General features: G+C 62.9%; 59 protein-coding genes (1 of these 59 cut by a window edge). 35 read left to right on the plus strand and 24 right to left on the minus strand.

Features of this window, described 5'->3' with window-relative positions; all coding sequences use genetic code 11:
• Window positions 1–202: 202 nt before the first annotated feature.
• The 5 genes from NKI39_RS12155 to NKI39_RS12175 all read left to right on the plus strand — a co-directional run bounded on the left by NKI39_RS12155 (window position 203) and on the right by NKI39_RS12175 (window position 4,519).
• Complete coding sequence (locus NKI39_RS12155) at window positions 203–1,297, plus strand: ABC transporter ATP-binding protein (RefSeq protein ID WP_023677270.1); 1,095 nt, start codon at window positions 203–205, stop codon at window positions 1,295–1,297.
• A 67-nt stretch (window positions 1,298–1,364) separates the two neighbouring features.
• Window positions 1,365–2,480 carry an ABC transporter substrate-binding protein gene (locus tag NKI39_RS12160; RefSeq protein ID WP_023677269.1) on the plus strand — a complete coding sequence of 372 codons (1,116 nt, stop codon included), beginning with the start codon at window positions 1,365–1,367 and terminating at the stop codon, window positions 2,478–2,480.
• Window positions 2,481–2,497: 17 nt separating this feature from the next.
• Entirely contained in the window at window positions 2,498–3,331 is an 834-nt protein-coding gene (locus NKI39_RS12165; RefSeq protein WP_352473751.1) for an ABC transporter permease, read from the plus strand.
• Between the two features lie 4 nt (window positions 3,332–3,335).
• Window positions 3,336–4,142, plus strand: a complete 807-nt coding sequence (locus NKI39_RS12170) for an ABC transporter permease (RefSeq protein ID WP_352743677.1) — start codon at window positions 3,336–3,338, stop codon at window positions 4,140–4,142.
• An 89-nt stretch (window positions 4,143–4,231) separates the two neighbouring features.
• Window positions 4,232–4,519 (plus strand): DUF982 domain-containing protein, encoded by a 288-nt coding sequence (locus NKI39_RS12175; RefSeq protein ID WP_352451481.1) that lies wholly within the window; start codon window positions 4,232–4,234, stop codon window positions 4,517–4,519.
• Between the two features lie 43 nt (window positions 4,520–4,562).
• On the opposite strand, the gene NKI39_RS12180 is transcribed toward NKI39_RS12175, so the two are convergent.
• The 3 genes from NKI39_RS12180 to NKI39_RS12190 form a co-directional block, all read right to left on the minus strand.
• Window positions 4,563–4,871, minus strand: coding sequence for a HigA family addiction module antitoxin (locus NKI39_RS12180; RefSeq protein ID WP_352451482.1), 309 nt, complete (start codon window positions 4,869–4,871; stop codon window positions 4,563–4,565).
• A 115-nt stretch (window positions 4,872–4,986) separates the two neighbouring features.
• The gene (locus NKI39_RS12185; RefSeq protein WP_352831998.1) at window positions 4,987–6,045 is read right to left on the minus strand and encodes a glycosyltransferase family 2 protein; all 1,059 of its coding nucleotides are present in this window, start codon (window positions 6,043–6,045) and stop codon (window positions 4,987–4,989) included.
• Between the two features lie 468 nt (window positions 6,046–6,513).
• Window positions 6,514–7,845, minus strand: a complete 1,332-nt coding sequence (locus NKI39_RS12190; RefSeq protein ID WP_352832000.1) for a dicarboxylate/amino acid:cation symporter — start codon at window positions 7,843–7,845, stop codon at window positions 6,514–6,516.
• 238 nt (window positions 7,846–8,083) lie between these two features.
• Here NKI39_RS12190 and NKI39_RS12195 point away from each other — a divergent pair, with 238 nt between their 5' ends.
• Together NKI39_RS12195 and NKI39_RS12200 are read left to right on the plus strand one after the other, a co-directional pair.
• The gene (locus NKI39_RS12195; protein WP_352832001.1) at window positions 8,084–9,943 is read left to right on the plus strand and encodes a sensor histidine kinase; all 1,860 of its coding nucleotides are present in this window, start codon (window positions 8,084–8,086) and stop codon (window positions 9,941–9,943) included.
• A 6-nt stretch (window positions 9,944–9,949) separates the two neighbouring features.
• Window positions 9,950–11,305, plus strand: coding sequence for a sigma-54-dependent transcriptional regulator (locus NKI39_RS12200; protein ID WP_352832003.1), 1,356 nt, complete (start codon window positions 9,950–9,952; stop codon window positions 11,303–11,305).
• 30 nt (window positions 11,306–11,335) lie between these two features.
• Here NKI39_RS12200 and NKI39_RS12205 read toward each other — a convergent pair whose 3' ends face one another.
• Window positions 11,336–12,079, minus strand: coding sequence for a 2OG-Fe(II) oxygenase (locus NKI39_RS12205; RefSeq protein ID WP_352832004.1), 744 nt, complete (start codon window positions 12,077–12,079; stop codon window positions 11,336–11,338).
• Window positions 12,080–12,215: 136 nt separating this feature from the next.
• Between NKI39_RS12205 and NKI39_RS12210 the strand changes: the two genes are divergently transcribed.
• From NKI39_RS12210 to NKI39_RS12250, 9 genes are all read left to right on the plus strand, one after another.
• Window positions 12,216–15,428, plus strand: a complete 3,213-nt coding sequence (locus NKI39_RS12210; protein WP_352832006.1) for a tetratricopeptide repeat protein — start codon at window positions 12,216–12,218, stop codon at window positions 15,426–15,428.
• A 179-nt stretch (window positions 15,429–15,607) separates the two neighbouring features.
• A complete protein-coding gene (locus NKI39_RS12215; protein ID WP_352685240.1) occupies window positions 15,608–16,333 on the plus strand; it encodes a 3-keto-5-aminohexanoate cleavage protein in 726 nt (241 codons plus the stop codon).
• 203 nt (window positions 16,334–16,536) lie between these two features.
• On the plus strand, window positions 16,537–17,580 hold the full coding sequence (locus NKI39_RS12220; RefSeq protein ID WP_352832008.1) for an acyltransferase family protein: 1,044 nt from the start codon (window positions 16,537–16,539) through the stop codon (window positions 17,578–17,580).
• 318 nt (window positions 17,581–17,898) lie between these two features.
• A complete protein-coding gene (locus NKI39_RS12225) occupies window positions 17,899–18,402 on the plus strand; it encodes an Lrp/AsnC family transcriptional regulator (protein WP_023677254.1) in 504 nt (167 codons plus the stop codon).
• The gene (locus NKI39_RS12230; protein WP_352832010.1) at window positions 18,399–19,562 is read left to right on the plus strand and encodes a saccharopine dehydrogenase family protein; all 1,164 of its coding nucleotides are present in this window, start codon (window positions 18,399–18,401) and stop codon (window positions 19,560–19,562) included. The genes NKI39_RS12225 and NKI39_RS12230 overlap by 4 nt, the downstream gene beginning before the upstream one ends.
• A gap of 110 nt (window positions 19,563–19,672) precedes the next feature.
• On the plus strand, window positions 19,673–20,461 hold the full coding sequence (locus tag NKI39_RS12235; protein WP_352541231.1) for an ABC transporter substrate-binding protein: 789 nt from the start codon (window positions 19,673–19,675) through the stop codon (window positions 20,459–20,461).
• 189 nt (window positions 20,462–20,650) lie between these two features.
• Window positions 20,651–21,322: an amino acid ABC transporter permease gene (locus tag NKI39_RS12240; protein ID WP_352451492.1), complete on the plus strand. Its 672-nt coding sequence runs from the start codon at window positions 20,651–20,653 to the stop codon at window positions 21,320–21,322.
• Complete coding sequence (locus NKI39_RS12245; protein WP_023677250.1) at window positions 21,319–21,993, plus strand: amino acid ABC transporter permease; 675 nt, start codon at window positions 21,319–21,321, stop codon at window positions 21,991–21,993. Before NKI39_RS12240 ends, NKI39_RS12245 begins: the two co-directional genes overlap by 4 nt.
• Window positions 21,994–22,018: 25 nt before the next feature.
• Entirely contained in the window at window positions 22,019–22,762 is a 744-nt protein-coding gene (locus tag NKI39_RS12250) for an amino acid ABC transporter ATP-binding protein (RefSeq protein ID WP_352832012.1), read from the plus strand.
• An 86-nt stretch (window positions 22,763–22,848) separates the two neighbouring features.
• Here NKI39_RS12250 and NKI39_RS12255 read toward each other — a convergent pair whose 3' ends face one another.
• On the minus strand, window positions 22,849–22,992 hold the full coding sequence (locus NKI39_RS12255; RefSeq protein WP_352685236.1) for a hypothetical protein: 144 nt from the start codon (window positions 22,990–22,992) through the stop codon (window positions 22,849–22,851).
• A gap of 178 nt (window positions 22,993–23,170) precedes the next feature.
• On the opposite strand from NKI39_RS12255, the gene NKI39_RS12260 reads away from it, so the two are divergent.
• A complete protein-coding gene (locus NKI39_RS12260; protein ID WP_352473773.1) occupies window positions 23,171–23,263 on the plus strand; it encodes a LysR family transcriptional regulator in 93 nt (30 codons plus the stop codon).
• A gap of 481 nt (window positions 23,264–23,744) precedes the next feature.
• Here NKI39_RS12260 and NKI39_RS12265 read toward each other — a convergent pair whose 3' ends face one another.
• The 12 genes from NKI39_RS12265 to NKI39_RS12320 form a co-directional block, all read right to left on the minus strand.
• A complete protein-coding gene (locus tag NKI39_RS12265; RefSeq protein WP_352832014.1) occupies window positions 23,745–24,197 on the minus strand; it encodes a nuclear transport factor 2 family protein in 453 nt (150 codons plus the stop codon).
• A gap of 39 nt (window positions 24,198–24,236) precedes the next feature.
• On the minus strand, window positions 24,237–24,899 hold the full coding sequence (locus NKI39_RS12270) for a hypothetical protein (protein ID WP_352832016.1): 663 nt from the start codon (window positions 24,897–24,899) through the stop codon (window positions 24,237–24,239).
• A gap of 108 nt (window positions 24,900–25,007) precedes the next feature.
• Window positions 25,008–25,217 (minus strand): LuxR C-terminal-related transcriptional regulator, encoded by a 210-nt coding sequence (locus NKI39_RS12275; RefSeq protein ID WP_352541235.1) that lies wholly within the window; start codon window positions 25,215–25,217, stop codon window positions 25,008–25,010.
• A 230-nt stretch (window positions 25,218–25,447) separates the two neighbouring features.
• Entirely contained in the window at window positions 25,448–25,975 is a 528-nt protein-coding gene (locus NKI39_RS12280) for a c-type cytochrome (protein WP_502893757.1), read from the minus strand.
• A gap of 327 nt (window positions 25,976–26,302) precedes the next feature.
• On the minus strand, window positions 26,303–26,473 hold the full coding sequence (locus NKI39_RS12285) for a hypothetical protein (protein WP_352501300.1): 171 nt from the start codon (window positions 26,471–26,473) through the stop codon (window positions 26,303–26,305).
• A 225-nt stretch (window positions 26,474–26,698) separates the two neighbouring features.
• Entirely contained in the window at window positions 26,699–27,379 is a 681-nt protein-coding gene (locus NKI39_RS12290) for a hypothetical protein (RefSeq protein WP_352501301.1), read from the minus strand.
• Between the two features lie 208 nt (window positions 27,380–27,587).
• On the minus strand, window positions 27,588–29,261 hold the full coding sequence (locus NKI39_RS12295) for a LuxR C-terminal-related transcriptional regulator (RefSeq protein ID WP_352832018.1): 1,674 nt from the start codon (window positions 29,259–29,261) through the stop codon (window positions 27,588–27,590).
• A 170-nt stretch (window positions 29,262–29,431) separates the two neighbouring features.
• Window positions 29,432–29,857 (minus strand): GFA family protein, encoded by a 426-nt coding sequence (locus NKI39_RS12300; protein ID WP_352832021.1) that lies wholly within the window; start codon window positions 29,855–29,857, stop codon window positions 29,432–29,434.
• 24 nt (window positions 29,858–29,881) lie between these two features.
• Complete coding sequence (locus NKI39_RS12305) at window positions 29,882–30,940, minus strand: Gfo/Idh/MocA family protein (RefSeq protein ID WP_352501304.1); 1,059 nt, start codon at window positions 30,938–30,940, stop codon at window positions 29,882–29,884.
• A gap of 55 nt (window positions 30,941–30,995) precedes the next feature.
• On the minus strand, window positions 30,996–31,781 hold the full coding sequence (locus NKI39_RS12310) for a ThuA domain-containing protein (protein WP_352832024.1): 786 nt from the start codon (window positions 31,779–31,781) through the stop codon (window positions 30,996–30,998).
• Window positions 31,782–31,967: 186 nt separating this feature from the next.
• Complete coding sequence (locus NKI39_RS12315; RefSeq protein WP_352832026.1) at window positions 31,968–33,503, minus strand: DUF2778 domain-containing protein; 1,536 nt, start codon at window positions 33,501–33,503, stop codon at window positions 31,968–31,970.
• Window positions 33,504–34,072: 569 nt separating this feature from the next.
• Complete coding sequence (locus NKI39_RS12320) at window positions 34,073–34,885, minus strand: class I SAM-dependent methyltransferase (RefSeq protein ID WP_352832029.1); 813 nt, start codon at window positions 34,883–34,885, stop codon at window positions 34,073–34,075.
• Window positions 34,886–35,076: 191 nt separating this feature from the next.
• Here NKI39_RS12320 and NKI39_RS12325 point away from each other — a divergent pair, with 191 nt between their 5' ends.
• A complete protein-coding gene (locus NKI39_RS12325) occupies window positions 35,077–35,499 on the plus strand; it encodes a hypothetical protein (protein WP_352817350.1) in 423 nt (140 codons plus the stop codon).
• Between the two features lie 302 nt (window positions 35,500–35,801).
• Here NKI39_RS12325 and NKI39_RS12330 read toward each other — a convergent pair whose 3' ends face one another.
• Entirely contained in the window at window positions 35,802–36,398 is a 597-nt protein-coding gene (locus NKI39_RS12330) for a cation efflux transmembrane domain-containing protein (RefSeq protein WP_352452320.1), read from the minus strand.
• A gap of 31 nt (window positions 36,399–36,429) precedes the next feature.
• The gene (locus NKI39_RS12335) at window positions 36,430–38,631 is read right to left on the minus strand and encodes a heavy metal translocating P-type ATPase (protein WP_352832032.1); all 2,202 of its coding nucleotides are present in this window, start codon (window positions 38,629–38,631) and stop codon (window positions 36,430–36,432) included.
• A gap of 75 nt (window positions 38,632–38,706) precedes the next feature.
• Between NKI39_RS12335 and NKI39_RS12340 the strand changes: the two genes are divergently transcribed.
• The 14 genes from NKI39_RS12340 (at window position 38,707) to NKI39_RS12405 (ending at window position 49,975) form a co-directional block, all read left to right on the plus strand.
• A complete protein-coding gene (locus NKI39_RS12340) occupies window positions 38,707–39,120 on the plus strand; it encodes a MerR family transcriptional regulator (RefSeq protein WP_502898564.1) in 414 nt (137 codons plus the stop codon).
• Between the two features lie 99 nt (window positions 39,121–39,219).
• Window positions 39,220–39,603 (plus strand): hypothetical protein, encoded by a 384-nt coding sequence (locus NKI39_RS12345; RefSeq protein ID WP_352832036.1) that lies wholly within the window; start codon window positions 39,220–39,222, stop codon window positions 39,601–39,603.
• A gap of 124 nt (window positions 39,604–39,727) precedes the next feature.
• Entirely contained in the window at window positions 39,728–41,164 is a 1,437-nt protein-coding gene (locus NKI39_RS12350) for a multicopper oxidase family protein (RefSeq protein WP_352832039.1), read from the plus strand.
• A gap of 35 nt (window positions 41,165–41,199) precedes the next feature.
• Window positions 41,200–41,640 carry a DUF411 domain-containing protein gene (locus NKI39_RS12355; protein ID WP_352473267.1) on the plus strand — a complete coding sequence of 147 codons (441 nt, stop codon included), beginning with the start codon at window positions 41,200–41,202 and terminating at the stop codon, window positions 41,638–41,640.
• Between the two features lie 38 nt (window positions 41,641–41,678).
• Entirely contained in the window at window positions 41,679–42,119 is a 441-nt protein-coding gene (locus NKI39_RS12360; protein ID WP_352473266.1) for a DUF411 domain-containing protein, read from the plus strand.
• A gap of 11 nt (window positions 42,120–42,130) precedes the next feature.
• Window positions 42,131–42,304 carry a hypothetical protein gene (locus tag NKI39_RS12365; protein WP_352473265.1) on the plus strand — a complete coding sequence of 58 codons (174 nt, stop codon included), beginning with the start codon at window positions 42,131–42,133 and terminating at the stop codon, window positions 42,302–42,304.
• Complete coding sequence (locus NKI39_RS12370; protein ID WP_352473263.1) at window positions 42,291–42,899, plus strand: DsbE family thiol:disulfide interchange protein; 609 nt, start codon at window positions 42,291–42,293, stop codon at window positions 42,897–42,899. Before NKI39_RS12365 ends, NKI39_RS12370 begins: the two co-directional genes overlap by 14 nt.
• 2 nt (window positions 42,900–42,901) lie before the next feature.
• Window positions 42,902–43,423 carry a TlpA disulfide reductase family protein gene (locus tag NKI39_RS12375; RefSeq protein ID WP_352744225.1) on the plus strand — a complete coding sequence of 174 codons (522 nt, stop codon included), beginning with the start codon at window positions 42,902–42,904 and terminating at the stop codon, window positions 43,421–43,423.
• 13 nt (window positions 43,424–43,436) lie between these two features.
• Window positions 43,437–43,748 carry a hypothetical protein gene (locus NKI39_RS12380; RefSeq protein WP_352473262.1) on the plus strand — a complete coding sequence of 104 codons (312 nt, stop codon included), beginning with the start codon at window positions 43,437–43,439 and terminating at the stop codon, window positions 43,746–43,748.
• Window positions 43,748–44,506, plus strand: coding sequence for an SCO family protein (locus tag NKI39_RS12385; RefSeq protein WP_352744064.1), 759 nt, complete (start codon window positions 43,748–43,750; stop codon window positions 44,504–44,506). The genes NKI39_RS12380 and NKI39_RS12385 overlap by 1 nt, the downstream gene beginning before the upstream one ends.
• 200 nt (window positions 44,507–44,706) lie before the next feature.
• Window positions 44,707–45,366 (plus strand): DsbA family protein, encoded by a 660-nt coding sequence (locus NKI39_RS12390; RefSeq protein ID WP_352832041.1) that lies wholly within the window; start codon window positions 44,707–44,709, stop codon window positions 45,364–45,366.
• Window positions 45,367–45,392: 26 nt separating this feature from the next.
• Window positions 45,393–46,115, plus strand: coding sequence for a cytochrome c biogenesis CcdA family protein (locus tag NKI39_RS12395; protein WP_352473258.1), 723 nt, complete (start codon window positions 45,393–45,395; stop codon window positions 46,113–46,115).
• Between the two features lie 21 nt (window positions 46,116–46,136).
• Window positions 46,137–46,703, plus strand: a complete 567-nt coding sequence (locus tag NKI39_RS12400) for a hypothetical protein (protein ID WP_352703996.1) — start codon at window positions 46,137–46,139, stop codon at window positions 46,701–46,703.
• Between the two features lie 737 nt (window positions 46,704–47,440).
• Window positions 47,441–49,975, plus strand: coding sequence for an NAD-dependent epimerase/dehydratase family protein (locus NKI39_RS12405; protein ID WP_352832043.1), 2,535 nt, complete (start codon window positions 47,441–47,443; stop codon window positions 49,973–49,975).
• Here NKI39_RS12405 and NKI39_RS12410 read toward each other — a convergent pair.
• The 3 genes from NKI39_RS12410 to NKI39_RS12420 are packed head-to-tail and all read right to left on the minus strand — an operon-like array spanning window position 49,972 to window position 52,966.
• Window positions 49,972–51,192, minus strand: coding sequence for an NAD(P)/FAD-dependent oxidoreductase (locus NKI39_RS12410; protein ID WP_352832046.1), 1,221 nt, complete (start codon window positions 51,190–51,192; stop codon window positions 49,972–49,974). The genes NKI39_RS12405 and NKI39_RS12410 overlap by 4 nt on opposite strands.
• Window positions 51,189–51,902, minus strand: a complete 714-nt coding sequence (locus NKI39_RS12415; RefSeq protein ID WP_352832049.1) for a methyltransferase domain-containing protein — start codon at window positions 51,900–51,902, stop codon at window positions 51,189–51,191. Before NKI39_RS12415 ends, NKI39_RS12410 begins: the two co-directional genes overlap by 4 nt.
• Window positions 51,899–52,966: a type III polyketide synthase gene (locus NKI39_RS12420; RefSeq protein WP_352832051.1), complete on the minus strand. Its 1,068-nt coding sequence runs from the start codon at window positions 52,964–52,966 to the stop codon at window positions 51,899–51,901. Before NKI39_RS12420 ends, NKI39_RS12415 begins: the two co-directional genes overlap by 4 nt.
• Window positions 52,967–53,235: 269 nt before the next feature.
• Here NKI39_RS12420 and cueR point away from each other — a divergent pair, with 269 nt between their 5' ends.
• Entirely contained in the window at window positions 53,236–53,634 is a 399-nt protein-coding gene (cueR, locus tag NKI39_RS12425; RefSeq protein ID WP_352832054.1) for a Cu(I)-responsive transcriptional regulator, read from the plus strand.
• A 42-nt stretch (window positions 53,635–53,676) separates the two neighbouring features.
• On the opposite strand, the gene NKI39_RS12430 is transcribed toward cueR, so the two are convergent.
• Window positions 53,677–54,159: a DUF2127 domain-containing protein gene (locus NKI39_RS12430; protein ID WP_352501322.1), complete on the minus strand. Its 483-nt coding sequence runs from the start codon at window positions 54,157–54,159 to the stop codon at window positions 53,677–53,679.
• Between the two features lie 41 nt (window positions 54,160–54,200).
• On the opposite strand from NKI39_RS12430, the gene NKI39_RS12435 reads away from it, so the two are divergent.
• Together NKI39_RS12435 and NKI39_RS12440 are read left to right on the plus strand one after the other, a co-directional pair.
• Window positions 54,201–54,743, plus strand: coding sequence for a phosphatase PAP2 family protein (locus NKI39_RS12435; RefSeq protein WP_352501323.1), 543 nt, complete (start codon window positions 54,201–54,203; stop codon window positions 54,741–54,743).
• 17 nt (window positions 54,744–54,760) lie between these two features.
• Window positions 54,761–55,318 (plus strand): cytochrome c, encoded by a 558-nt coding sequence (locus NKI39_RS12440; protein WP_352832057.1) that lies wholly within the window; start codon window positions 54,761–54,763, stop codon window positions 55,316–55,318.
• A 5-nt stretch (window positions 55,319–55,323) separates the two neighbouring features.
• Here the strand turns inward: NKI39_RS12440 and atzF are convergent, their stop codons facing one another.
• Window positions 55,324–55,720, minus strand: the end of a protein-coding gene (gene atzF, locus NKI39_RS12445; RefSeq protein ID WP_352832060.1) for an allophanate hydrolase. Its footprint extends 1,412 nt past the window's final position; the window shows 397 of its 1,809 coding nt (coding positions 1,413–1,809); the start codon falls outside the window, past its right edge — the gene reads right to left on this strand; its stop codon occupies window positions 55,324–55,326.

Raw genomic sequence — 55,720 nt, forward strand, 5'->3', positions numbered from 1 at the left:
AGTTCCCATCAGCCATCGCATCAAGAAATGCGCCTGGAACGACGACTATCTCATCAATGCCATCACTCATATGCGATAGCCCTGCCCCTCGAGGGGAGATTGGCGCATAGATGAATCAAATTTGCCGATCAGGCGAAAACTATTCGGTTGCGGTGAGCCGCCGCCCTGCCTACGATTTCGGCTACGCTAAGGAAAGGGCAGGATGCAGCAACCCGGCCGGGCCGCAGAGATCAAGGCAATCGGGATCGGCAAGAGCTTCGGCTCGTTCCGTGCGCTGGACGATCTGACGCTCGATATCGGCCGTGGCGAGTTCCTCACCCTGCTCGGCCCCTCCGGTTCCGGCAAGACCACCTTCCTGATGATCCTTGCCGGCTTCATTCAGCCGACCGACGGTCGCCTTTACAGCGACGGCGTCGACATCACCGAGCGGCCGGCCGAGCAGCGTGCCGCCGGCATGGTGTTCCAGGGCTATGCGCTGTTCCCGCATATGAGCGTCGAGGCCAACATCGCCTTTCCGCTCAAGGTGCGAAAGAAACCGGCGGCCGAGATCAAACGCCGCGTCGGCGAAATGATCGAGCGCGTCGGGCTCAAGGGCCACGAAAAGAAACTGCCGTCGCAATTGTCCGGTGGCCAGCAGCAGCGGGTCGCACTGGCGCGGGCGCTGGTGTTCGAGCCGGGCGTACTTTTGCTCGATGAGCCGTTTTCAGCACTCGACAAGGGCCTGCGCGGCCAGATGCAGGCCGAGATGAAGCGGTTGCACCAGGAGACCGGCACCACCTTCGTCTTCGTCACCCATGACCAGAGCGAGGCGCTGGCGTTGTCATCTCGCGTCGCCATCTTCAACCACGGCAAATTGCTGCAGGTCGGCGCGCCGGACGAGGTCTACGACCGGCCGGACAACCGCTTCGTCGCCGAGTTCCTGGGCGAGATCAACATGCTGCCGCTGAAGGGCGTACGCCCGGCCAACAATGGCTCGACGGGCCTCTGCGAAGACCGCGCGATCAGCATGCGCTGCAAGGCCGAGAAGGTCCGGGGCGACGCCATCCTGGCGATCCGGCCCGAATACATGTCGATCGCCCGCGAAGCCGCGACAGGCGAGAACGGCATTGCCGCGACTGCCGTCGCCTCGACCTATCTCGGCGCTGCGACGCGGCTCGATCTGACGACGCGGCAAGGCGCCAAGGTGACGATCTCTGTGCCGAACGAGGTCGCCGCTTCCGCGCTCAGCAAGGGCAATTCCGTCTGGCTGACCTGGCCGGCGGAGAAAGGCTTCCTCCTTCCGAACGGAGGACAATGACGATCGGCGCGGCGAATTCGCCAAGCTGACTTTCAGGAAATATTAACGACAAAAAAGGGGAACTGACATGACAAACCAAACCAAGAAAAATTCCATCGAGGCGCTATCCGCCAGGGCAGTGCGCGGCGAGATCTCGCGCCGGCAGTTTACGCAGCTGGCCGCACTGGTGCTGGCCGGCACGCCGATGCTGCTGCGCTCGACCGGCGCCTTTGCCGCGGCTAAGGAACTGGTGCTCGTCAACTGGGGCGGCGACGCCATTACCGCCTATGACGCGGCTTACGGCCAGGCCTTCACCAAGGAAACCGGCATTGTCGTTAAGATGGACGGCTCCGGCCCGACCGAAGGCGCGATCGCGGCGCAGTTCAAGAGCGGCGCCCCGACCTGGGACCTGGTCGACGTCGATCCGTTCTCGGCCATCACTCTCGGCGCCCAAGGCATGCTCGAGCCGATCGACTATGCGGTCGTCGACAAGAAGAAGATGCGGCCGGGATTCGGCTGGGAGTACGCTGCCTCGACCTATTTCTTCTCCTATGTCATCGCCTATGATGCCGAGAAATACGGCAGCCAGGCACCAACCGGCATGGCCGACTTCTTCGACGTGGCAAAATTCCCCGGCAAGCGCTCGCTCTACAAATGGGGCGTGTCGAGCTGGGAAGCGGCACTGCTCGCCGACGGCATCGCACCGGCATCGCTCTACCCGCTCGACCTCAAGCGCGCGCATGACAAGATCGCCGCCTTCAAGGAAAACGTCGTCGCCTATTGGGGTGGCGGCGCCGAAAGCCAGAGCGTGCTGCTCAATGGCGAGGCCTCGATGGCGATCGTCTGGTCGACCCGGGCTTCGCTCATCGAGCAGGATTCCGGCGGCAAGATCAAGTTCATCTGGGACCAGGGCCTGATCTCGCCCGGCGCGCTCGCCGTGCTCAAGGGCAATCCCGGCGGCAAGGACGCGGCGATGAAGTTCATCGCCAGCACCCAGGACCCGGAGAAGGAACTCATCATGTTCGAAAAGCTCGGTCAGGGTCCGGCCAACCCGGCCACCGATGCGCTGATACCCGCCGACAAGAGGCGCATCAATCCGGTCGATCCCGAGAACATGAAGAAGCAGATCCCGCTCGACATGGATTGGTACGCCAAGAACTACGGGGCGGCACTCGACGAATACACGAAGATCATCTCCGCCTGACAAGCCGGGATAACCGGATGAGAGCATACCTCTCCGACAGGATGGGCGCGGCGCTGTTGATGGCGCCGCTGCTCCTCTTTCTTGTGCTGGCCTATGCCTGGCCATTCCTTGGCGTGGTTAAATGGAGCTTCACCCTGCCCACGCCGGGGCTGGGGCAGTACAATGCGCTGCTCACGGATCAGTTGGTGCAGTCGGTCTTCATCCGCACGCTGCGTATCGCGGCGATCGTGACGATCGTTTCGGTTGTCGCCGCCTACGCCATCACCGTTGTCTGGGTACGCGGCACGCCGGTGCAGCGCGTCGTGGCCGAGTTCTGCATCCTGGTGCCGTTCTGGATCTCGGTGCTGACGCGCGCCTTCGGCTGGGTGGCGCTTTTGTCCAATCGCGGCCTGATCAACACCTGGCTGCAGGCGGTCGGCTTCATCTCAGAGCCGCTGGCGCTGGTGCGCAACGAGTTCGGCGTTATCGTCGGCATGACGCATTTCCTCATTCCCTTCGCCGTGTTTCCGCTGGCCTCATCGATGCGCAGCCTCGACGACCGTGTGCTGCTGGCGGCGCGCGGCCTCGGCTCCAGCCGTATGCGCACCTTTTGGTCGGTATTCGTGCCGATGACCAGCTCCGGCATCATCGGCTCGGCGCTGATCGTCTTCGTCTTTTCGCTCGGCTTCTTCGTCACGCCGGCGATCCTCGGCGGCGGCCGTAGCGTGATGATCGCCGAGCTGATCTACCTTCGCATCTTCCAGAGCCCGGACTGGGGCCTGGGCGCCGCAATCAGTGTCGTGCTGGTGCTGTTTGTCGGCGCGCTGATGGCGCTGCTGTTCCGCTATATCAGACCCAAGCAACTGGTGTAGCGCGATGCCGACCTACCGCCCCGGTCCCGTCTCGCTGGTCCTCGCCGCCCTCGTCGCGCTGTTCCTGCTGCTGCCGCTGCTCGCCGTCATCCCGGTGTCGCTGACGCCGAGCCGCATGCTGGCGATGCCGTCGGGCGAATTGTCGCTGCGCCATTACCGGGCGCTGATCGAGGATCCGCGCTGGATCAGTTCGATCCTGCTCTCGATCAGGATCGGCATCGTCAGCAGCGCCTTTTCCACCGTGCTGGCGCTCTGCTTCAGCCTCGGCATCTGGATGTTCCAGCCGCGCTTCACGGCAGCATTGGTCGGTTTCGTGCTGCTGCCGATGGTGGTGCCGCCGGTGGTCTCGGCAATCACGCTCTACTTCCTGCTGACCTCGATCTCTGGCGTCAGCTCATTCTTCGGCTATGACACCTGGCTGGGTGTCGCCATGGCGCATGCGGTGATGACGGTGCCCTTCGCCACGGTGCTGATCCTGGTGTCGCTCAGCCAGCTCGACCGCCGCATCGACCTCGCCGCCCGCGGCCTCGGCGCCACCGTGTGGGAGCGCGCCACCCGCATCATCATGCCCAATATCAAGTTCGGCATCGTCACCGCGGCGTTGTTGTCCTTCGTGCTGTCCTGGGAAGAGATCGGCGTCACCCTGTTTATCACCTCGGTCAACGCCATCACGCTGCCGCGGCTAATGTGGATGGGCCTGCGCGACAACATCGACCCGGCGATCGCAGCGCTCTCGGTGATCCTGATCGTCATCACCGTGCTGGTGCTTGTGGCGCGAAGCGTCGTGGTCAGGCTGCGCGCAGCGCTGTAGACGCCGCCTCACGCCGAGGTGACTGGCGCGAATGAAACCTTGGGCTACGATTTTCGTTATAGATGGTTCAACAGGTCGAAGGCCCCGCCATGAACCAGGGATGGTTTGCCAAGCCGGTTGCGGTTGCGGTCGGCATCGTGGGAGATATCCGCAACATTTCCAACGCACGGCAGGCTGTCGCATTGCTGGAAGCCCACTGGCGTGACACCGGCAGCGCCAAACACGGGGTGGCACTGCGCACATGCCGCCGCGCCATGAGCGACGATCGCTGGACCGAAGCCGCCAGGAACGCGTTCATCGAGGCCGCGCGGGAAGCGCATGTCCTGGTCGAGCGAGCCGTCGAACCGCAGGACCGGTCCAGGCAGGCGGGACCGTGATCGATTTGTGAGAGCCTCGGTGGTTCGGCCGATCTATTGCATCTCAGGCAGCATGCAGCCTTGGAATGGCGCTGACGTCAACCTCGCGTTCCGCGTGCCACGCATCATAGGCGGCCTGCATCCTGAGCCAGATCGCGGCGCCGTCGCCGAACATCTTTCCAAGACGGGCAGCGACAGCCGGCGACACCGGCTTCTTTTCGCGGATGATGTCATAAAGCTGCTGGCGCGAGATTCCGAGCAGATTGGCGATCTCCACCTTGGTCTTTCCGGTTGCCGGGATAATGTCGTCAAGCAGCGCTCCAGGGTGGGATGGGCAGCGCTCCATCGGACGCATCGGCTCATAAGAGGTCATGGGCTGGTTGTCCTTTCGCTTGGGGCGCCACGTACCCATAATGATATTGTTCGAAATCTACCCGGGTTGCCAGACCTCCCAAAAACCTGGCGGAGTTGTGGCACAGCGCCACCCACTAACCCATGGCATGGCGGATTCTCTTGGACAGGCGGCTCAAAAATGCCGGCCTCGACGACGCATCAAGCTTCCACGACAGCACCGCGGTCGCCATTTTCCGCGGCAACACTCCGACCGACAGGAACCAGGCGGCAAGGATTGCACGCCGCCGCAGGGATGCGGTCATTTCGAGGCTGGCGACGGCGCCGGCCGCCCCGAGCGCCAGCCGGGAATCGTCGGCCACGGGATGTCGGTCTCTGTCCGCGCAAAGCGATGCCAGCCGCTCTTCCAGGTGGACCGGATCGTGGCGGACGGCATTCGACGGCACGATGGTCAGGCCGATCCCGGAAGCCTGGTCCGACAGCGCCTGCATGCGGCGGAAATCGTGAGTTACCCGCCAGCGTGCCCGCTCGGCGAGCTTTTCACCGAAGACTGAATGGTTGGCGCCATGGATCCGGTAGGCGCCGAGGCATTCGTCGATCGATTGGACATGCCCGTACATCGGCGCCAGCGTTGCCAGATAGCCGTCGGCGCCCTGGCGGAACTCCGGCTCCGGTATCGGCATGATCGATTCGAGCGTTGCGCGGTCAAAGGCGAGCCCGCTGGTCACGGTCGTCTGATAGCGGCCCTTGTGCAGGAGTTTCGGCATGACGTCGCCGCTGTCGAAAGCCAGTTCGGGCGGCGGAAAGACATCCTTGATGCGTTGCCCCTCGTCGACGATATGCAGTCTGGACTGGACCTGGGCGGTTGCCTCGTCCCAGGTTTCGACAATGGTAGAGACGGCGGTTGGATAAAGATAATCGTCGGCGTCGAGGAACAGGACGATCTTGCCCGAGCTCGCCGCGAAGCCGGTGTTGAATGCCGCCGCGTGTCCGCCATTTTGCGCTCGCGGGCATGCGAGTATCTCATCGCGATAGGATTCCATGATTGTCGTGGAATTGTCCTGCGATGCATCGTCGACGACGATGACTTCGACATCGGCGTAGTCTTGCTCGAGGGCGCTGTCGATGCTGCGTTTGAGGAACCGCGCATAGTTGTAGTTCGGGATGATGATGGATACCGGAATGACAGGCCGCATCGCGTTTGACCTCGCATCTTGCTTTGGTTCGGCAAAGGCCCTCATGGGCCTGCCCCTCTTCAAGTGCCCCTCTTCAGGCGCGACGAGTTCCCCTCAGAAAAGCTTGCGCTTTCCACCAGGAGACGGGTCACGTTTCGCTTGCGACTTCGCAGTGAGGCCGCCATTGCCTTCGAGGGCTGCCGCCATAGTCAGAACGCGGTCGGCAGCAAAAGCTCCGACGTTCGGCCAAGGTGATGTCGCAACCGAGCCCGACGGAAATGTCTCGCCTCGCAATCAGGTCGGGAGCGAAGCGGACGGGTGCCCTGAAGGCATGGCGGATACTGGCCTGCAAATGCGGCTGGAACAAGCCCCGCGTCGAAAATAGGGCCACTTCAGGTTGCGTTTCAGGCGGCATGCCGCGACCGCCGGCCCTTTTGCCCCGGAGCCGGTGAACCGCCTCCGGGGCTTATGACCATGCAGCCTAAACAGTCAGGCGCCCTGCAAACCCGGCAGCGACAGGTCGACTTCCTCCGGCAAGTCGCCGGCCATGGCGGCGGCAAACTTCGTCTGGTCGAGTTCTCCCTCCCAGCGTGCCACCACGACCGTCGCTACCGCATTGCCGATGAAGTTGGTCAGCGCCCGGCACTCCGACATGAAGCGGTCGACGCCGAGGATCAGCGCCATGCCGGCGACCGGCACCGTGGGGACGACCGAAAGCGTCGCCGCCAGGGTGATGAAGCCAGCGCCGGTGATGCCGGCGGCACCCTTGGAGCTCAGCATGGCGACGGCGAGCAGCAGGATCTGGTCGCCGTAGGTGAGTGGCGTGTCGGTCGCCTGCGCGATGAACAGCGCCGCCAGCGTCATGTAGATGTTGGTGCCGTCGAGGTTGAAGGAATAGCCGGTCGGGATAACCAGACCGACCACCGAGCGGTTGCAGCCGGCGCGCTCCATCTTGGCCATGAGGCCTGGCAATGCCGCTTCCGAGGACGAGGTGCCGAGCACCAGCAGCAGCTCTTCCTTGATGTAGCGGATCAGCGCCAGGATCGAGAAGCCGTTGTAGCGGGCAACCGCGCCGAGCACCACCAGCACGAACAGCAGCGCGGTCAAGTAGAACGTGCCGATCAGCATGGCGAGATTGGCGATCGAGCCGATGCCGTATTTGCCGATCGTGAAGGCCATGGCGCCAAACGCGCCGATCGGTGCGGCCTTCATCAGGATGGCGACGAGGCGGAAGATCGGCGTGGTCAGCGCCTGCAGGAAATCGACAACCGGACGGCCGCGATCGCCGACCAACGCCAGGGCGACGCCGAACAGCACCGAGAAGAACAGCACCTGCAGGATGTCGCCCTGCGCGAAGGCGCCGGTGATGGTGTCAGGGATGATGTTCATCAGGAACCCGACGATGGTTGTGTCGTGCGCCTTCTCGGCATACGCCGCCACCTTGGCGGTATCGAGCGTCGCTGGATTGATGTGCATGCCGGCGCCGGGCTGGACGACATTGGAGACGACCAGGCCGACGACCAGCGCCAGCGTCGAGAACACCAGGAAATAGATCATCGCCTTGCCGGCGACGCGGCCGACCTTCTGCAGGTCGGAAACACCGGCGATGCCGGTCGCCACCGTCAGGAAGATCACCGGCGCGATCACCATCTTCACCAGCTTGATGAAAGCATCGCCGAACGGCTTCATCGCCTCGCCGGTTTCGGGATAGAAATGGCCGAGCAGCACGCCGGCGGCGATCGCCGCCAGCACCTGCACATAAAGATGCCGGTATAAGGGAAGTTTGCCGCGCGGCTCGGCGGCAGCGATTGCTGTCTGCATAACGTCCTCCATGGCGCCCCGATCGAAAGCTCGACTCCCCGGGGCAGTTGTTTTGAGACCAGCAGCCTCGCGACTGCTGAATTCGTGTTTGCAACAGTCGTGCCAGATACGCAGAAGAGCTTTTCATCATTGATTTTGTTGAGCATTCGCAAACGTCCGCTGTGCTGGACGCATGGATAGGTGCGAATCTCCGCATAGGTCGAATTGTGCTTTGTGCGAATTCATGCACAAATGGGCGATGCTGCAACGCCCCGCCGGTGCCTTGTCTTCGACGCCCGAGCAACTCGCCAGGCGGGCGCGCCGAGCCTGGCTGCTGTTTGCGGCCATCGCGCTTTTGATCGTCACGGCAGCGCTCTACGGCGCCGGCCTTTACGGCCGCACCGCCGAGATCGGGACCCTGGCGGCGCAGGGGCGTACCGACGCCAATCTGAAGGTCGCGCTGCTGCGCGCGGTGCTCGAAAGCCCGCGCGCCCTGCCGCTGCTTTTGTCCGCAGACCAGCAAGTGCGTGACGCGCTGTCGCAGAAAAATGCCGCGGCAATCGATGTGCTGAACCGCAAGCTCGAGGGGCTGGTCTCCGGCACCAAGGCGTCGGTACTCTATGTCGTCGGCACCGATGGACTGGCGGTCGCCTCCAGCAACTGGCGCGAGCCGATCAGCTTCGTCGGCAATGACTACCGTTTCCGCGACTATTTCTCCGGCGCGATGCAGGCCGGAACCGCCGAGTATTTTGCGCTCGGCAATGTCAGCAAGCGCCCCGGCCTCTACATTTCGCGGCGCGTCGGCGACACAGACGCACCGCTCGGCGTCGTCGTCGTCAAGATGGAGTTCGACCAGCTCGAAGCCGACTGGCGTGAGGCGAACCGCCCGGCTTATGTCAGCGACGAGAACGGCGTCGTGCTGATCACCAGCGTGCCGTCCTGGCGTTTCATGACAACCGCACCGCTGGCCGCACCTAAGCAAGCCGCGATCCGCGACAGCCAACAGTTCGGCGACGCGCCGCTTGTGCCGTTGCCGATCAAGCACCCGCGGGCGCTCAGCCCGGATGTGTCGATCGTCCACGCGGTGACGCCCGGCGGCAGCGACGCGGAGTATCTCAGCCTTTCCACGACGGTTCCTTCGACCCCCTGGCGGCTCGACTATCTGATTCCGGCTGAAGCGCCGATCGCCGCCGCCGTCCGCGAAATGCGGCTTCTTGCGCTCGGCGTCGTCGTCCCGCTGCTCGGCCTTGCCGCGTATCTGTTGTGGCGCCGGCAGTCGGCGCAGATGCGGATTGCCGCCGAACAGGCGGCCCGCACCGAACTCGAACGCCGCGTCGTCGAACGGACCGAGGATTTGAGCCGCGCCCGCGACCGGCTGCAGGCCGAGATAACAGGCCACCGCAGCACGGAAGCCAAGCTCCAAATCGTGCAGCAGGATCTGGTCCAGGCCAACCGCCTCGCCATCCTCGGCCAGGTCGCTGCCGGCGTCGCCCATGAGATCAACCAGCCGGTCGCCACCATACGCGCCTATGCCGACAATGCCCGCACCTTCCTCGACCGCAAGCAGACCGGGCCGGCCGAGGAAAACCTCGGCGCTATCGCAGCCCTTACGGAACGCATCGGCTCAATCACCGAGGAGTTGAAGGCATTTGCCCGCAAGGGCCGCACCGCCGCCGAGCCTGTCGAATTACGTGGTGTTATCGAAGGCGCCGTCATGCTGTTGAGAAGCCGCTTTGCCGGCCGGCTCGACGCATTGGCCATCGACCTGCCGCCGCCGAGCCTCAAGGTCATGGGCAATCGGGTGCGGCTCGAACAGGTGCTGATCAACCTCTTCCAGAACGCGCTCGAAGCACTCGACGGCCGCGACGACGCTCGTGTGCAGGTGTCGGTCGAGGAGACCGCGGACGGTGTGACGGTCGGCGTGTCCGATAACGGACCGGGCATTCCACCCGCGATCCTCAAATCGCTGTTCACGCCGTTCAACACCTCCAAGGAAAAAGGCCTTGGCCTTGGCCTCGTCATCTCGAAGGACATCGTCGCCGATTATGGCGGCCGCATCGAAGTTTCGAGCGACGACAGCGGCACCCGCTTCACCATTCATCTCCAGACAGCAGCGTAAGCCATCATGACGAACGACAATGCCGCGCCGGTGATCCTGATCGACGACGACCGCGATCTCCTCAAGGCCACCGTGCAGACGCTGGAGCTTGCCGGCTTCTCGGTCTCGGCCTTTGCGGTGGCGGCCGAGGCGCTGGCCGGGCTCGACGCCGGTTTTACCGGCGTCGTGGTGTCGGATATCCGCATGCCTCAGATCGACGGCTTGCAGCTTTTCAACCGCATCCTGCGGCTGGATGCCGACATTCCCGTCATCCTCGTCACCGGCCACGGCGACATCGCCATGGCCGTCAAGGCGATCAAGGACGGCGCCTACGACTTCATCACCAAGCCCTTCGCCGCCGACCGGCTGGTACAGAGCGTGCGCCGCGCAGCGGAAAAGCGCCGCCTGGTGATGGAGAACCGCGCCTTGCGCGAGGCGGCCGGAGAGGCGCAGGACGGCCTGCCGCTGATCGGCCAGACGCCGGCGATGGACAGGCTGCGCCGCACACTACGCCAGATCGCCGACACCGACGTCGATGTGCTGGTGACCGGCGAGACAGGCTCCGGCAAGGAGGTGGTGGCAAGCCTTCTGCATCGCTGGAGCCGCCGCGCCAAGGGCAATTTCGTCGCGCTGAATTGCGGCACGCTGCCGGAGACCGTCATCGAGAGCGAGTTGTTCGGCCATGAGGCCGGCGCCTTCACCGGCGCGCAGAAGAAACGGATCGGCCGCATCGAGCACGCCAGCGGCGGCACGCTGTTCCTCGACGAGATCGAAAGCATGCCGGTGTCGACGCAGGTGCAGATGCTGCGCGTGCTGGAAATGCGCGAGGTCACCCCGCTCGGCACCAACGAGGTGCGCCCGGTCGATCTGCGCGTCGTCGCCGCCGCCAAGGTCGATCTCGGTGATCCGCGCCAGCGCGGCGCTTTCCGCGAGGATCTCTATTATCGGCTCAACGTGGTGACGATCTCGATCCCGCCGCTGCGCGAGCGCCGCGACGATGTCGCCCTGCTGTTCTTCTATTTCGCCGAGCGCGCCGCCGCCCGTTTCCACCGCCAGGTGCCGGCAGTGCCGGCTTCGGTGCATCGCCATCTCAGCGACCATGACTGGCCGGGCAATGTGCGCGAACTGGCGCATTTCGCCGAGCGGTTCGTGCTTGGGTTGGAGGAAGGCGCCGAAGCACAACCCCCTGCCCCGACCCAGTCGAACACCGCCATGAAGCTGCCGGAGCGGCTGGAGCGCTACGAGGCCGACATCATCCGCGAGACGCTTGGCCGCAACGAGGGCGACGTCAGGCGCACGATCGAGGCGCTGGGGATTCCGCGCAAGACTTTCTACGACAAGCTCCAGCGCCACGGTATCGTGCGCAGCGATTTTTCGAGGTAATCGCCGCCGGGCCTCGACCGGGCGGCCCGGTTACTTGGCGTCGTGGAAGATGATACCGACAGTGTGGCGCATGCCGGAACGGAGCCGGCTGACGCCGTGCCTGAGATTGACCCGGTAATTGCCTCGTGTGCCCTGGACCGGTCGATTGTGGACCGCGAAGGCGACCGCGTCGCCCCGGCGCAGCGGCACCACCTCGGCGCGGCTCTGCATGCGCGGACGCTGCTCGGTCAGCACGAACTCGCCGCCGGTGAAATCCTTGCCTGGTTCCGACAACAGGATCGCCACCTGCAGTGGGAAGGCCAGATCGCCGTAGAGATCCTGGTGCAGGCAGTTGAAGTCGCCGGGAACATATTGCAGCAGGAGCGGCGTCGGCCGCGTCTGGCCCTGCTCGTGGCATTGCTCGAGGAACGCGGCGTGTTCGTCGGGATAGCGCTGCGCGATACCCATGCGCTCGTTCCAGTCATTGGCGACCGCGGCCAGGCGCGGATAGAGCGCGGTGCGCAAGCCGCCGATCAAGTCGGGCAAGGGATAGCGGAAATAGCGGTACTCGCCCTTGCCGAAGCCATGCCGCGCCATATGGACATGGCTGCGGAAATGGCTCTCGTCCGAATAAAGTCCGGCGATATGCCGGCACTCCTGCGGCGTCAGCAGCTTTTCCATCACCGCGCAACCATAGCCGCTCAGCTCATCGGCCAGCGTCCGCCAGTCATATCCGGCAACGCGCACCTCCGCCGATTTCACCGCCGCTTTCGCGCCTATCGAATGGATGGTCATGGTTTCGCCTCCTGTGGCTTCTGTGTCATTGAGATGGGTGAAACGGCGCGCGCGGACCACCCGTTTCTTGCCGGGTGAACTCGTTAGCGATTGTCTCGGGGATTTCGTTGAATACAATGCAGCGGGGCTTGCCGCGATGAGGGGCGATTTGATCGGACGGGTTCGACAAAGGGACGGGGCAGTCCGGCAATTCCTCGTTTGCCTCGTCGTCATGCTGGTCTCGGCGCTCCCGGCCTTGTCCGCCAGCAGCGACTGCGTCAGCGACGATGAGGTCGATCCGGCGGTGCGGATCGCCGCCTGCACGCGCATGATCGAGGATGCGACAGAGCCCCTCGAAAACCGCGGTATTGCCTATTTCAAGCGCGGCAATGCCCTGACGGAACGAGGCGACTATGACCGCGCGATCGCCGACTACAGCGCGTTCATCGGCATCGCACCGACCGTCGCCAGCGGCTACTATAACCGGGGCATCAGCTGGGTCTTCAAGGGCGACTACGACAAGGGCATCGCCGATCTGGACAAGGCGATCAGCCTGGACCCTAAATATAGCGACGCCTACTACAACCGCGGCGTCGCCTGGACCTTCAAGGGCGAGAACGACCGGGCTTTGGCCGACTATGACAGGGCAATCAGTCTCAGTCCCGGAGACGGCAAAAGCTACCACAATCGCGGGCTGATCTGGTCAAGCAAGGGCGACGACGACCGCGCGATAGCCGATTTCGACCAGGCCATCAGGCTCAACCCAAACGACGCCAGTTCCCTGAACGGCCGCGCCGATGCCTGGACCAACAAGGGCGATGCGGAGCGCGCGCTGGCCGACTATGACAAGGTGATCAGCCTCGATCCGAAAAACGCACATGCCTACTACCGGCGCGGCAACGCCCGGCTGACGGGCGGCGATTTTGACGATGCCATCACCGACTACAATAAGGTCGTCGCGATCGATCCGAAGGATGCTAGCGTCTACTACAACAGAGGCCTCGCCTGGTCGAACAAGGGCGACCATGACCAGGCGCTGGCGGACTTCGACACGTCCATCAGCCTCGATCCGACATTTGCACCAGCCTATTACAGCCGAGGCGTCACTTGGGCCAACCGGGGGGACCATGACCGCGCCATAGCCGATTATGGCAAGGCGATTGGCATCGATCCAAAACTCGCCGTCGCATACTACGCGCGAGGCGCGGCCCGATCCGACGCAGGTGACGCCGATGGCGGCATCGCCGACTATGGTCAGGCCATCGCGCTCGATCCGAAATATGTCGACGCCTACAACAACCGGGGGATAGCATGGGCGGCGAAAGGCGATTTCGACGGCGCCATCGCCGACTACGACCAGGCGATCAGACTCGATCCGAAACACGCCATCTCTTATTCAAACCGGGGTCTGGCCCGAGCAAACAAGGGCGACATCGATCGTGCCATCGCCGATTACAGCCAGGCGATCACCTTCGATCCGAACCTTGGCAATGCCTATTTCAACAGAGGCATCGCCTCGCTTGCAAGGGGCGATGCGGACAGTGCCATTGCCGATTACACCCAGGCGATCAGGCTCGATCCGACAAATCCGAAAATCTACGTCAAACGTAGCGAGGCCTGGTACAAGAAGGGGGAGGACGATCACGCCATTGAGGACTCCAACCGGGCCATCGGTCTCGATCCGAAAGGCGCGATGCCCTTCAACAACCGTGGCATGTCCTTGTGGCGAAAGGGCGAAGCCGACAAGGCCATCGCTGATTTTGACCAGGCGATCCGCCTCGATCCGAAATACGCCGACGCATACGCCAATCGAGGTGCAGCTCTGGCGGACCGGGGCGATAGGGACCGTGCGCTGGCCGACCTCAACCAGGCGATTACCATCGACCCGGGTCAGACCGACGCCTATCTGCATCGGGGCATGATAGATATCGACAGGGGCGATTTCGACGACGCGATGGCCAATCTCGACAAGGCGATCAGTCTTGACCAGAAAGATACCTACGCTTTCAACGCTCGGGGTTTAGTGTGGTTCAAGAAGGGCGATAATGACCACGCCCTCGCCGACTACAACATAGCGATCGATCTTGATCCGAAGCGTGCCGAGACTTTCAACAACCGGGGGATGGTCTGGGCGCGCAAAGGCGACGTCAACCGCGCCTTCAAAGATTACGGACAAGCCATCAACCTCGATCCAAAATACTCAAGCGCTTACTACAATCGGGGAATAGCCTGGTTCGCCAAAGGGGACAATGACCGTGCTATGGCCGATTACGACCAGGCAATCAGCTCCGACCCCGGGAACATCGATGCCTACAACAACCGAGGACTGGTGTGGGCGGCAAAGGGCGAGTTCGACCGTGCCATCGCCGACTACGACAAAGCGCTCGGCCTCAACCCGAAAAATACCTTTTCCTATTCCAATCGTGGAATCGCGCGTGCGGGAAAGAGCGACAATGACGGCGCCCTCGCCGATTTCGACAAGGCCATCAGCCTCGATCCAAAAGATCCTTCTGCATTTTTCAACCGGGGCATAACGTGGATTGCCAAGGGTGATGCCGAGAAGGCCATCGCCGATTTCGATAAGGCGATTAGCCTCGATCCGAAACTGATGCCCGCCTACTACAAACGCGGCGAGGCATGGCTAGAAAAAGGCGACAATGACCGGGCGATCGCCGATTACAGCCAGACCGTTACGCTCGACCCGACAAAGGCCATCGCCTACAACGACCGAGGGTTCGCCTGGAGCAGGAAAGGCGAGTTCGACCGTGCCATCGCCGACTACGACCGCGCGATCAGCCTCGATCCGAGACTTGTCAAGAGCTACCAAAACCGAGGCGTCGCCTGGACGGCAAAGGACCAATACAGCCGCGCTATCGCCGATTATGGCGAAGCAATCAACCTCGATCCGAAAGACGCCTCCACCTATGCTGGCCGGGGCGTCCTGTATCTCTATTCCGGCGCGACGGCGATGGCGCAGACGGATTTCGAGCAGGCGGCCTCTCTCACCCCCGACAATGCCTACTTTGCCATCTGGCTTGATATCGCGGCGCGGCGCAACGGCGCGGCGAGCCACTTGAAGGAGGCGAAAAGCAAGCTCGACATGACGAAGTGGCCGGCACCGCTGGTCAGCATGCTGCTGGGTGAAAAGACGTCCGCCGAAGCACTTTCGGATGCCGGTGCTGTGGGCCTGGCTCAGAGAACCGGACAAGTCTGCGAAACGAATTTCTACACGGCCGAGCTTAGCCGGCTCCAAGGGCATAGCGAGGAAGCCTTACGGCTTTACCGGCTCGCCGCTAGCGATTGTCCCAGGGATTTCGTCGAATACCGAGCCGCCATGAGTGCGCTGCACGATCTGGGCGTGCCGCCATAACTCTGCAAACGACCGTCTCTTTTGCCGAGAAGATCGTTGGCGAACAAGGCGATAGAGACACACTGCCCGACTGATCCAGGCTGTGCCACGTCCATATGTCAGGAGCCTTCGCCAGCGCGATTCCGGTTTTCACTGGCCCGCGCTAGACTGGCAGCAACCGCAACCGGACTGCCCCCGGCATGATCGTCCAGACCTGCATCAATGGCGCGCGCAGCGCCGATTTTCACCCGCGACTGCCGCTTGATCCCGAAGCCATGGCGCGCGACGGTGCGACCTGCGTCGCCGCCGGTGCGGCCGAACTGCATGTCCATGCCCGCGGGCTGGACGGTCGCGAAAGCCTGGCTCCGGCGGCGATGGACCAGACTGTGCTAGCGCTTCGTCGCGCCTGCCCTGGAACGCTGATCGGCGTGTCGACCGGCGCCTGGATTGAGAATGACGACGAGCGGACGCTGGCCGCGATCGCCGCTTGGAGCGAGCTGCCCGACTATGCCTCGGTCAATCTCAGCGAAGACGCCGCGCCCGCTATCATGGAGCGTCTGCGCCAACGCGGCATTGGCATCGAGGCGGGGCTTGCCTCCGTCGCCGACGCCGAACGCCTGGTGAGCCTCGACCATGGCAAACGCGTGCTGCGGATCCTGATCGAAATCTCCGAGCAGGAGCCGGACGCTGCGCTGGAGATCAGCGACGATATCGCCGCCGTGCTCGACGGCGCCGGAATGCGCCGGGCAATCCTGCTGCACGGCGCCGACGCCACGGTCTGGCCTTTCGTGCACCGGGCGGCGGAACGCCGTTGGTCGACGCGCGTCGGACTGGAAGACGGCAAGGAGCTCCCTGATGGAACAGTAGCATCTAGTAACGCTGCGCTGACAGCGGCAGCCGTCGCTATCTTCGAGTCCAGCCGTTAGCGCGGGAACGGCCAATCTCCTCTTCACTGGGGAGATGCCAAGTTTGGCAACGAGGCAGGCCAAAGTCGGCCGAGCATAAGTGTGGCGGCACGCTATATCAATAAAACTTATCTAAAACTTTACGTGTTAATTAAACCAACAATTAATCGGCACATCAACGATCACGTATGTTAATGCTCTCCTGCACCGGGGACCATTTTTTGATGAACATCATTCCACAGAATGATCACGCTGCGCCGCGTCGGATTCAACAGTATACATCGATACAGGTACTGCGGGGGCTGGCAGCTCTCATGGTTGTTATCTATCATCTTCCGGCCGCGCTGGGCATGCTCGATCTGCGTATTCCCGTTCTAAACAGCGGCGTCGACCTGTTTTTCGTCATTAGTGGTTTTGTAATGGTTCTCTCGACAGAGAACAGACGCGCCGACCACCGTGCTTTTTTGATGCAGCGCTTCACGCGCGTCGTTCCGTTCTATTGGGTTATGACCTTCCTTATGGTCGCCGCACTTTGGTTGTTTGCCGGTCGTGCAGTGTTTCTTGAGCAGATCACCAATAGCCTGCTTTTCATAGCCTATCTCGATACGGTCACAGGCTATGTCCAACCGGTGCTTGGCGTGGGTTGGACGCTCAATCTGGAAATCCTGTTTTACATTCTGTTCGCGGCGACTATGCGTTTCGGCACGCTGACGCAAATGGCCATGGTCGGCGTTGTCTTTGCAATCGCCGTAGCGGCGCGCATCGTCTTCAAACCCGCCGCCGACACTGTGCTGTTTTTCTATACCACGCCAATCCTGTTTGAGTTCCTTGCCGGCATGGCGCTCGGCCACCTGGTCGGCAGACTGGCGCGTTTGCCTACCGTCCTGGGTGTCTCGGCGCTCGTGTTCGCCATCGTGTCCATGCTGGTGATGGTACTTGGCTTCAACTTGCCGCGAACCCTTGCTCAGGGAATCCCGGCCTTGATCCTTGTCGCCGGTTGCATCAGCCTGGAAAGCTACTTCCGGCTTTTTGCTCCTCGCCTGCTGGCAAGGTTGGGCGATGCCTCCTACTCTCTCTATCTGACGCATCCTATCGTGCTGCTTGCGACCGCTCCTGTCGTTGCAAGCGTCAGCGTATCACCATGGCTTGCTGGCATGGTTATTGTCACCGCCTGCATTGCCATCTCCCTGGCCAGCTACAGTTTTGTTGAAAAGCCGATTTTGGCCATTTCGCGGATGAGCCTTTCCGCCCGTCACGTGAAGGCATGAGTTGCGGCTGCGCTCCGCGGAACCACGGTGTCCCGCCAATCTTAGACCGGCGGCGCTGAACCTTCAAAAGATCCGGAAACAAAAACCCGCCTCGGGAGGACGGGTCGTTGGAGCCAAATTGGCACCATACCCAAATTAGTAGCATAGCTGCCGGCAAAAAGCAAGAACAAAATGTGGCGACATCGACGAAAATTGCCGACAGGCACAGAGCCATGGCGGATGACATGGCTCTTGCCGTTGTTAAAAATCTCTCATAAGGTATTTTCATATCTGAAAGAAAATCCAATCGTTTCTTTCCTTTTATGAAAGCCTGAGCGTTTGCGGGAACATCTCGATCAGACCGACCGGCGACTGGTCAAGCTGCTGTCGCAAGATGCGCAGCTTGGCGTCAACCGCCTCGCTGAGAAGATGGCGATCTCGGTGCCGACGGTGCGCATGCGGCTGCGCAACCTGCTCGACCGCAACCTGCTCAAGATCGTCGGGCTGCTCAACCTGACCGAACGCCCTGAGCTGATCTCGGCCATCGTCGGCATCAATGCGCAGGGACGCGGCCGCGCCCGGGAACTGGCGCAGCGCATCTCCGAACTGCCTTTCGTGAACTCGGCCGCCGTCGTCACCGGGCGCTTCGACATCATCGTCGACGTGACCGTGGCCGGTGATGTCGCCGATCTCTACCGCGTCACCAGCGAGCTGATCCCCGGCGCCGGCGAGCCGGGCGAAGTCGTGCGCAGCGAGACCTTCGTCGTCATGGCGTCCTGCAACAAATGGGTCAGCCTGCCGGAAGGCTGCTGGTCGGACGAGACGCGGAAGGAAATGGCATGAAGATCGCGGTTCTCGGCGGCCTCGGCCTGCAAGGCCGGGCGGCGATCGCCGATCTCGTTGCCAGCGACGGCGTCGAGCAAGTGGTCTGTGTCGACACGGCAACCGACGGCGCTGCGCGGCTTGGCGGCCTGACAGACCTTGCCAGGGTGCGTTTTGTCGTGCCGGAGGGCGCGATCGGTCCGGTGCTGGCCGATGTGATGAAGGACGTCGATGCGGTCATCGACCTGTTGCCGCAGCCGCTGATGCGCGACGCGGTGCAGGCGGCGATCGCGACGCGCACGCCGCTGGTCACCACCAATTACGGCAAGGCCATCGCCGATCTCGCTCCCGAGGCCGAAAAGGCCGGCGTGTCGATCGTGACCGAATGCGGGCTCGACCCCGGCATCGACCTGGTGCTCTACGCGCGCGCCGCCAGCCAGTTCGACACCATCACCGCGATCGATTCCTACTGCGGCGGCATTCCCGAGCCGAAGGCGGTGGTCGAGCCGCTGCGCTACAAGGTGAGCTGGAATTTCGACATGGTTCTGGTCAGCCAGAACCGCGACAGCGTGCTGGTCGAGGACGGCAAACGGGTCGATGTGCCGGCCGCCCGCCAGCACGACAATCGTTTCATCCACGAGATCGAGGTGGCGGGACTGGGCAGGCTCGAAGCCTTCCCCAATGGCGACGCGCCGCATTATGCCGGCATGCTCGCCGCCGCCAAGGGGCTGCAGCGCTCCGGCCGCTATTCGCTTCGCTGGCCCGGCTGGTCAGCGTTCTGGGCGCCGCTGAAGCAGCTCGGCTTTCTCTCTGAGGACAAGGTGCCCGGCACCGGCGTCAGCCCACGCGAATTCCTCGGCCGGCTGCTTGCCCCGCAACTGCAATATGGCGCGGACGAAAAGGACCTTTGCGTCATGCGCAACGTCTTTGTCGGCAGCGAAGGCGGCCGCCGCAAGACGGTGACCTCGGAGCTGGTCATCGAACGCGACCTCGCCTCCGGCCTGTTCGGCATGAGCCTCGGCGTCGGCTATCCCGCCAGCATCGTGGCGCAGATGCTGGCACGGCGCGAGATCGCCACGCCCGGCCTGCTCAACCCGCTGCTGCATGTTCCCGATGGCCGTTTCCTCGATGAGCTCGCCAGGCGCGGCATCAAGGTTGCCGAAACGGTGAGCTGGGACTGAAGGATTTTCGAACGGTGGTCGCCGCCGGCAACGGCGCTGCCGCTCAAAAAGCACCTCGATAGGGTGAAACAACAAGTGGAACAACAAACGAAACAAGGAGGAATGCCCAAATGAAGATTGCCAAGCTTTTCATCGCCGGCCTTGCGCTCGCTGGCCTTACCGCTGCCGCCAGTGCGGGAACGCTCGACGAGATCACCAAGCGCGGAGAGTTGCGCGTCGCCGTGCAGACGCAAGGACCGCCCTTCTCGCTGGTGGGTGCTGCCGGCGAACGCACCGGCAGTTCGGTCGAACTCGCCGAACTGATGGCCAAGGAAATGGGCGTCAAGATCACCTTCCTCGACTTCGACTGGGACGGCCTGATCCCGGCGCTGCTGTCGGGCAAGGCCGATCTTCTGGTCGCCGACATGACCCCGACACTGGCGCGTGGCATGAAGGTCGCCTTCACCAAGCCTTACATGTACACGGGCAGCACAGTCTTCACCAAGGCTGGGACCGCCTTCAAATCCACCGAGGACTGCAAGGCCAAGGGCACCAAGATCGCCGTGCTGCTCGGCGCCACCGGCGAGAAGGAAGCCAAGGCCGCCTTCCCCGACGCCGATATCAAGAGCTACAAGGGCGGCGGCCCGCTGCTGCTCGACGCCGTCAACAACGGCCAGGCCGATTGCGGCGTCAACGACGTCTCGGCGGTCAAGGGCCAGTCGACCGCTTACCCCGCCGGCAGCTTCATCATCATGCCGGACATGCTGTCGAAGGAGCCGCTGGCCTTCGCCACGCGCTATGACGAGCAGGACCTGCTGGTCTGGATGAACCTGTTCCTCGACCAGGTCAGCCTCGACGGCCGCCTGCAGAAGAACCTCGATTACTGGGTCAATTCCGACGCCTGGAAGAAGGATCACTAAGTAGAGTGAATGGTGAATGGTGAGTAGGGAGTAGGGAGTAGGGAGTAGGGAGTAGGGGGTAGGGAGTAGAGAGTAGAGAAGAGCTACTCGCTACTCGCTACTCACTACTCCCTACTCGCTACTCGCTGCTCCTATTCCCAATTCCCTATTCACTATTCCCTATTCACTATTCACCATTCACCGTCCAAAATGCTCGAAAACTTCAGCTTCCGCACCATCGTCGAATATCTGCCCCTGTTCGGGCAGGGCCTCGTCACGACCGTGTGGCTGTCTGTCCTCTCCTTTGCCGGCGCGCTCGCCGTCGGCATCGTGCTCGCCGCCATGAACCTGCAGCGCGGCCGGCTGTTCCGCGTCCCGGCCAAGGCCTATATCGACGCGGTGCGCGCCACGCCGCTGCTGGCGCAGCTTTATTTCCTCTATTTCGGCCTGCCGCGGCTCGGCTTCGTCCTGCCCGAGTTCGTCGTCGGCATCTTGGCCCTGTCGCTGAACAGCGGCGCCTATGTCGCCGAGATCATCCGCGCCGGCATCCTGTCGATCCCGCGCGGCCAGGTGGAGGCCGGCGTCGCCTCGGGCATGACCTATGTCCAGCGCATGCGCCTCGTCATCCTGCCGCAGGCGTTCAAGGTGACGATCCCGCCGCTGCTCGGCCAGGCGATCGTGCTGGTCAAGGATTCCGCCCTGTTGTCGCTGATCTCGGTTGCCGAGCTGACGCGCGCCGGACAATTGCTCGCCTCCGACCGCTTCATGCCGGCGGAAGGTTTCATCACCATCGCCGCCTTCTACCTCCTGCTCTATTACGGGCTGAAGGGGCTGGCGGCGCTCTCCGGGCGCTGGCTCGGCCTGGCGGGGGCACGGACATGATCTGGCAGCAGCTGCAAAGCATCGCCGGCAGCTATCCCCTCGCCTTGCGCGGCCTCGGCATGACCGTGGTGCTGTCGCTGATCAGCCTGGTGCTGGGCACGCTGCTCGGCTTCGGCCTCGGCATCCTGCGCACCGGCGGCAACCGGCTGATCAGCGGCGCGATCGGCGCCTGGGTCGACCTGATCCGCGGCACGCCGTTCCTGGTGCAGATCTTCCTGATCTTCTTCATCCTGCCGGAACTCGGCATCGAGCTCGACGCCTTCACCGCCGGCATCATCGCGCTGACCAACCTGGCCGCCTGCTTCATCTGCGAGATCGTCGTCGCCGGCATCCGCTCGGTGCCGACCGGCCAGGTCGAGGCAGCACTGGCGTCCGGCCTGTCGCGCTGGCAGCGCATGCGCCAGGTGGTGCTGCCGCAGGCGATGCGCATCGTGCTGCCGCCGCTGGTCGGGCAATATGTGCTGCTGATCAAGGATTCCTCGGTCGTCTCGGCCATAGGCCTCACCGACCTCACCCGCGTCGGCTGGCTGGTGGTGCAGCGTGTACCCAATGGGCTGCTGGTCTTCTTCCTCGTCGGCCTCGGTTACTTCATCGTCTGCTACCCCCTGATCATGCTGGCCCGCCGGCTGGAGCAACGCATGGGCGCGGCGCATGGCGAGGTACAGTTGTGACATCGAACCTCAAGGGTCCGGCAATATGACCAAAACCGGCATGATCGACTTTCGCGGCGTCAACAAATGGTTCGGCCAGCTCAACGTGCTCAGGGATATCACGCTGAGCGTCGAGCCGCGCGAAGTGGTCGTCGTCTGCGGCCCGAGCGGCTCGGGCAAGAGCACCCTGATCCGCTGCATCAACGGGCTGGAGACGATCCGCGACGGCGACCTGACGGTCGACGGCCAGCGCCTCGGCGACCCCGCCACCAACATGACGCGGCTGCGCACCGAGGTCGGCTTCGTCTTCCAGTCGTTCAACCTCTACCCGCACAGGACGGCGCTCGAGAACGTCACCCTGGCGCCGATCCATGTCCGCAAGATCCCGCGCGCTGAAGCCGAGAAGGCCGGGCGCGAATTGCTCGCCAAGGTCGGCCTCGCCGACAAGGTGAACGCCTATCCGGCGCAGCTGTCTGGTGGCCAGCAGCAGCGCGTGGCGATCGCGCGCTGCCTCGGCATGCGCCCCAAGATCATGCTGTTCGACGAGCCGACCTCGGCGCTCGATCCCGAGATGATCTCGGAAGTGCTCGACGTCATGGTCGCGGTGGCGGAGGAAGGCATGACCATGATGGTGGTGACGCACGAGATGGGCTTTGCCCGCAAGGTCGCCCAGCGCGTCGTGTTCATGGACGCCGGCGCCATCGTCGAGAGCGGCACGCCGGATGAGTTCTTCTCCAACCCGAAGACCGACCGCAGCCGCGCTTTTCTGAGCAAGATCCTGCGGCATTGACAGCAGCGACAATACGCACCGAACCTGCCGTCGCCTTTGCGCCGAGGTTGCGCTCGAGCCTACAATGAATCATCCGCAGCGGCGCACTATGGCGACACACCGAGCGCGCGCAGTGCATTGCCTGCTGCGACATATTCGATGAAGTCGTGGGGGCAGTCGCGTTCCGCAAGCCGGTACCGCCGCAAGGCTTCATCGTCACGGCCGTCGAGCCGGTAAAAACTCCGCGACATAGAGATTGGCCTCGCATAGATTTTCGCGTTTCTTGGCCGGGACCGGGACGGGATCGTCGGCTGCGGCCAACGCTGCTTCGGGCGTCTGTTCGCCAAGAAACATGCGAAACCAGCGGCGCCGGCCAACTTCACGGCCGCGGCCAAGACACTTCGGGTCTCGCCGTCGGCGATCAGCAAGATGATCAGGCAACTGGAAGCGCGGCTTAGCGCGACCCTTCTGACGCGGACCACGAGGGCGACGAGCCTGACTGAAGCCGGCGAGAGGTTTTGAGCCAGGCAGGACCGGCGCTGGAGCTCATCCTTGCCGCAATGAGGGATGCGGGAAGCTTTGCCGAAAAGCCTGCCGGCCGGTTGCGGTTGAATGTCCCGCAGATGACCTATCCGAACTTCCTCAAAGTACCAGAAACTTAGGCAATGATACTTTCCAAATCCCTGCCCCGGAGCGCCGATCTGGTTCCTTTCGTGGCTCCTGCGGACGTGGCCGCGCTGTTCGCGACCAAATCTTGCGCCGGGTTAACGTCCGCTCTGGGCCTAAGATCTGCCGAAGCGTTCAGCCGACCAAGCGGCAGCAATGGGTGGCGAGCCGACGCTCCACGCGAACGCATGGAATGGCCGGCTTGCTGGGCTAGCCGGACGTTGAATGTGGATCAATTCGGGCTGAAAAGAAGCACAGTTCTGGCTCCATGACGCCGGCAGAGCCGATGGTGCCGCCAGCGCAATTCCTTTCTCTGCCCGTTTCGGACCGACGCTTCTCAGAACGCGAAATCCGCGGACTGAACGACATCGGCTGGGAGCCAGGTTTCATGAACTTGCAAGATCTCGGGCCCCCGGCGGTAGCCGCGATCGCGGATCACCATCGTCGTGACCCGGCCATTGTTCGGTTGATCAGAGTCCTTCGCGTCGCGTTGCCATTCGTGGTAGTTCACGACCGCCAGGTCGGCGCTTTGATGGCTGATCCGGAGGTCGCGTATTTTGATACGGAAGGCCGGATTCGATCCGTAGATGCTCTTCATGTAACCTGCGAAATCATTTTTCCCGAACGCCCTGCCGCCCGGCATGATGGCGACCAGATCGTCGCTGATCCGGTCGAGCGCGTTCTTCTTGAACGTCGCATCGTCGCCAGGGCATCGGCCCGCCACCCAGTCGGTGAAGAATCCGTGGATGTCGTGGATCGTCGCCTCGATTTCCTTCGTTTGAAGGGACATTTTTTCCTCCTGTCTCAAGATGATGCTGGATCAGGCGCTTTACGCCGTGGCTTGCCCCGACCGGACGCTGCTTGAGGACAGCCCGTACCACGCGAGCCACAGGCACATGAGAAGCGAGGAAATCAGCCAGATCGGACCTCCGATGCCGATCCCGAGCTGCTCACCGAGTGTCCACCCGGTTGCCGAAAGGATACCGAACGCCGAGCCGACGATCGCGGCCCATCGGGGCAGTATCCCAACGTTGTCGCGGGCATCGTGATACGCGACAAGCGCTGTCGCCAGGGCTAGCGCCCAGAATCCGTTACCCATGCCGCCGGAAAACGCCCACCAGGTCATGAAGGCGTTGGTGTCACCCCGGTCGGCCGCGACCGCGACCACCGATGCCTCGGCGACTGCGGTGGAGAACGTAGTCAGGGCGCCGAGAGCCATCACCATCCAGGCGGAACTCAGCATCGGCGAACGCCGAACCCGGGGGTTGAGCGCCAGGTTCAGGAACGAAGCGCCGGCGATCAGGAACAGCGCCGCTGCCGCCGTCCAATGGACCGTAGCCCATCGCCCATGGCCCTCGGCGATATTCTGCATCTGAACAGACAAATCCGCGTCCGGTGGCCCGTGAAAGACGAGCGCAGCCGCCAGCAGCAGCGTTCCGGTGGCGAGCCAGACACCGCCCGGCCCGCTCATGCTGTTATTATTCGTTGGCATCGGGAAAACCTCCTGTGGCCTTTACCACGCCATGAGGTTTAGACCCGCGCCACGGTTGCCCGCTTCGGCGTAAGTACCCACGCAGCGAGAAATTTGGCTTGGGTAGGATTACCCAGATACGACCATGCCGATCAGGCCGTGCTCGACCGCATAGGCCGTGGCTGCCGCGCGCGTGCGCACGTTCAGCCGCGTCAGGATATCGCTAACGTGACGGTCTACCGTCCGCTGGCTCAGACCGAGCTCGCGGGCAATTTGAGGAGGTGGCGGCAGGTTACCGATGTGACAGAAGTTCGTTTCGGGCTCAATCGAGCCGTTCATCGCGTCCGCCGCCGAGGACCGGGGGAAGGGTGGATGCTGCCATTCGTCTCGTCGATGGGAACGAGTAGGTAGCGCCAATATCGCGACATTCATGGCGCTTCTCAAAAGCGGCCCTTCGCGCAACGGCTCGAATCGACCCCATTTCTGCCGTTCGGATATCGGCCTCATCATCTCCAAGGCGGACATTCACCCATTATTCGACTAAAAATCTCGTTCCGATCAAAGCCGCCCTACTTCGTTGCAGCGGCTGCGGCTTCCCCCGGCGGCATAATCCGCATCATGAACGTCGACACCGCTTCCCCGGGTTTGAACGGGCCGGGAACCTGGTGGCTGACCGGCTTCACACTTTGGAGGAATGCCGCGATCGCCATGGCGTCATCCGCGGTGAGATGCGCGAAGTCGCGCCAAGGCATGATCGGCGCCAGGATGCGGCCGTCCGGCCGTTCGCCGGTCTGGATCGCGGTGACGATCTGCTCCGGGGTCCAGCTTCCGATACCGGTCTCCCTGTCAGGGGTGATATTACGGGCGACAAAGACACCAAGACCAGGAATCTCGAAGCCCACGTCCGAACCGCCGAGGAAGCGCGACATGTCGGGCTTCCCGAAGAAGTAACCGGATGTGTGACAGTCGCTGCAGCCGGCAATCGTAACCAGATATTCGCCGCGCGCGATCTGTGTGTCATCGGCCATGGCCGCGTAAGATGGCAGGGCAACAATCGACGCTGTCAAGAATGCAAGATGAACTGGTGTCCGAAACATTGCTTCCTCCCTGTGATCTGTTCGTGTTTGTCCGTCGACCTCCCGCGCCGTCAACCGGTCGCAATTCCCCGATTTTAACCACGTCGAGGACGCTGAATTCTAGCATGGCCAGCACGTAGTAACCATCAGCGATCAATTGGATGGTCGGCACTTGTCGCGACCCGTTGAGCGCAGCTGTGACGGAGCTTGCTCAGCCGACGCACACGCCTTCTTTTGGCGCGATCGAGCCACGCACGTTGATGGATCGACTTCGTCGCCTGAAATGCCTTGACGGTCGGACCGGGTCGAACTCGGTCGTTCAGAGTGATTGGGTTTGATCCTGAAACGTCAGCCGCAGGCGACCGGATTCTTCAGCCGCCACACCGCATCATGCGCCGCCTCGGCCGGCCGCGCGCGCCTGTCAACCTGAGCAGTCCCACCTGTCAGCCGCATCAGTGCACCCACCGCGAACCACGCGGAACCGTCAAATCCCCATAGCGCCGGAACCACGCCCTCCATCCCGCGGGTTCTTTCCCTGGAGGCTTTCGGACGCCGGCCCTCGCGCCAAGCCAACACCTGTTGGCCGGCATCCGTAACCCTAAACAATAGCCGACATTTGCCGCACGCCTTCAGCTTTGACATCGGCGCTATCTTCAATTGCTGCCGGGGTGGCGGTGTAACCTTCAACGTGAGTCATCATGACCTCCCTGATGTTGATAGGACGCCGCTGGCCTCTTGGGGTGCTCACGCGCTGAAGCTCGCGCTGCGAGCTTTCGACACGCTGTTCTCGGCTCGCGCGAGCCCCAACCCGAACCACAACGTCCACAGGGCCATTACAAAAGACGACGCAACCCAGACGAGGCTGCCCAGCCCGATGCCGAACCACATGCCCAGCGGCCATCCGACGAAGGCACCAAGCCCGGCCACGACTCCGACCAGTGACGCCCAGGTCGGCGTTACCTGTTGCCGGCTCAGCGTCTCATTGCCGGCGATCACGGCAACCGCCAGGCAGAGGAACATGAAGCCGTTGGCCTTGCCCTCGGCGAAGGCCCACCAGACCGCGAATCGCGCCATGTCGTTGGCGGCGACGGCATCGGCGACGGTGGTGGCCTCGGCCACGGCGGTTGTCATCGTCCAGAGCGCGCCGACGGCCACCACCGCCCAGGCGGATAGGGTCCACCAGCGTTCGGTCAGTCGAGAGCCGGCGGTCAGCACGATCAGGCTCGCGACGACGAACAGCGAAAGTGCTGCCGCGGCGGCCCAATGCACGACCACCCACAGGGTGACGCCACTGGCGATGGCCTGCATTTGCTGGGCGAGGTCGGGATTAATCGGCCCGTGACCGATCAGGACGAAACCCAAGAGTACAGAAGCGATCGCAAGCCAGGCGCCCGCGACCCGCATTCCGGTATCGGCATGCGACATCGCTACTTCCCTTCATTGTGGCCGGATGTTCGCAGCGCGATCACTGCGTCCGTCTCGCGATCTGTGGGCGAGCTGCGCCGTGGCGCCGCGCATCCATGGCCGATCGATTTCGAGTGCAAGCTAGCGCGGAAGGGAGGGCGGCGCTTCGGGCGAACCACCCAATGGGCGCCGATGACGGCATGGGTGATTCGACCCATGCCAGACCTGCTCAAACCAGGCGGTGCTCGTAGGCCCAGGCGGTGGCGGCAGCGCGCGTGGGGACGTCAAGCTTGTTGAAAATATTGCTGACGTGCCTGTCCACTGTCTTCCCGCTCAAATCCAGTTCGTTGGCGATTTGCTTGTTGGTTTTGCCGGCAGCGACCAGGCGGAGAACTTGCAGTTCACGGGCAGAGAGGCCGCGGGCTCCGTCTGATCGCATGCCAAGCAGGATATCGACACGAGAAAGGTCCGGCATGGCACCGAGCTGCCGGAACACTGTCCGGGCTGCCTGCAACTCCAGTTCCGCACCATCGTTGTCACCGAGGGCGCGGCAAGCCTGGCCTATCATGACGCCTACGCGCGCTGCTTCGTATGGCGCTTCGACTTGCTGCCACCCCTCGAGTGCCTGGCGCAGCCAAGTCAATGCAGCCTGCGCTTCGCCTTCTGCCAGTTCCACCGCTCCCCGCGCGTGAGCGGCAAGGGCGCGCAGCGGTTCGGTTCCGTAGCTTTCTCCAACGTCCGCCAGTTCGTGGCAGGCACGCCGTGCTTCCTCGATGTCATCAGCCGCCAGCATGATCTCGACGTAAGCAGGCAGCAGCCGAATGCGCTTCAGTTGGTCGGTCGTCGCGCCCATGACGCGCCGGATTGCGGCCGCAGCCGCATCGATGTGCCTTTCGGCCAACCGCAACAGGGCAAGGCCCGGCTGCGGTTCGAAGCCATGTTGGCTTGCACTCCGATATGCCTGCTCGGCCACGTCAAAGTCTCCGCGAAGGCGGTATACTTCCGCCAGCTGGTACCATGCTCCAGCCGTATCTCTCCGATTGTTCGACTGCGTCAAACGCTCCACGGCCTGCTGCGCTTCGTCGATCGCGTCCTGCCATGCGCCGCTGAGCCGCTTGATCTCGGCGCGATGCATCAGGCAGGTGCCGCTGAAACTGATCAGCTGGGGCTGTTCGGCGCACCATCGCCCCAGGGCGGAGGTCCATTCGCGTGCGCGGCCCAGAGCATGGACTTGCTGACACGCTTCGATCACGCTGCAGTAGATCAAGCCGGTAAGCAGCGGAGACAATTCGCCGGCCGTGACCGAAACCATCGCCTCGTCGAGGAGCGCGAAACCTTCCGCGGTTCGCCGCTGGCGCAACAGAACACGGCCCTGCAAATGCCGTGCACAGACCACCAGATCCACGTCCGCAAAGCGCTCGCCAATCTCGACTGCGCCGCTCGCCGCAGCGTAGGCCGCTTCAAGGTTGCCCGAAGCAAGATGCTGTTCGACGTGGGGCAGCATCAGGTAACCCTGTTCGGCACAATCATGTGGCTCGCGTTCGAGCAGCCGATGCGCCCGTCCAAACCAGCCGGCCGCCTGAGCCATCTCCCCACGAAAGACAAGGCGCAGGCCAAGCCAGAAGGCGCAGCGGGCGGCCCGATGGCACTCGCCCGCGTCCAGATATGCATGATGGGTTCGCTCCAGGGCCCGCAGGTACTCCTCGTCGCGCCCGGTCAAATAGGCCGACATCGCCAGCCGTTCGAGATCGTCCACTGCGAGCGGAGCCGCTTCGCCGGCACGCCAGAAGAACCGATAGGCGTCGTCCCACGCCCTTTCCTCGTAAGCCTCACGACCGAGCACGAGCTGGTCCGCCTCCTGCAAGGAGCCGCTGTTGAATTGCTGTCGATCTGACCTGCCCATCCGCATTGGTTCCTAGCCATCAATGGCTGCTTTGGAGCCAAGGTGCAGTATAGCATGCTCGAACGCGAATGACCGGAATGCACTTAAAGCGCTCTGAACGGGGAATGTCCCTGACGACTGAAACGGGTCGAACTCGGTCGTTCAGAGTGATCGGGTTTTGACCTAAAACGTCAGCCGGAGGCGACCAGCGGCTTCAGCCGAACGTCCCCAAAGGTTCGGTTCGGATCTCGACCCACTGGCAGCGCCGGCTCTCGTGGTAGAAGGACCGGAAGGGCGATGGGAACGCAGGGTCCGCGAAGGCACCCACCGGGATGGCGGTCAGACCGGGCTGGGGTGTCGATCCGGTAGTGGACGGTGGTGCCGCAATCCGGGCAGAAGCTGTAGATGACGCGGCCACCCTCCTCGCCGGTGCGCGAGAATTCCGCTGCCCGCCCCTCGATCGATACGTCATTCTCGGCAAACCGCGTATTGAAGCTGAAGGCACTGCCGGTGCGCCGCTTGCAGGCCAGGCAATGGCAGACGGAGACGCGCACCGGCTCGCCCGAACAAATGGCCGATAGCTGACCGCAGGAACATTCGGCGCGACGCGTGACCATGGCTGCTAGACTCCTGAAATGACCTCACTGCGCATCCGCGTGGGTGCTCAATTCGGCCCGCTTCTCATCCGAGACGACGGCGAGATCGAGGACCTTCTGCAATTCGGCAGCATGCCGGAACGACGGTTCGGCCTGGACGCCGCTGCGCACCGCATCGACGAAGCGCTGGTAGTTGGTCTGCACCGTTCCGGCGTCCAGAACTTGCCATTTGGCGTTCTCGACATCCTCGCCGATGCAGGCTTTCAGCTCCGAGCCGGTCAGATTGTGCACGACTTCGATGCCACCCTTGTCGCCGTAGATGCGCAGTCGGAGCTCGTTGAGATGGCCCGTCGCCCAGCGGCTGGCATGGACGACGCCGAAAGCGCCATTGCTGAAATCGAGCGCCATGGTGAAACTGTCATTGGCGTCGAGCTCGTACTCCCCGATCCGGTTGCCAGGCGCCTTGTCGAAGGACCGCAGGCGGCAGAACACATGGTCGATGTCGAGCGCCGCGCCATAGCTGGCGAAATCGAGGATGTGGATGCCGACGTCGCCCAGCACGCCATTGGAGCCGTGGCCGCGCGACAGCCGCCACAGCCATTTCGGATCGGTGCGCCAGTCGCCCCAGAACTTGGATATCAGCCAGCTCTGCAGATAGGACGCCTCGACATGCCTGACCGTGCCGATCTCGCCGGCCAGCACCATGGCGCGCGCTCTCTGCAGCGGCGCGACATTGCGATAGGTCAGGTTGACCATGTTGATGATGCCGGCCCGCTCGGCCGCATCGGCCATTTCACTGGCCCTCTGGTAATTTTCAGCGAGCGGCTTTTCGCACAGCACCGGCTTGCCCGTCGCGATCAGCGTCATGGTGGTCGGATGGTGGATGCGATCGGGCGTCACGTTCGCCACCGCGTCGAACTTGCCCCATGCCAGCGCCTCGTCCAGCGACGCGAAGCGGTTGGGGATACCGTAGATGTCCGAAAACTTGTCGACGCGCGTACGGTCGAGATCGACGGCGCCGATCAGTTCGACGCCCTCGATCTTGCCGAACTGCCTGGCATGCTCCTCCGCCATCCAGCCGGTGCCGAGTATCAACAGACGCATGATTCGTATCCTTAGGACAGGGCTTTATCTTCTTGTTCGATCATGGATTTGTCGTCTAGCGGAAGCCGGTTTCGCCAGCGGAATGAAGCTTTCCGCCGCGCTCGACGATCGGCTCGAGCGCCTTTTCCACCGGCACGTTCGGCGCATCGAGGATGGCTGGATTGGAGCCTTGGGGATTGTGCGCCCATCTCACCGCATTGCGCAGCACCTTGTGGACGTTGGCGTCGTGATAGGTCGGATAGGTCTCGTGGCCGGGCCTGAAATAGAAGATGTTACCGGCGCCGCGGCGATAGGTCAGCCCCGACCGGAACACTTCGCCGCCCTGGAACCAGGAGATGAACACGGTCTCGAGCGGCTCCGGCACGGCGAACTGCTCGCCATACATCTCCTCGTTCTCGAGCTCGAAATACTCGCCGATCCCGGCAGCGATCGGGTGGTCGGGGCTGGTCACCCAGAGCCGTTCGCGCTCGCCCGCCTCGCGCCATTTCAGCGTGCAGGGAGTGCCCATCAGCTTCTTGAATACCTTCGAGAAATGGCCGGAATGGAGAACGATCAGCCCCATGCCTTCCCAGACGCGGCGCGCCACGCGCTCGACCACTTCGTCGGCGACGGCGCCATGGTCCTTGTGTCCCCACCACAGCAAGACGTCGGTCTCGGCCAGACGGTCGGCCGGCAGCCCATGCTCCGGCTGCTCCAGCGTTGCCCAGGACACTGATATTTCCGGGTCGAGCTTCAGTGCATTGGCGATCGTCGCATGCATGCCCTCAGGATAGATGCCCGCGACCACTTCGTTGGTCCGCTCATGAATATTCTCGCCCCAGACGACAGCGCGTATTGTCATGATGTCCTCGTGATTGTTTGAAGCCGGAGCCGCCCCACCGGCCACTCATACTGTCCCTGGACGGGATTGAAAACCTTCGAGATTGGCCAAACCTCCCCAGCTTCGTCATCCCAGGGCGGAGCAGGCGCGAAGCGGCGTCGCGAAGACCCTGGGATGACGAAGCCATGAAGGGCTGCCGCGAGCGACCTAAGCCCCTCGCCCCTCTTGGGCGACGCGTGTCAGCGGCTTCGACAGGCGCGGCACCACGACGAGGCGCTTGATCTTGCCCTTCTTGTAGGCGGCGAGGAAGCGGGCATAGTCCTTGAAGACGACACAGCCATTCGATTCGGCGCGGCCGCCGCGCAGCATGTAGGTGTGGGCGAGCAGGCCGTCGCGGCCATATTTGTTGCTGCCGCTGGCCGGCGTCAGACGGATGGCCTCAACGCCGTGGAAGCGCGATTCCCGCATCGTCAGATTGTAGGTGTCCGGCGGCGTCGGGCCGACATTCTTCTTGTGGACGTAGCGTGGCTGGTCGACCATCGCGCCCAGTCCCGAATGTGCCTCCAGCCGCGAGCCGTCGGGCATATAGACGGTCTTGGCCGAGATGTCGTAGACGGCGACGCCGGTACCCATGTTGGGCGTGGTGAACAGGTTCCTGAAGGCTCCGCCGAGTCCGCCGGAAGGCATGTCGGGCTTGGCATAGGCCAGCATGTCGCCGCCCTGCGTCTTCGAACGTTTGCCCGGCTTGCCCGATACACCCGGCACTGCCGCTTGTGACGAATTGCGAGGCGACAGGCTGCCGGGTTGCGTCTCGACCGGCGGAGCGTCGGCCGTCTGCACCTTGCTCGCCTTGGCGGTCCTGGAGGCCTGCGCCTTGGGCGGCTCCGTTTTCGATGCCTGATCCTTTTGCGCCTGATCTTTTCGCGCCTGGTCTTTTGGCGCCTGATCTCTTGACGCTTGAGCCCGCGGCGCCTCGGCCAGCTTATCGATGTCCGCCCGCGGACGCAGCGTCGGCAGCGGAATGCTGTCGGGCATGTCGTCTTGCGGCGGCAGCGAGGCCAGTTGGACCTCAGGTTCTTGCGGCTCTTGCGAAGCCGCGGGCTCGCTTGCCGCGACGGCTGCCGGGAGCACGTCGATCATCTGCTCCGGCAATGTATTCGCCAGCGCCAGCGCAAGGCGCGACGAGCGTTCGATCTCCGCCACCGCGGGCCCGAAGCGCACTGACGCCGGGCCGTTCGGGTCGGGTATGCGTACCGGCTCGGCGAACCGGGCGTCGGCCGGCAGGCTGGCGAGCATGACGGGAGAGCCGGCTGAGGCACGGGCAAAGGCGGCGGCAAGCTTTTGCGGCGACAGCGCGGCCTTGGCAACCACGTCGTCGAAGCTCGATTGCCGCGACGCATCAGCGACAAGCGGCACGGTGTTGCGCTTGAGGCGGGCCGATTTTCCCTGGTGGACGAAGTTCGACGCCGACTGCAGGCAGTTGGCATCGCATCCGTGCTGCAGCAGCTTGGCCGACAGCGCCGCGTTTGCTGCGGCCCATGTCGGGGCCTGCGCCTTTGCAAGGCTGCGGCGAGGATCGGCGAGCGCGATGGTGCGCGGCGCGAGCAGGCTTTGCGGGAGACCGTTGGAAGCGGCGCTGAGCGAGGTTCCCACTGAATAAAGGCCGGCCAAGGTCGCCACCGACCATAAAGCAATGGCTGCGCCGACGGCCGGAACCGCGACCCAGCGCAGGCCGGGCCTCATCGAAGTCAATCCAGTTGCAGGACTGTCACCCCGGGTTTTCGCACTTACAAACGCCATTCAACCACTCTCAATCGGCCGATGCCGGCTAGCGGATTTCGCAGCCGTGACATTCACAGTTCGCCTGGTGCCCCCAGCACGCTTTGCGTCTGTTGCCGATTGATTCAAAAGATGGACAAAGTTGGTTAACCAATCCCTCTACCGACCGCCGATTGGGCGACGGTCACACCGAAAAACGCCCTCCAAAACCTGCATAGTTGGCAAAACTGCCCTCCAATGATGACTTTGCTGCCCGTTTTTGTCGGCCGAGTCAAGAAAGCGAAATGACTAGACCTTGCTGGGCGGAGTCGGCCATGGCTGCCAAAGTGAAGCCGGGCCGACGGGAATCGCGCGGCCGGTAGCCGCCGCCATCAAGCCCCGGCGATCGGTCAAACCGGCGATTATCGACCTGGCACTTGTCGACCTGCCACTCGGGCGAATGAACGTTAACCTCTGAGAATTCGGGATAGCGGCAAGATGTTTGCCGCACAGCAGCTGAATGTCGCGAAGTGCCGGAGCGGGATATCCAACACCTAGGCCACAGCCACCACTATGTGAGCCTGGATTTTGGCAGCAACCTCGCCGCTGCCATGCCTGTCAGCAATCGCGGCTGCGGCGTAGTCGGTTGCAGCGTCCAGTTTTCCCGCCTCTCTGGTCTCGATTTCATTGCGAAGGAGAGTGCCCTGGCAATATGCAACGGCCGGAACGCGGGGCGAGGAGGCACGGCTTTGTTCGGCTCTCGTCTCGATCACCACACCGGAAAAACCTGCGTCCTCCAGCTCGCTACGGATCAGTGCCGTATCGTGGTAGCCATGCGGCGTGCGTGCCAGAAAGCGCGGTGGATCGTTCGGAAAAATCCTCGCCAGGGCATTCGTCACATCGTCCGCAAATACATTCTCTTCGATGCGATCCCATACGCTGAATAGAAAATGTCCTCCGGGCTTCAGGACTCGCCGCGCTTCGCGATAGGCAGATGAGCGGTTGGGAAAGAACATCGCACCGAACTGACAACAAACGAGATCGAAGGCCGCATTTTCGAACGGTAGCGCCAGAGCATCAGCCTGACGCCATTTGATGCGATCGTCGGGAGCTTGCCGCGAAGCGGCGTAGTCGAGCATCGGCTGGTTGAGGTCGGTTACGACATAGCTTGCACCGGGCGACAGTTTTGGCGCCAATGCGCGGGTGACAACCCCGGTGCCCGCGGCGGTTTCCAAAACGGCGCTTGGCGACAAGGACGCTGCCCGTCGTGCAAGATCTGCGGCGAACGGCTCGAAAATCAACGGCACCATATAGCGGTCGTAGTTTTCCGGAATTGAGCCGGCGAATACCTTGTCCGTTTCCAACATTGCTATCCCCCGCCGTCCGTTTGATGGCTCGTCAGCATAGCATGGAATTGTTTGCTATTCGGTCGCATTCGACCGGGAGGCGGTTCGCTCCCGGAAGCTCCGAAACGCCGTGCTGCAATTATCTGCATATGTGTTAATATATTGTGGTCATGCGCATTGGTGCGTGGCCAAACATAAAATGGGAGGACGCGATGAAAACCATGAATCGCAGGTCCGCGATTGCTCTCGGCGTGACGGCGGCAGCGGTAACGCCTTTGTTCACGCTGGCGGCGGCGGCAAAGGTGAAGAAATACGGCCCGAAGGAAGGCAAGGAGATTGCACCCGGCGTCAGATTGGTCGAGGTCGGCACCGGCAATTCCGATATCCCCGCCTACAAGAGCATCTCAATTGTCGATATAGTCTTTCAGCCCGGAGCAGCCGCCCCTCAAATGGTGATGGACAACGACATGGTCTGCACCATTGCCGCCGGTGAATTCACGATCAAGAAGGCCGACAAGGAATTCAAGCTCAAGGAAGGTGACGTATATACCTGCTCCAAGGGCAAGACCGACGCGGCGGCCAACACCAGCAAGGTGGTCGGCATCCACCGCATCGCCGTCTTGATACCTGCCTAGCGCATACCGACGAAATCGGCCCGCGTCCTCTTCGGAGGCGCGGGCCTTTTGATGACGTGCGTGGCCTTGTGCGGTTCATCGTTTCACCGCTTCAACCCGGTCGACTTCGTCCAAGTGTGGTGAGGCTCATGCTGTTCATGGTTTTTCCTCCCGTTTTTTGCTTATGGGCGGTTCTCCCTCCGACCGCTTTGAAAGGGTGCGATTATATTAGAGATCGCGCAAGTTTCTGGCTGACTGCTGGCCGGTATAGGGGCCTGCATTGGCGGATTGGCAATGCGGCAGCGCGCTGAGCGTTTTGGAGTTCACGAAACGGCCCGGTGCTCTTCCCGAGCTGCCTCCCAGACCTCGCGCGCCGCATCTGCATTCAGTGCCGCGATTCCCAGGCCGACGATCAAATCCGGCCACGCCGAGCGCCACAGGAAGGCCGTCACCAATCCGGCCAGTATGATCGCAATATTGGCGACCGCATCGTTGCGGGCCGAGAGGAATGCCGCCCTGGTAAGACTGCCGCTGTGATGGCGGTAGCGCGCCAGCATGTAGGCGCACGACAGATTGACCGCCAGAGCGCCTAATCCCGCCAGCGTCAGCGCCGTTGGCTGCGGCGGCACCGGCATGTTGAACTTTTCCCACGCGGTCCACAGCGTCGCCAGGCCCGGCACCAGCAGGATAAGCGCCAGCGCCATGCCGACCCGCGAGCGGGCACGCAGCGACCATCCCATGGCGAGCAGTATGAGGAGATTGACCGAGGCATCTTCCAGAAAATCGACGCTGTCGGCGAACAGCGACACCGAGCCGATCGCCAGCGCGACAGCGAATTCAATGCCGAAATAACCCAGGTTCAGCAGTGCGACGACAAGCACCACCCGGCGAAGGCCGTCCGACGCAATGGCTTGCTGCATGGTCTGTCCTAACACGATGCCGTTGTCGCTCTTACCAGCTGCTCTTCCAACGCAACAGCCGCATGGCATTGGCCGTCACCAACACCGTCGCCCCGGTGTCCGCGAGAATGGCGGGCCAGAGGCCGGTGATGCCGGCGATCGTCGTCACCAGGAACACTGCCTTCAGGCCCAACGCAATGGTGACGTTCTGCTTGATGTTGGCCATGGTTGCTTGGGACAGCCTGATCATGGCCGCAACGTCGCCGACGCGTCCATGCAGCACCGCTGCGTCAGCCGTTTCAAGAGCCACATCGGTGCCGCCGCCCATGGCAATGCCGACATCGGCCGCGGCAAGTGCCGGCGCATCGTTGATGCCGTCGCCGACCTTGGCTACCCTAAGCCCCTGCCCCTTCAACTCGCCGAGGATGCGCTGCTTGTCCTCAGGGAGCAGTTCGGCGCGCACCTCGATGCCGAGCTGTTTGCCGATGGCAGCCGCCGTGCGCTTATTGTCGCCGGTTAGCATGACTGTCCTGATGCCTGCATTGGTCAGCGCCTTTAGACCGGCGAAAGCATCCGGCCGGGGTTCGTCGCGCATGGCAATGAAGCCGGCCAGCGCGTTGTCTACAAGCAGCACCGCCACTGACTTGCCTTCATCGTTCAATGCCACGATGCGTGCCGCCTGGTCTGCTGGCAGCAGGTTTATCTCGCCCGCCGCGACTGGCGAGCCCAGAAACAGGTTCTTGCCGCCGACACGACCGATAACCCCTTTACCGCCGATCGCTTTGGCTTCGGCGGCAGGCGGCACGGGAATGTTGCCGGCTTTGGCCCTTTGGAGGATGGCCAAAGCGAGGGGATGGCTCGAGCCGATCTCAAGCGCTGCCGCGAGCGAAAGGATGTCGCGTTCACTGGCACCCACCGCAACGACATCGGTGACCTGTGGCTTGCCGAGCGTCAGCGTGCCGGTCTTGTCGAGCGCCACGGCGTTGATGGTCGCGAGCCCTTCCAGCACCGCCCCACCTTTCATCAGCAGGCCGCGCCGGGCTCCGGCCGAAAGCGACGCCGCGATCGCCGCCGGAACTGAAATGACCAGCGCGCACGGGCAGCCGATGAGCAGCAGCGCCAGCCCCTTGTATATCCATTCGTTCCAATCGCCGCCCAAGAGCAGCGGCGGTGTGGCGGCCACGAACGCCACGACGGCGACAACGCCGGGCATGTACCAGCGCGAAAAGCGATCGATGAAGCGCTCGGTCGGCGCCTTGTTTTCCTGCGCCTCCTCGACCAGCTTGATCACGCGTGCAATCGTGTTGTCTGCGGCGGTCGCCGTCACCTTGACGCGCAGCACGCCGTCGCCGTTGATAGTGCCGGCAAAGACCGTGTCGCCGACGTCCTTGCGCACCGGCACGCTTTCACCGGAGACGGGTGATTCATCGATGGCGCTCCCGCCTTGGGTGATCTCGCCGTCAGCCGGAATCCGGTCGCCCGGCCGCACGAGGATGATGGCGCCCACAGCCAGGCTTTCTGCCGGCACCTCGCGGGTCTGGCCGCCTTTCTCGACGAACGCGGTTTTGGGAACGAGGACCGTGAGCGCTTGAATACTGGACCGTGCCTTGCCGGCCGCAACCCCTTCGAGCAACTCGCCGATGAGGAACAAGAAGACCACCGTCGCCGCTTCCTCGCCGGCACCGATGATGACGGCCCCGGCCGCCGCCACAGTCATCAGCATTTCGATTGTGAACGGAATGCCTGCCGCTGCGGCCATGGCCGCTCGGCGCGCGATCGGAGCCAGGCCGAGCAGCATTGCGGCGATGAAGGCCCACGGGCCGGTTGCGGGCCAGGCGTAATCAATCGCGAAAGCCACGGCCAAGGCGACCCCGCTGGCGATGGCCAGGCGGCCCTTGGCGCTGTCCCACCATAGCTCCGACGCCGGCGCATCATCGTTGTCATGTAACCCCGCTACGGTCTCGTCGTGATTGCGCCTTCCGTCGGCATGGTTGTCGGCGGATTGATCGGACGCCGGCGTCCCAGACTTGGAGGTCAGCGGAGCGACGGCGTAGCCGAGGCCGGTGACCTTCCTCTCGATCGCGCCGAGATTGCTTTCGGGAGTATGAGTGACCGTCAGAGTGCCCGCCGAAACGGATACGTTGATGTCCTGAACACCAGGCATCCGCCGCACGGCCGTATCGATTTTGCTGGCGCAACCGGCGCAATCGATGCCTTCCACGCGGTAGCGGGTCTGTTGTTTGGTCGCAGCCATGGTGAACCTCTTGTATCTTCGAGCGCGACGCTACATTCTCTAGCGACTAGAGGAGCAAGCGAAATGTCAACAGGTATGACCATCGGTGAAGCGGCCCGACACAGCGGCGTGAAGGTTCCAACCATTCGCTACTATGAGCAGATCGAGTTGCTTCCTGCCGCTGCCCGCAGCGAAGCCAATCGCCGGCAGTATGAAGCGGCAGACTTGCGCCGGCTCGCCTTCATCAGGCACGCGCGCGAGTTGGGGTTCGGGATCGAAGCCATCAGGGCGCTGCTGACGCTGCAGGATAATCCCAGCCAGCCTTGTGCGACCGCCGACGCCATTGCCAAGGCGCGTCTGGCCGACGTGGTTCAGCGGATACGCAGCCTTACAGCGTTGAAAGCCGAGCTGGAGCATATGGTCGAAGGCTGCCGGCACGGAAAAGTCTGCGAATGCCGTGTCATCGAGGTGCTGGCGGATCACGATAAATGCGAGCATGCCCGGCACTGATTGGCTCCCCTTGGTCGCTATGTCACAGCATTGGCACTTGCAAAAACCGTACTTTGCGGTCAGCCTGAGCAGATGTTGGCTCGGCTGTCGCCAAAACACATGCTTGTCACGCTGCTCGCGGTCTTCCTGACCGTGGGGCTCAGCCTGTCCGGTGCACAGGCCAGCATCATGTCGGCAACGATGACGGCCGGCATGGCTGCCGGCGATGGCATGACCATGCCTGCGGGGCCCGGCATGGGCAAGATGGCCGATGCCGCCATGAAGGGTGACTGCAAGGGGTGCCTCAAGGGTGCCGGCGGTGACGGCAAGGGGATATACTGCCCGCCGACCTGCATTGCGCCGGCGCTTGCATTGCTGCCGCAGAAGCTCGAGATGACGACGACCCCGCTGCCGTCGCAAATATCGCCGCTGCCGGCGCCGTTCCTGCACGGGCGAAGTTCCCTGCCCGACCCATACCCTCCAAGACCCAGCGCTCTCGTCTGACGCCGTTTCAGCCGTCCCACGGCTGATGTCCGGCGTCCGGTCGCCCGCTCGCGTTGATGCGCGACGGGCGCGGACAGCAATCAGTCGACGCTCGCCGTCGATCGAGATCGCAAGGAACGTAAGGGTGAATAGCAATTCCAGTCTTTTCCTGTCGCGCCGCGGGTTCCTGCTTGCGGCGGCGGGCGTCGCCGTCTCGACGTCGATGCGCCCGGCGCGAGCAGCCGCAGTTGATGAGCGCCGTATCAAGGTCGCGCCAGCCCATGCCGGGTTAATCGACGCAGGTGGTCCGCAAACCACGGTATGGGCCTATGACGGCACAATTCCCGGCCCGACCCTGCGCCTGCGGCAAGGCCAGCCGGTCCGCATCACTGTCGAGAACGGTCTCGACGAGGATACGACCGTCCACTGGCACGGCATTCGCCTGGCAAACGCCATGGACGGCGTGCCGGGCCTGACCCAGAAGCCGATCGGGCCGGGGCAAAGTTTCGTCTATGAGTTCACACTGCCGGACGCCGGCACCTTCTGGTACCATCCGCACGCCGACAGCCTGGTCCAGCTCGGCCGAGGCCTTGCCGGCGCACTGGTCGTTGAGGAGGTCGAGCCGGTCGCCGTCGACCGTGACATTCTGTGGCTGCTGCAGGACTGGCGGCTTGCGGCCAATGGGCAGATCGCCGGCGGCTTCGGCAGCGCCATGGATGCGTCGATGTCGGGCCGCGTCGGCAATGTCGTCACCGTCAACGGCACGGGGCCAGGCGATCGGAGCGTGAAGGCCGGCGAGCGCGTCAGGCTGCGGCTCGCCAATGCCTCGCTTGCCCGCATGATGGCGCTGCGCTTCGAAGGCCACCGTCCGGTCGTCGTCGCCATCGACGGCCAGCCCTGCGATCCGCATGAACCGGAGGGCGGTCGCCTGGTGCTGGCGCCCGCCATGCGCATCGACATCGTGCTCGACATGCAGGGCCACCCCGGCAGCCGCCACGCGGTGATCGACGATTTCTACGACGGCCTCGCCTATACGCTGACCACGCTGGCCTATGACGCAGCGCCGCCGATCAGGGCGCATCCGCTCGACGCGCCAGCCGGCCTGCCGCGCAACCCTCTGCCCCAGCCCGACCTCGCTGGCGCCGAGCGCCAGGAAATCGTGCTGCAGGGCGGCATGATGGGCGGCGGCAAGCTCAAGGGCGTCGGCGGCATGATGGGCATGGGGATGATGGGCATGAACGGCGGTGCGGCCTGGGCGATCAACGGCATGTCGATGACCGGCGACGGCCATGCCGGCATGGCGCCGCAGTTCACGCTGAAACGCGGTGTGACCTGCCATCTCACCATGCGCAACGAAACCGCCTGGTGGCACCCGATGCATGTCCACGGCTTCAGCCTGTCGGTCATCTCGCGCAACGGTTCGCCGGTGCCGCACCGCCAATGGCAGGACACGGTGCTGCTCGCCCCCAAGGATGTGATCGAATGCGCCTTCGTCGCCGACAATCCCGGGGACTGGATGCTGCACTGCCATGTCGCCGACCACCAGATGGCGGGTCTGATGACCGTCTTCCGCGTGACCTGATTTTTCGCCACCCAATCACCCAAGGAGAACTGCAAATGAAACTGCCCTACTCAATCGCCGCTCTCGCGGTCGCAATCGCAATGCCGATGCCTGCATTCGCCGCAACGATCCAGGCGGTGATGTACAAGAACCCGAGCTGCAGCTGCTGCGAGACCTACGCCGCCTATCTCGAACAGAACGGCTTCAAGGTCGAGCTCAAGCCGACCAACGACCTCAGCCAGATAAGCGCTGGGCTCGGCGTTCCCGCGCAATTGCAAGGCTGCCATTCGGTGGTGATCGGCGACTACGTGGTCGACGGCTTCGTGCCGGTCGACTTGGTCAAGAAGATGCTGACGGAACAGCCCCAAATCACCGGCATCGCCATGGCCGGCATGCCGATGGGCTCGCCGGGAATGGGCGGCGAGAAGACCGAGACCTGGAAGATCTACGCCTTCACCAAGGACGGCAAGGCGCCGACCGTCTACGCGACGCAGTGACGGCCGGCGATGAATTTCTGGAACCCGAGGAGACTGCCATGAAACTGACCTACTCGCTTGCGGCCTTCGCCGTCGCGATCGCCATGCCCCTTCCGGCCGTCGCCGCGACGATCGAAGCGGTGATGTACAAGAACCCGCAATGCAGCTGCTGTGAATCCTATGCTAACTATTTGGAGCACAATGGCTTCAAGGTCGAGATCAAGCCGGTCAACAACCTCTCGCAGATTAGCGGCGATGCCGGCGTGCCGGCCGACCTGCAAGGCTGCCATACGCTGATGGTCGACGGCTATGTCGTCGACGGCCTAGTGCCGGTCGAGATCGTCAAGAAGCTTTTGACCGAAAGGCCAGCAATCACAGGCATCACGCTGGCCGGCATGCCGACGGGCGCGCCCGGCATGGGCGGCGAGAAAGACGGGACCTGGACGATCTATGCTTTCACCAAGGACGGCAAGGCGCCGACCGTCTACGCGACGGAGTGAAAGGCACCGCGATGTTGACCGACATTTCCGATTGTCCGGCCAGAACCTGGCTTGCGATGACCTTCCTGTCCGTTGCCGGTTTCCTCGTGCTGCTGGTTCTGGTGCTCGCCGTCGCAGCACTCGCAAGATACGTGCTGACGGGTCGTCGGACCACAATCGGCCGGGTGCATCATGACCAGCGGTGACGTTCAATCCGATGCGGGACCGGCAGCCATTCGGCGCGCCTTGCTTCGACGATTACTGGTCGTCCTGCCCGTGATGATTTTCGTCGGGCTGGCCGTGTTGCTCGCCTGGGGGCTCACGCGCAATGCGTCCGACATTCCATCGGTGCTGATCGGCAAGCCGGTGCCCCAATTCAGCCTGCCGCCGGTCCAGGGCCGCACGTTTGGTTTGTCGAGCGGTGACCTGCGGGGCGACGTTTCGCTGGTCAACGTCTTCGCATCCTGGTGCTTGGCCTGCCGCGAGGAACATCCTGTGTTCATACAACTGGCGGCGAGCAAGACGGTGCCGCTGCATGGGCTCAACTACAAGGACAGGCCCGATGACGCCGCACAATGGCTCGACACGATGGGCGATCCTTATACGCGTACCGGCGCGGATCTGAACGGCCGCGTCTCCATCGATTGGGGCGTCTACGGCATACCGGAAACCTTTGTCGTGAGTGCCGACGGCCGCATTGTCTACAAGCACATTGGCGCGGTGACGGACGAGGCCCTTGAGAAAACGATCATGCCGCTCGTCGAGCGCCTGAGGGCCGAGGCGAAGGAGCGGCAACCGTGAAGATGCTCGCTCTCGCGCTCTTCGGCGCCTTGCTCGCGGTGGCGCAGCCCGCATCGGCCGTCGAGCCGCCGCAGGACTTCGCCGTTCATGAGGCTCCCGTCCCCGTGCCGGAAATCAGCTTTGAGGACGCCGACGGTCAACCGAAAACGCTTGCGGATTTCCACGGCAAGGTCCTGCTGCTCAACATCTGGGCGACATGGTGCGCTCCCTGCCGCAAGGAAATGCCGACGCTCGACCGGTTGCAAGCCAAGCTCGGCGGACCGGACTTCGAGGTCATCGCGCTGTCGATGGATCGCGGCGGTCCGGACATCGTGAAAAAGTTCTTCGCCGAGATCGGCGTCGAGCATCTCGCCCTCAACATCGACACAACGGGCAAGGCGATGTTCACGCTCGGCGCCCTCGGCCTTCCCATGACATTGCTGATCGACCGCGAGGGCAAGGAAATCGGCCGGCTGATCGGCCCAGCCGAATGGGATTCACCCGAAATGATGGCGTTCATCCGCAGCCATTTCGGGGCCAACTGAGAAAGGAAAAGACATGACCACAACAGAATCGCCCGAAACCTCGCAGGCTTCGCTTGGCCGCAGCATTCTTCACGCCATCCGCCACTATCTCGGTGACCGGCGCGGACTAATCGCTGCCGGCACGGTCATTGCCGTCGCCGGCCTCGCCTTCAACTGGACATGGCTGGTCGCCGCGGGCATTGCGCCACTGCTGCTCAGCGTCCTGCCTTGCGTGGCCATGTGCGCGCTCGGCCTGTGCATGAACCGGATGACAGGCCGCACCTGCCAAACGGAAAACGCTGCCCCAAAAGCGGATGGGGAAGGCACCACGAAAGGCAGCGGTTGATGCCTATCCAGACCCAAAACGAGCGGCAAGCGCTCTCGCCGACTTTGGGCACGCGCTTGCTGTGCGGCCTGATCGCACTGGCGGCGCTGATCCTCGGCCTTTTTCACGGCGCGCAGGCGCATTCGCTCGATGAAGTCGACGCCATGCTCAAGGGCGACGAGAAGTATTTCCAGCCGATTGATAAGCCGATACCCGATTTCACCCTGCGCACCGCTGAGGGGCGTATCGTGCGGCCGACCGAGTTGCATGGCAAGGTCGTCGTCCTCCACTTCGTCTACACGTCGTGCACGGACGTATGCCCGCTCCACGCCGAGAAGATCGCCGAGATCCAGGCGATGGTGAACGCCACGCCGATGAAGGACCAGGTCACCTTCGTGACTATCACCACTGACCCGACGCGGGACACGCCGGACGTGCTGCGCAGCTACGGGCCGGCGCACGGGCTCGATCCGGTCAATTGGTTGTTCCTGACCACGACACCCGATCAGCCGGAGGACGCGACCCGCAAGCTGGCGGAAGCCTTCGGCCACAGATTCAGCAAGACAGATGACGGCATTCAGGCGCATGGCATCGTCACTCATGTCATCGACAAGGAAGGCCGGTGGCGCGCCAATTTTCACGGCCTGGATTTCGCGCCGGTCAATCTTGTCACCTTCGTCAACGCGCTCACCAACGGCGTCGAGCGTCCGCACCATGAACAGGAAACGGGTGGGGAGCCGGACGAAGGCTGGCTGGCAAAATTGAAGAACTTCTTTTGACGCGCAATTTCGCCGGCGGCATGCCGACCGGGCGCCTCGACGGAGAACAAGGAGAGATGCATATGACGATCAGCGTAAAACAGGCAAACCGATATGGGAGCTGGCTTGTCCGCGCCCTGCTGCTTGCCGCCGTGACCGGATGGTTCCTGCTAAATCCGGGCCCTCAGGGCGCCGGGCGATCGGCGATGGCAGCTGGCGGAATGTCCCAGGACCAAATCGACCAGCGCATCCACGACTATATCCTCGCCCATCCCGAAGTCCTGGTGCAGGCGCTGCAAAGCCTGGATCAGCGCCAGCGCGAGGCCGAGGCGGCCCAGGTAAAGGCGGTTCTGGCGTCGCGCGCGGACGACATTTTCCGCGACAAGCAAAGCCCCGTCGGCGGCAATGCGCAAGGCAACGTCACCATGGCCGAATTCTTCGACTATAATTGCCCTTATTGCCGCCAAGTGGCGCCGATCATGGCGCAAGCCGCGGCCAACGACCCGCAGTTGCGCATCGTCTACAAGGAATTCCCCATCCTCGGCCCTGATTCCGTATTTGCGGCCAAGGCAGCGCTCGCGGCTCAGATGCAGGGCAAATATGCGGAGTTCCACAAGGCCCTGTATGACGCCAAGAGCCGGGTGAACGAGACGATCGTTCTCAGGATCGCGGCCGAGGTCGGCCTCGACGTCCCTCGCTTGAAGACCGATATGCAGCATCCGGACATCCAAGCGGCGATTGACCAAAATGCGAAACTGGCTCAGGCGCTGAAAATCGCCGGAACGCCGACTTTCGTCGTCGGCGACCAGATTTTTCAAGGCGCGACCGATCTTGCTCCGATGAAGAAATTGATCGGGCAGGCAAGGGCCCTGAAGAAGTAACGCCGGCAAGCGGGAACAATTGACCGATGCCCGAACTCTCCAACATCGGCGTGCTGACCGCCTTCGTGGCCGGCATCGTCTCGTTTCTCTCTCCTTGCGTGCTGCCGCTGGTGCCGGGCTATGTGTCCTATGTCGCCGGCAGGACGCCGATGGACGGGTCGGCGCGCCTGTCGGCGGCCGCTTTGAGCCTCTGTTTCGTGCTCGGGTTCTCGACCGTCTTCATCGTGCTAGGCGCCAGCGCCACGGCGCTCGGCCGATTGCTGCTCCGCCACCGCATCGAGCTCAACCTGGCCGGCGGTGCGATCGTCATCCTGTTCGGCCTGTTCCTCACCGGTCTGCTTCGCCCATCCTGGATGATGCGCGAAGCGAGATTTCATGCCGATATGCCCGGTGGCAAGGCGACGTCGGCCTATGTTCTCGGCCTCGCCTTCGCCTTCGGCTGGACCCCGTGCATAGGCCCGATCCTCGGCGCCATCCTGACCGTCGGCGCCGCGTCGGCCACCGTCGCCGAAGGCGTGACGCTGCTCGCCGTCTATTCGCTCGGCCTCGGCCTTCCCTTCTTGCTTGCCGCTCTGTTCACCGACAGTCTGGCGCGGCGGCTGAAGGCGATGCGCCGGACCGGCTCGATGTTGCAGTTCGCCGCCGGGGGTATCATGGTCGTCATGGGGCTCGCCATGGTCACCGGACGGATGTCGACATTCTCGTTCTGGCTGCTCGAACAGTTTCCAATATTCACGCGCATCGGCTGAAGACCGGGAAAGGAATTAGTCATGGTCCGGACAATGTCCCCAAACAGACGAATGGTTGTTTTCGGCGGTGTTTTCGGCGCCGCGATGGTTGCCGGCTTTGTCAACGAACCGGATTTGGCAATCGCTGCGGAGGACCCCGGTATGGCGGGTCGCTTCAAAGACCTCAGCGAAAATGGCAACAGCACGTGTTCGGCCAAATTCACGGAGTCGATCGCAACCATGCCAAGCACGTCGCGGATCAAGGGCTCATGTTGCAGCCCGATGGAAATGAAGCGCTACATCGAGCAGTTGAATGGGCTGACCAAGTATCGCGATATCGCCATGATCCCCGTCGATCCATACGACATTCCGGCTGGCATCGCCCAAAAATTGATTCCTTACTACGATGTGAAGCTCTCCGGCGATGAGCAGCAGGCCTACGACTACGCGATGGCCAATTCCAACGAGAAAGGCCCATGCTGCTGTCAATGCTGGCGCTGGAAAGTGTATGGCGGGCTGGCGAAGTTCCTGATCCGCGAGCACGGTTTCACCGGCAAGCAGGTCGTCGACGTCTGGGATCTCTCCGACGGCTGCGGCGGTGGAGAGTAGAGCCGGGCGACGCCTCGGATGCGGTTCAACAAGCGCTCTCAACCTGTTCTAGCTTCTTGAAAGGAGCGCTTGACCTTCCGGTGGCTGGAACGGTTAGGCTCATTGCCAACTTCCGGAGATCGTCCAATGGCGGACCGAACCATGAATTTCGAAAGGCAGCTACTGGCCCTGTTCAGAGAGGCATATCGGCAAGGCAGATCGGATGTCGCGGAGCATTTGCTGCGAGCGCTGGAGGCACTGGATCAAAGCCCTGCCGTTCCCGAGTTACCGCACGGCCAGCATGTTTTGGCCGAAGCCTACTATGAACTCGTTCGTCGATAGCATTGAACATGCCCTGATTGACCGGCAAGCCACCGCCTTCGTGGGCTGATCGAGTTCGCCTTGACGGGCGTACATGGCGAACTAGTTCCCCTCGCAATCGCCGGTGGCAGCGGCGGCGGGAGGGATGATTGTAATGATGATGGACGGTTCAATGTGGATGATGGGCGGCATGGCGCTCATTTGGGTCCTGGTGCTTGTCACCCTCGTGCTCGCGATCGCGGCGCTGGTCAAATATTTGCGAACCTGACGGCATAGGCAGTCGGGGTCAAAAGAGCAAAAAGGACGGAAAGTTGTAGGCGTCACCGGAAGCAGCAGCGTCATCGGGTCGGCGTCGGAACTGGTCCGGCCCTTCGGCTCTTAACGTCTGTCGCCTTCGGCCCTCTCAGGAGTGGCAAATCGCCGGCTATGAGGTCTGGATGGCGAAGCGCAAAGACACGGTTATTGTTACCGGCAGCACCGGCTTCATCGGCTCGGCTCTGGTCAACAGCTTCGCCGACCGGTTTGCTCTCGTCGGTCTCGACCGGGCGGCGACGCGTCAGCCGCCGCCGGCCGCGGAGTGCGTCTGCATCGACCTGACATCGGAGGACGCCGTGGCTGCCGGCTTGGCGCGCGTGCGGACGGCCTATGGCGCCCGCCTCGCCTCGGTGATCCACCTTGCGGCCTATTTCGATCTCACAGGCGAACGGAACCCGCTCTACGAAAAGATTACGGTTGGCGGCACCGAGAAGCTCCTGCGCGCCCTGAAACAATTTGAGGTCGAGCAGTTTGTCTTCATGAGTTCGATGCTGGCGCACAAGGGTGGCCGACCAGGCGACATCATCGATGAGGATTGGCCGCTCGAATCGAACCTACCCTACCGCACCTCGAAGATCGAGACCGAGCGCCTGATCCATGAGCAGCACGGGGCGATCCCTGTCGTCTATGCCAGGCCGGCCGGCGTCTATGATGATCTCGGCCGTAACGCATTCCTCGCCAATCAGATTGCGCGTATCTACGAAGAGGATCCGACCGGGCATGTATATCCGGGTGACCTGCGCACCGGGCAGTCGTTCCTGCATCTGGAAGACCTCACCGATGCGGTGGCGCGCCTTATAGATCGGCGGAAGAAACTTCCCACGGAGCTGGCGCTGCTTCTCGGCGAGCCTGAGGTCATGGGCTACGGCGAACTTCAAGCCGAAATTGGTCGGTTGATCCGTGGCGAGAACTGGGAGACACGGGAGGTGCCGAAGGCGCTCGCCAAGGCGGGTGCCTGGGTCCAACAGGACGTGCTGGGCGAAGAATCATTCGTTCGTCCCTGGATGGTCGATATCGCCGACGACCACTACGCGATCGATATCAGCCGTGCCCGCAATGTCCTCGGCTGGCAGCCCCGGCATTCCCTGCGCGAGACGTTGCCGCGGATCGTCGACGCGCTCAAGGCAGATCCCGCCGGCTGGTATCGGGCCAACAAGCTCAACGCCGCCAAGGTGGCCGGCAGCGGAACAAAAGCGCGAGAGAAAGACAAGGCGTTCGAGGCCAAACACGACAAGATGAAACCCGGACACATGGCCGAGATGGCGGGGATGGGCAAGCAGATGCTCTGGGCTCATTTCCTGGTCATCACGCTTGGCATGTGGCTCCTCACCAGCCCGCTTCAGTTCGCGCTGTTCGATCCGGCGGCGGCCGGCACTGTGCGTGACATCACGCAAGAGCGTGGACTGTGGGAACCGGTGCTGCGCAACGCGCTCACCGGCTGGAGCGACATTGTCTCGGGTTTGCTGCTGATGCTGTTTGGCGGGCTCGCACTGTCGCCGCGTTTTTCCTGGGCGCAATGGGGCACGACGATCGCCGGCCTATGGCTGCTGTTCGCGCCGCTGTTCTTCTGGACGCCGAGCGCCGCCGCCACCATGAACGACACGATCGTCGGCGCGCTGGCCATCACTTTCTCGGTGCTCGTCCCGATGATGCCGGGCATGAGCCACGAAGGGATGATGGACGAGAGCACCGTTCCGCCCGGCTGGACCTACTCGCCGTCATCCTGGCTGCAGCGCCTGCCGATCATCGCGCTCGGTTTCTTCGGTTTCCTTATCGCCCGCTATCTCACTGCCTACCAGCTCGGCCATGTGGGTGCTGTCTGGGAGCCGTTCTTCCCCGGCGGAGACGGCAGGAACGGCACGGAATTCATCATCACATCCGACGTTTCTCGAGCCTGGCCAGTCGCTGATGCCGGGCTTGGCGCCGTGGCCTATATGATCGAAACCCTGATGGGCGCGATGGGCACGGCGACCCGCTGGCGCACCATGCCCTGGATGGTGACCTTCTTCTTCATCCTGGTGGTGCCGCTCGGCGGCGTCTCGATCTTCTTCATCATCATCCAGCCGATCATGATCGGCACCTATTGCACACTGTGCCTCATCGCGGCGGCGGCCATGCTGGTCATGATCCCGCTGACGCTGGACGAGGTGGTCGCCATGGGCCAGTACATGCTGCGCAGCGTGCGGGCAGACCGTCCGTTCTGGCGCACCTTTTTCCAAGGCGGGCCGGAGCCGAACGGCGAGGCGGACAAGAACGATCCCGGCTTTTCCGCCGCGCTTGCCGCACAGTCCGCCGCAGCCATTCGCGGTGTCACGTTTCCATGGACGCTGGTCGCATGCTGTATCGTCGGCGGTTGGCTGATGATCTCGCGGCTGGTCTTCGGCACGGCCGGCGCCATTGCAAGCAGCGATCACCTCTCGGGCGCCATGATCATCACGATCGCGGTCTGCGCCATGGCCGAGGTGGCACGGCCGTTGCGTTTCCTCAACCTGCCGTTCGGGTTATGGCTGATCGCAGCGCCCTGGCTGCTCGACGGCGCGACCAGAGGTTCGACATTGAACAATGCCGTTGCAGGGCTAGTTGTGATCGGCCTCAGCCTGCCTCGGGGGCGCCGAAGCAAGGAGCACTACGGCTCATGGGACCGCTATGTCGCCTAGACGAAGCCGGGAACCGGCTTGGTCTTGCCGCTCAGTTGCGCGCCCAGCGTCAGTGTCTGCGGGAAATTCCGGACGATCGCTGCCATCAAGGTGGCGCTGCCGGGGCGAAGGGCAATTCCGGCAACGGCCGCGGCGGCGTAGACCCGTGTCGAGAACAGTCTTTTCCAGGCCGCCCCGTAGCGTGTGGCGGCAGCCTCGCGCCCTGCCCGGCCACTTGGCGCGGATGCGAGTTCGCAAGCCAGCAGCCAGCCGGACTGAAGCGCCATCGAGATGCCCTCGGCGATGACAGGATGAGACTCTCCGGCTGCATTGCCGACGCGGAAGATGTCCTCTTCGTAGCACGAGCGAATTCCCGGCCGGATCGGACCTGCGGCAAGCCACGGACCGTCGAGGAGAGCCGGTTCCAGGGCGTTCCTGACGCCTCGGCACGAGTCCACGAGATGGCGCGCGACCGCATCGGCGGCCGACACGTGGCTCCGTTGTTTGGGGCCATATTGTTTACGCAGCCGCGCGAGCATATCGCGCCGGATGCAGCACGAGACCGACAACCGGCCATGATCCGCCGAAACCATGCCGCCATAGCCGCCGGGGAAGGCCAGCAGAGGCATCAAATCCGGCGGCAGGGACGACCCGGTGAAATGCGCCTTGAAGCCGAGCAGGTCCGACGGGCGATTGGCCTTTGCGAGCTGGCTGGGCAATGGTCCCGGTTCCCACGAGCCGTGTGCGGCGACAATCACCGGCGCTCGCAATATCGCCGTTCCGTGCCCGGGATGAATTCGCACCCGTTGCATCTCGCGATCCCGCTCGATGGCGACGGCGCGGCAGGGTTGAAAGATTTCGACACCCGCCGATCGCGCCGCTTGCAAAAGCAGAGAATCGAGAATGTCCCGGCCGAGCGCCCGGCCGAAGCTGTCTTTCGCCCGAGGCCCAGCTCCCGCACGTGGCATTGCCGCCTCGACGCAGGTCTCCCCGGAAAACAAACCGACGCGGCGGATTTCGGGGCCGGCATTGGTACGCCAGGCATCGCCGATCTCGAGCCGGTCGAGAAGCGCAAGATTGCTTGCCGAGATGTATTCGCCGCAGACCTTGCGGCGTGGAAACGCACTCTTTTCCACAATTGCCACAGCCCATCCGCGCCGGACCAGCGTGAGCGCGACGGATGTGCCCGCCGGGCCGGCGCCTATGATGATCGCGTCATGGGTCGACAATCCCGTCATGGGTCGTTGCCGGCGCTGGCGCCGACGAAAATGTGGGAAAACAGGCCGGCGCGTCGTTCCTCGACCGGTTTGCCGTTGGCCGCAAGCCAGAGACCGGAAAGCTCGCTGCCGCGAAAGCCGGCACGCACGCTTTGCGCCGCGTCGTTTCGTGTGACGTCGTTGGCGCCGATTGCCGGCAGAAGACGGGTCGCGGCCAGCGGCAGTTTCGCCCGCAGCGGCTCTGTCGCAATGAGCAACGGGGCTTTCGGCCCGATCAGCGAAAACAGACGCACGACCTGTGCATCATCGAGGTGATGCAGGAACAGATTGACGGTGACGGCGTCGAAACGCGCACTCTCGATCTTTCCTGCCCAGTCGAAGACATCGGCGGTGACGCCTTCCGCCCTCCATCCCAGCCGGTCAAAATCGCCGCGCAATTGCGCGGTGAGGAGGCCGACGCGGTCGAGCATCACCAGTTCGACCCCGGGCCAATGCCTGGCCACGCGCCGCGCCACCGCCAGCATGAAGGAGCCATCGCCGGCGCCGATCTCCAGGATGCGGCGTGGCGGCGTTGGCACGAACCTCCTGAGCAACGACGTCATGATCGGCGCCTGAAACATCACCATATTGATGCGCCGAAGGTCGCGGCGCGCGGTCAGCGCTCGCGGATCGTCGGCCGCAAGTCCGTCGAGGATTTCCGGCGCAAGCTGCCGGTGCTCCAGGCCGCTCATGACACCGTTCGAAAGAGCATGGTTTCGGCCGTCAGCCCGGGTCCGAACGACATGCCGCAACCGAGCAGGCCGGGTGGCGCCTTCAGCATCTCCTTCATCACGAACATGACGGTCGCCGACGACATGTTCCCATACTGGCGCAACACCTCGCGCGATGGTTCCAGCGCGGTGGGCTCCAGTTCCAGGGCCCTTTCGACGGCGTCGAGCACCGAACGTCCACCCGGATGCACGGCCCAAAGGTCGATGTCTTTCGCCGATCGGCCTCCGAGGATGGCGGCCTGGCTGTTCCGCAACGCTTCATGAATCGCTGCCGGCACCTGGCCGGAAAGAACCATTTCGAAGCCGTGGTCGCGAATGTTCCAGCGCATCAGGTCCCGCCGTTCCCTCGCCACCAGACAGTGAAAGCTATCGAGCTCGATGCCGGCCGGCTCGGCAGTGATGAGCGCAGCCGCGCAGCCGTCGCCCCAAAGGCAGAACGACAGCAGTTTTTCCAGCTCGGTGGTCTGTCGCAGATGCATCGTGCAGAGTTCGATATTGACCAGCAGGACCTTGGCCTGCGGGTCGGAGCGGACGATGTGGCGGGCCAGCTTGAGGCCGTTGATCGCCGCATAGCAACCCATGAACCCGATCATCGTGCGTTCGATCCCGTTCGGCAGCCCGCAACGCGCAACCAGCTCGAGATCGATGCCCGGCGCCGAAAAGCCGGTGCAGGTGGTGACGATCAAATGGGTGATGCGGGAAGCGTCGTCGCCAAGCTGCAATCCGTCGATGCCCTTTTGCGCCAGAACAGGTGCGGCATCGTCGAACATCGCCATTCTCGCCGCCGTTCCGGGAAACGCGCCCCGGATGAAGGTTCCGGCCAGGTCGGCGGACGGTCCCTCGGGGTCGGACGCCGGCGCAAAGCAGGAATAGCGGTGCTCGATGCCGGCAAGATCGGCCATGCGTTCGAAGATCCTCCGGCGATCGGCCGCGAGCATGGAGGCCGCGAAACGCAGGTAGAATTCATGAACCTCGTACTCCGGCACCGCTGTCGCGATCCGGTTGATATAGGCCTTGACGGGCATGTTCTGTCTCCTCGGCGTCTGCACGGTGTTGCGTCGAGCCAGCGCCGGAGGGTCTTTGCTCATCGGCACCCGGTGTCGAACACCGGGTTTTGAGCACTGTTCGGTAAAAACGTTTCCGAGGACCGATTTCTTCCCGAAGGTTCAGTATGTGCTGGCAGGCAAACGGTTGGAGCGGGCGGGCGGTTGCGTCAGGCATCCAAAATCGCCACATGATGTTGACCTTCCATCTACTGGAAGGTCTATTTCCTCCGACAAAGGAGATTTCCGCCATGAACATCGGCGTCGCATCCGAAAAATCCGGCTTGCCGGCCAAGACGATCCGTTACTACGAGGATATCGGGCTCTTGCGCCCGGCCCGGACAGACAATGGCTATCGTGATTACTCGACGGCCGATATTCACCGGCTGCGCTTCCTGCAGCGCTCGCGAAGCCTGGGGTTTTCGGTCGACGAATGCCGCCAGCTGCTGTCGCTGTACCAGGACAGGGAACGTGACAGCGCCGACGTGAAGGTGATCGCGAAAGCCAAGCTGGTGGAGATCGACAGGAAGATCGCTGAACTGGTCGGATTGCGCGGCTTGCTCCACCAATTGGTCAGTCACTGCCACGGCGACGAGCGGCCGGATTGCCCGATCATCGACGAGCTGGCAGGACAAGGCGTCGCCCAGTGAGGTGGATTGAAAATCGGAGCGGCTGACGTGCAAACTTCGCTGTCATGCCGGCTTGTGCTGCCGCACGACCTTCCATTCATGCCAGATCAGCACCATGACGACAGCATCGAAGACGGTCAGGACAAGCAGGCCGAACGAATGGGTGTAGGAGTAGCGGTAGACTTGGTAGATCATAAATGCGCCCAGCGCCGCAAGCGATGCCGGATACGACCACAGCTTGCCTCTCAGAAGCCCGACAACGAGCAGCAGTTTTATCAGGCCGTGGCTAAGTAGGTAGAAGGCATAAAACTCCTTGCTGGCGACGGAAAAGTGGCTTGCCATCTGCGACAGATAGCCAGCTATGAAATCGTTCGGATCTTCGATCAATTCCTCTTGGGTGAATGTATTGACCCAGGAGGCAATGGCGTCGGTGGTGACGACATAAAGCAGGATCCCGCCCACGCATTCGATCAGGGCATGCGCCCCTTTAAGCCAGATGCTGAGCTCGAAAATCTGATGGATGCGGCGTTCGTCTACTGCTTTCACAAAATTCACCTTGCGATCGACAACAGCGGAAACGAGAAACGATGGATGCAGCTCTCACCCACTGGATCAACGCGGCAGCCGGGATCAGCCCTTTTCTTGATAAGGCAATGATCGCCGTCTCACAAATCGGCGTTCCGCTGATGGTGCTGGCTGTTGCCCTGCAATGGTGGGCAAAGGCCGACCGCTACCATGTGCGCCATGCTGCCTTGTCCGCCGGCTTGGCGTTCCTGCTCGGTCTGGCGATCAATCAGTTCATTTTGCTATTCGTCCACCGGCTGCGGCCCTACGATGCCGGCGTGACGCATCTGCTGATTGCGCCCAGCGCCGACTGGTCGTTTCCCTCCGACCACGCGACAGCCAGCTTTGCGGTTGTTGCTGCTCTTGCAATGCAAGGTCTGCCGCGCCGGACGCTGGCCCTCTCCATCATGGCATTGCTGATCTGTTGGTCGAGAATTTATATCGGCACCCACTATCTCACCGACGTGATAGGCGGTGCCACCACTGGCGTCTTAGGTGCCGTTGTGGTCCGATTTGCCTATCGCGAGAACTCCCGACTGGACAGTCTGGTCACAAGAATTCTCTAGCTCCTTATGTGCCAACGATGAGACAAGCAGCTATCATAGCGGTCCTGTCGCTTGCCTGCGTCTCTGTCGTGCTCGCCGCCGCCCATTCGGGTCGTGATGCGGTCATCCAGGCTCGCCAGGCCTCGATGAAGGAAATGGCCCAGGCCGCAAAGACAATAGCCGGGATGTTCGACGGCAAGCAGGCGTACGACGCCGCGGCCTTCAAGGCGGCGGCCGAGACCATCCGCGCCCGCACCGGCCCTGCCCTGATTGCCGAATTCCCCAGCGCGACATTGGGCGCGCCTTCAGGCGCCAGGCCGGATATCGACCCCGCCCGCGCGGAGTTCGAAGAGCTGGCTCGCCACATCGGGACGCTGGCCAGCGCCTTGGCCTCCGACGCCGAGCGGGCGCCGCCGCGCATCACCGACGACATGAGAATGGGTTCCGGCCTGGCGATGGGCGGTGGCAGCCTGCTTGGCAAGCGACCATCACTCGCGGAAGCCGATCCCACTAAATTGCCGGCGGAGCACCTCCTGCATCTCATCTTGCAGGATTGCTCGAGCTGCCATTCGAAGTTTAGGCAAAAGGTCGAGTGATAGCGTCAGCTTCGCTGCAGCTGACCCGCCATGAAATTGCGCCAGCCGCCGAAATGCGAAATCTCCTTTGCATCGGTGAGACCGGCACTTTCGACGAGGAAGCCTTTCGGCGAAGTTCCGTCATCAAGCAGAAGCGTGCCGATGCCTAGCGGCGGCGGGATCGCGGCAACAAAACGGCCGAAGGCTTGCGGCGAGAGACGCCAGACTTCGACCTCGATCGCTGTCCCCTTGCCGTTGCAGATCCGTTCGAGCCCCGGTCGCGGCACCGACTGGCCGGCGAGCGCGTAAAGCCGGTAGAGCGGCGCCGTTCTTGCAGCCCGGGCGAAAATCGCGCCGAGCTGCTGCAGCTGGCCGTTCAGCGCCATCCCCGACAGATGCGCGCCGACCACGGCCAGCTCGATC

The sequence above is a fragment of the Mesorhizobium sp. M0664 genome (assembly GCF_040320565.1).
Taxonomy (GTDB): domain Bacteria; phylum Pseudomonadota; class Alphaproteobacteria; order Rhizobiales; family Rhizobiaceae; genus Mesorhizobium.

Coding starts and splice junctions, on each gene's coding strand:
- NKI39_RS12155 (WP_023677270.1), top strand. CDS start 203: ATGCAGCAACCCGGCCGGGCCGCAGAGATCAAGGCAATCGGGATCGGC.
- NKI39_RS12160 (WP_023677269.1), top strand. CDS start 1,365: ATGACAAACCAAACCAAGAAAAATTCCATCGAGGCGCTATCCGCCAGG.
- NKI39_RS12165 (WP_352473751.1), top strand. CDS start 2,498: ATGAGAGCATACCTCTCCGACAGGATGGGCGCGGCGCTGTTGATGGCG.
- NKI39_RS12170 (WP_352743677.1), top strand. CDS start 3,336: ATGCCGACCTACCGCCCCGGTCCCGTCTCGCTGGTCCTCGCCGCCCTC.
- NKI39_RS12175 (WP_352451481.1), top strand. CDS start 4,232: ATGAACCAGGGATGGTTTGCCAAGCCGGTTGCGGTTGCGGTCGGCATC.
- NKI39_RS12180 (WP_352451482.1), bottom strand. CDS start 4,871: ATGACCTCTTATGAGCCGATGCGTCCGATGGAGCGCTGCCCATCCCAC.
- NKI39_RS12185 (WP_352831998.1), bottom strand. CDS start 6,045: ATGCGGCCTGTCATTCCGGTATCCATCATCATCCCGAACTACAACTAT.
- NKI39_RS12190 (WP_352832000.1), bottom strand. CDS start 7,845: ATGCAGACAGCAATCGCTGCCGCCGAGCCGCGCGGCAAACTTCCCTTA.
- NKI39_RS12195 (WP_352832001.1), top strand. CDS start 8,084: ATGCTGCAACGCCCCGCCGGTGCCTTGTCTTCGACGCCCGAGCAACTC.
- NKI39_RS12200 (WP_352832003.1), top strand. CDS start 9,950: ATGACGAACGACAATGCCGCGCCGGTGATCCTGATCGACGACGACCGC.
- NKI39_RS12205 (WP_352832004.1), bottom strand. CDS start 12,079: ATGACCATCCATTCGATAGGCGCGAAAGCGGCGGTGAAATCGGCGGAG.
- NKI39_RS12210 (WP_352832006.1), top strand. CDS start 12,216: ATGAGGGGCGATTTGATCGGACGGGTTCGACAAAGGGACGGGGCAGTC.
- NKI39_RS12215 (WP_352685240.1), top strand. CDS start 15,608: ATGATCGTCCAGACCTGCATCAATGGCGCGCGCAGCGCCGATTTTCAC.
- NKI39_RS12220 (WP_352832008.1), top strand. CDS start 16,537: ATGAACATCATTCCACAGAATGATCACGCTGCGCCGCGTCGGATTCAA.
- NKI39_RS12230 (WP_352832010.1), top strand. CDS start 18,399: ATGAAGATCGCGGTTCTCGGCGGCCTCGGCCTGCAAGGCCGGGCGGCG.
- NKI39_RS12235 (WP_352541231.1), top strand. CDS start 19,673: ATGAAGATTGCCAAGCTTTTCATCGCCGGCCTTGCGCTCGCTGGCCTT.
- NKI39_RS12240 (WP_352451492.1), top strand. CDS start 20,651: ATGCTCGAAAACTTCAGCTTCCGCACCATCGTCGAATATCTGCCCCTG.
- NKI39_RS12245 (WP_023677250.1), top strand. CDS start 21,319: ATGATCTGGCAGCAGCTGCAAAGCATCGCCGGCAGCTATCCCCTCGCC.
- NKI39_RS12250 (WP_352832012.1), top strand. CDS start 22,019: ATGACCAAAACCGGCATGATCGACTTTCGCGGCGTCAACAAATGGTTC.
- NKI39_RS12255 (WP_352685236.1), bottom strand. CDS start 22,992: ATGTCGCGGAGTTTTTACCGGCTCGACGGCCGTGACGATGAAGCCTTG.
- NKI39_RS12260 (WP_352473773.1), top strand. CDS start 23,171: ATGATCAGGCAACTGGAAGCGCGGCTTAGCGCGACCCTTCTGACGCGG.
- NKI39_RS12265 (WP_352832014.1), bottom strand. CDS start 24,197: ATGTCCCTTCAAACGAAGGAAATCGAGGCGACGATCCACGACATCCAC.
- NKI39_RS12270 (WP_352832016.1), bottom strand. CDS start 24,899: ATGCCAACGAATAATAACAGCATGAGCGGGCCGGGCGGTGTCTGGCTC.
- NKI39_RS12275 (WP_352541235.1), bottom strand. CDS start 25,217: ATGAACGGCTCGATTGAGCCCGAAACGAACTTCTGTCACATCGGTAAC.
- NKI39_RS12280 (WP_502893757.1), bottom strand. CDS start 25,975: ATGTTTCGGACACCAGTTCATCTTGCATTCTTGACAGCGTCGATTGTT.
- NKI39_RS12285 (WP_352501300.1), bottom strand. CDS start 26,473: ATGGAGGGCGTGGTTCCGGCGCTATGGGGATTTGACGGTTCCGCGTGG.
- NKI39_RS12290 (WP_352501301.1), bottom strand. CDS start 27,379: ATGTCGCATGCCGATACCGGAATGCGGGTCGCGGGCGCCTGGCTTGCG.
- NKI39_RS12295 (WP_352832018.1), bottom strand. CDS start 29,261: ATGGGCAGGTCAGATCGACAGCAATTCAACAGCGGCTCCTTGCAGGAG.
- NKI39_RS12300 (WP_352832021.1), bottom strand. CDS start 29,857: ATGGTCACGCGTCGCGCCGAATGTTCCTGCGGTCAGCTATCGGCCATT.
- NKI39_RS12305 (WP_352501304.1), bottom strand. CDS start 30,940: ATGCGTCTGTTGATACTCGGCACCGGCTGGATGGCGGAGGAGCATGCC.
- NKI39_RS12310 (WP_352832024.1), bottom strand. CDS start 31,781: ATGACAATACGCGCTGTCGTCTGGGGCGAGAATATTCATGAGCGGACC.
- NKI39_RS12315 (WP_352832026.1), bottom strand. CDS start 33,503: ATGAGGCCCGGCCTGCGCTGGGTCGCGGTTCCGGCCGTCGGCGCAGCC.
- NKI39_RS12320 (WP_352832029.1), bottom strand. CDS start 34,885: ATGTTGGAAACGGACAAGGTATTCGCCGGCTCAATTCCGGAAAACTAC.
- NKI39_RS12325 (WP_352817350.1), top strand. CDS start 35,077: ATGAAAACCATGAATCGCAGGTCCGCGATTGCTCTCGGCGTGACGGCG.
- NKI39_RS12330 (WP_352452320.1), bottom strand. CDS start 36,398: ATGCAGCAAGCCATTGCGTCGGACGGCCTTCGCCGGGTGGTGCTTGTC.
- NKI39_RS12335 (WP_352832032.1), bottom strand. CDS start 38,631: ATGGCTGCGACCAAACAACAGACCCGCTACCGCGTGGAAGGCATCGAT.
- NKI39_RS12340 (WP_502898564.1), top strand. CDS start 38,707: ATGACCATCGGTGAAGCGGCCCGACACAGCGGCGTGAAGGTTCCAACC.
- NKI39_RS12345 (WP_352832036.1), top strand. CDS start 39,220: ATGCTTGTCACGCTGCTCGCGGTCTTCCTGACCGTGGGGCTCAGCCTG.
- NKI39_RS12355 (WP_352473267.1), top strand. CDS start 41,200: ATGAAACTGCCCTACTCAATCGCCGCTCTCGCGGTCGCAATCGCAATG.
- NKI39_RS12360 (WP_352473266.1), top strand. CDS start 41,679: ATGAAACTGACCTACTCGCTTGCGGCCTTCGCCGTCGCGATCGCCATG.
- NKI39_RS12365 (WP_352473265.1), top strand. CDS start 42,131: ATGTTGACCGACATTTCCGATTGTCCGGCCAGAACCTGGCTTGCGATG.
- NKI39_RS12370 (WP_352473263.1), top strand. CDS start 42,291: ATGACCAGCGGTGACGTTCAATCCGATGCGGGACCGGCAGCCATTCGG.
- NKI39_RS12375 (WP_352744225.1), top strand. CDS start 42,902: ATGCTCGCTCTCGCGCTCTTCGGCGCCTTGCTCGCGGTGGCGCAGCCC.
- NKI39_RS12380 (WP_352473262.1), top strand. CDS start 43,437: ATGACCACAACAGAATCGCCCGAAACCTCGCAGGCTTCGCTTGGCCGC.
- NKI39_RS12385 (WP_352744064.1), top strand. CDS start 43,748: ATGCCTATCCAGACCCAAAACGAGCGGCAAGCGCTCTCGCCGACTTTG.
- NKI39_RS12390 (WP_352832041.1), top strand. CDS start 44,707: ATGTCCCAGGACCAAATCGACCAGCGCATCCACGACTATATCCTCGCC.
- NKI39_RS12395 (WP_352473258.1), top strand. CDS start 45,393: ATGCCCGAACTCTCCAACATCGGCGTGCTGACCGCCTTCGTGGCCGGC.
- NKI39_RS12400 (WP_352703996.1), top strand. CDS start 46,137: ATGGTCCGGACAATGTCCCCAAACAGACGAATGGTTGTTTTCGGCGGT.
- NKI39_RS12405 (WP_352832043.1), top strand. CDS start 47,441: ATGGCGAAGCGCAAAGACACGGTTATTGTTACCGGCAGCACCGGCTTC.
- NKI39_RS12410 (WP_352832046.1), bottom strand. CDS start 51,192: ATGACGGGATTGTCGACCCATGACGCGATCATCATAGGCGCCGGCCCG.
- NKI39_RS12415 (WP_352832049.1), bottom strand. CDS start 51,902: ATGAGCGGCCTGGAGCACCGGCAGCTTGCGCCGGAAATCCTCGACGGA.
- NKI39_RS12420 (WP_352832051.1), bottom strand. CDS start 52,966: ATGCCCGTCAAGGCCTATATCAACCGGATCGCGACAGCGGTGCCGGAG.
- cueR (WP_352832054.1), top strand. CDS start 53,236: ATGAACATCGGCGTCGCATCCGAAAAATCCGGCTTGCCGGCCAAGACG.
- NKI39_RS12435 (WP_352501323.1), top strand. CDS start 54,201: ATGGATGCAGCTCTCACCCACTGGATCAACGCGGCAGCCGGGATCAGC.
- NKI39_RS12440 (WP_352832057.1), top strand. CDS start 54,761: ATGAGACAAGCAGCTATCATAGCGGTCCTGTCGCTTGCCTGCGTCTCT.